General features: G+C 44.9%; 47 protein-coding genes (2 of these 47 only partly in view). 31 read left to right on the top strand and 16 right to left on the bottom strand.

What is annotated here, in order from left to right:
• A protein-coding gene (locus tag DXN04_RS34790) for a hypothetical protein (protein ID WP_158569031.1) crosses the window boundary here: on the bottom strand, window positions 1–105 show its 5' portion. It extends 60 nt beyond the left edge of the window; 105 of the gene's 165 nt are visible here — the first part of the coding sequence; its start codon is at window positions 103–105; the stop codon falls past the left edge of the window.
• 62 nt (window positions 106–167) lie between these two features.
• Here DXN04_RS34790 and eboC point away from each other — a divergent pair, with 62 nt between their 5' ends.
• The 5 genes from eboC (at window position 168) to DXN04_RS15060 (ending at window position 6,053) form a co-directional block, all read left to right on the top strand.
• Window positions 168–1,028: a UbiA-like protein EboC gene (gene eboC, locus DXN04_RS15080; protein ID WP_116854172.1), complete on the top strand. Its 861-nt coding sequence runs from the start codon at window positions 168–170 to the stop codon at window positions 1,026–1,028.
• A gap of 126 nt (window positions 1,029–1,154) precedes the next feature.
• Window positions 1,155–2,309 carry a 3-dehydroquinate synthase gene (locus DXN04_RS15075; protein ID WP_116854171.1) on the top strand — a complete coding sequence of 385 codons (1,155 nt, stop codon included), beginning with the start codon at window positions 1,155–1,157 and terminating at the stop codon, window positions 2,307–2,309.
• Window positions 2,310–2,322: 13 nt separating this feature from the next.
• On the top strand, window positions 2,323–3,540 hold the full coding sequence (eboE, locus tag DXN04_RS15070; protein WP_116854170.1) for a metabolite traffic protein EboE: 1,218 nt from the start codon (window positions 2,323–2,325) through the stop codon (window positions 3,538–3,540).
• A 40-nt stretch (window positions 3,541–3,580) separates the two neighbouring features.
• Window positions 3,581–4,945 (top strand): alkaline phosphatase family protein, encoded by a 1,365-nt coding sequence (locus tag DXN04_RS15065; protein WP_116854169.1) that lies wholly within the window; start codon window positions 3,581–3,583, stop codon window positions 4,943–4,945.
• A 328-nt stretch (window positions 4,946–5,273) separates the two neighbouring features.
• Window positions 5,274–6,053 (top strand): sulfite exporter TauE/SafE family protein, encoded by a 780-nt coding sequence (locus DXN04_RS15060; protein WP_116854168.1) that lies wholly within the window; start codon window positions 5,274–5,276, stop codon window positions 6,051–6,053.
• A gap of 145 nt (window positions 6,054–6,198) precedes the next feature.
• Here DXN04_RS15060 and DXN04_RS15055 read toward each other — a convergent pair whose 3' ends face one another.
• The 3 genes from DXN04_RS15055 to DXN04_RS15045 all read right to left on the bottom strand — a co-directional run bounded on the left by DXN04_RS15055 (window position 6,199) and on the right by DXN04_RS15045 (window position 10,296).
• Window positions 6,199–6,543, bottom strand: a complete 345-nt coding sequence (locus DXN04_RS15055) for an MmcQ/YjbR family DNA-binding protein (RefSeq protein WP_158569030.1) — start codon at window positions 6,541–6,543, stop codon at window positions 6,199–6,201.
• Between the two features lie 371 nt (window positions 6,544–6,914).
• Window positions 6,915–8,660, bottom strand: a complete 1,746-nt coding sequence (locus tag DXN04_RS15050) for a DUF885 domain-containing protein (RefSeq protein WP_233525602.1) — start codon at window positions 8,658–8,660, stop codon at window positions 6,915–6,917.
• Between the two features lie 265 nt (window positions 8,661–8,925).
• The gene (locus tag DXN04_RS15045) at window positions 8,926–10,296 is read right to left on the bottom strand and encodes a 3-keto-disaccharide hydrolase (RefSeq protein ID WP_116854166.1); all 1,371 of its coding nucleotides are present in this window, start codon (window positions 10,294–10,296) and stop codon (window positions 8,926–8,928) included.
• Between the two features lie 318 nt (window positions 10,297–10,614).
• Between DXN04_RS15045 and DXN04_RS15040 the strand changes: the two genes are divergently transcribed.
• Both DXN04_RS15040 and DXN04_RS15035 read left to right on the top strand, forming a co-directional pair.
• Window positions 10,615–13,614, top strand: coding sequence for a SusC/RagA family TonB-linked outer membrane protein (locus DXN04_RS15040; protein ID WP_116854165.1), 3,000 nt, complete (start codon window positions 10,615–10,617; stop codon window positions 13,612–13,614).
• Window positions 13,615–13,634: 20 nt separating this feature from the next.
• A complete protein-coding gene (locus DXN04_RS15035) occupies window positions 13,635–15,239 on the top strand; it encodes a RagB/SusD family nutrient uptake outer membrane protein (protein WP_116854164.1) in 1,605 nt (534 codons plus the stop codon).
• Between the two features lie 78 nt (window positions 15,240–15,317).
• Here DXN04_RS15035 and DXN04_RS15030 read toward each other — a convergent pair whose 3' ends face one another.
• A complete protein-coding gene (locus tag DXN04_RS15030; protein WP_116854163.1) occupies window positions 15,318–15,545 on the bottom strand; it encodes a DUF1016 N-terminal domain-containing protein in 228 nt (75 codons plus the stop codon).
• Between the two features lie 116 nt (window positions 15,546–15,661).
• Here DXN04_RS15030 and DXN04_RS15025 point away from each other — a divergent pair, with 116 nt between their 5' ends.
• From DXN04_RS15025 to scpB, 4 genes are all read left to right on the top strand, one after another.
• Window positions 15,662–16,243, top strand: a complete 582-nt coding sequence (locus DXN04_RS15025) for a DJ-1/PfpI family protein (RefSeq protein WP_116854162.1) — start codon at window positions 15,662–15,664, stop codon at window positions 16,241–16,243.
• 363 nt (window positions 16,244–16,606) lie between these two features.
• The gene (locus DXN04_RS15020; RefSeq protein WP_116854161.1) at window positions 16,607–17,479 is read left to right on the top strand and encodes a WG repeat-containing protein; all 873 of its coding nucleotides are present in this window, start codon (window positions 16,607–16,609) and stop codon (window positions 17,477–17,479) included.
• 516 nt (window positions 17,480–17,995) lie between these two features.
• A complete protein-coding gene (gene atpG / locus DXN04_RS15015) occupies window positions 17,996–18,895 on the top strand; it encodes an ATP synthase F1 subunit gamma (protein ID WP_116854160.1) in 900 nt (299 codons plus the stop codon).
• A 274-nt stretch (window positions 18,896–19,169) separates the two neighbouring features.
• Window positions 19,170–20,414: an SMC-Scp complex subunit ScpB gene (gene scpB / locus DXN04_RS15010; RefSeq protein WP_116854159.1), complete on the top strand. Its 1,245-nt coding sequence runs from the start codon at window positions 19,170–19,172 to the stop codon at window positions 20,412–20,414.
• Window positions 20,415–20,650: 236 nt separating this feature from the next.
• On the opposite strand, the gene DXN04_RS15005 is transcribed toward scpB, so the two are convergent.
• From DXN04_RS15005 to pheT, 5 genes are all read right to left on the bottom strand, one after another.
• Window positions 20,651–21,472: a purine-nucleoside phosphorylase gene (locus DXN04_RS15005; protein WP_116854335.1), complete on the bottom strand. Its 822-nt coding sequence runs from the start codon at window positions 21,470–21,472 to the stop codon at window positions 20,651–20,653.
• A gap of 88 nt (window positions 21,473–21,560) precedes the next feature.
• Window positions 21,561–23,126, bottom strand: coding sequence for a ribonuclease Y (gene rny / locus DXN04_RS15000; RefSeq protein ID WP_116854334.1), 1,566 nt, complete (start codon window positions 23,124–23,126; stop codon window positions 21,561–21,563).
• 534 nt (window positions 23,127–23,660) lie between these two features.
• Entirely contained in the window at window positions 23,661–23,954 is a 294-nt protein-coding gene (locus DXN04_RS14995) for a cell division protein ZapA (RefSeq protein ID WP_116854158.1), read from the bottom strand.
• A gap of 10 nt (window positions 23,955–23,964) precedes the next feature.
• The gene (locus tag DXN04_RS14990; protein WP_147319935.1) at window positions 23,965–24,267 is read right to left on the bottom strand and encodes a hypothetical protein; all 303 of its coding nucleotides are present in this window, start codon (window positions 24,265–24,267) and stop codon (window positions 23,965–23,967) included.
• Between the two features lie 134 nt (window positions 24,268–24,401).
• On the bottom strand, window positions 24,402–26,822 hold the full coding sequence (gene pheT, locus DXN04_RS14985) for a phenylalanine--tRNA ligase subunit beta (RefSeq protein ID WP_116854156.1): 2,421 nt from the start codon (window positions 26,820–26,822) through the stop codon (window positions 24,402–24,404).
• Between the two features lie 531 nt (window positions 26,823–27,353).
• Here pheT and dnaB point away from each other — a divergent pair.
• The 3 genes from dnaB to DXN04_RS14970 all read left to right on the top strand — a co-directional run bounded on the left by dnaB (window position 27,354) and on the right by DXN04_RS14970 (window position 30,798).
• Entirely contained in the window at window positions 27,354–28,922 is a 1,569-nt protein-coding gene (gene dnaB / locus DXN04_RS14980; protein ID WP_116854155.1) for a replicative DNA helicase, read from the top strand.
• Window positions 28,923–28,996: 74 nt separating this feature from the next.
• Complete coding sequence (locus DXN04_RS14975) at window positions 28,997–30,349, top strand: MATE family efflux transporter (protein WP_116854154.1); 1,353 nt, start codon at window positions 28,997–28,999, stop codon at window positions 30,347–30,349.
• 23 nt (window positions 30,350–30,372) lie between these two features.
• Entirely contained in the window at window positions 30,373–30,798 is a 426-nt protein-coding gene (locus DXN04_RS14970) for a hypothetical protein (RefSeq protein WP_116854153.1), read from the top strand.
• Here the strand turns inward: DXN04_RS14970 and DXN04_RS14965 are convergent.
• Genes DXN04_RS14965 through DXN04_RS14950 form a run of 4 tightly spaced genes read right to left on the bottom strand, consistent with a single transcriptional unit; the run spans window position 30,755 to window position 33,812 of the window.
• On the bottom strand, window positions 30,755–31,756 hold the full coding sequence (locus tag DXN04_RS14965; protein ID WP_116854152.1) for a hypothetical protein: 1,002 nt from the start codon (window positions 31,754–31,756) through the stop codon (window positions 30,755–30,757). The two genes, DXN04_RS14970 and DXN04_RS14965, sit on opposite strands and share 44 nt — an antisense overlap.
• A gap of 51 nt (window positions 31,757–31,807) precedes the next feature.
• Window positions 31,808–32,557 carry a helix-turn-helix transcriptional regulator gene (locus DXN04_RS14960; RefSeq protein ID WP_116854151.1) on the bottom strand — a complete coding sequence of 250 codons (750 nt, stop codon included), beginning with the start codon at window positions 32,555–32,557 and terminating at the stop codon, window positions 31,808–31,810.
• Entirely contained in the window at window positions 32,541–33,422 is an 882-nt protein-coding gene (bla, locus tag DXN04_RS14955; protein ID WP_116854150.1) for a class A beta-lactamase, read from the bottom strand. Before bla ends, DXN04_RS14960 begins: the two co-directional genes overlap by 17 nt.
• Before the next feature lie 9 nt (window positions 33,423–33,431).
• A complete protein-coding gene (locus DXN04_RS14950) occupies window positions 33,432–33,812 on the bottom strand; it encodes a DoxX family protein (protein ID WP_116854333.1) in 381 nt (126 codons plus the stop codon).
• A 171-nt stretch (window positions 33,813–33,983) separates the two neighbouring features.
• Here DXN04_RS14950 and DXN04_RS14945 point away from each other — a divergent pair, with 171 nt between their 5' ends.
• From DXN04_RS14945 to DXN04_RS14915, 7 genes are all read left to right on the top strand, one after another.
• Window positions 33,984–34,685 (top strand): RsmE family RNA methyltransferase, encoded by a 702-nt coding sequence (locus DXN04_RS14945; protein WP_116854149.1) that lies wholly within the window; start codon window positions 33,984–33,986, stop codon window positions 34,683–34,685.
• A gap of 132 nt (window positions 34,686–34,817) precedes the next feature.
• The gene (locus tag DXN04_RS14940) at window positions 34,818–35,339 is read left to right on the top strand and encodes a sigma-70 family RNA polymerase sigma factor (RefSeq protein WP_158569029.1); all 522 of its coding nucleotides are present in this window, start codon (window positions 34,818–34,820) and stop codon (window positions 35,337–35,339) included.
• A gap of 155 nt (window positions 35,340–35,494) precedes the next feature.
• Complete coding sequence (locus DXN04_RS14935) at window positions 35,495–36,412, top strand: FecR family protein (protein ID WP_158569028.1); 918 nt, start codon at window positions 35,495–35,497, stop codon at window positions 36,410–36,412.
• Between the two features lie 176 nt (window positions 36,413–36,588).
• Window positions 36,589–39,897, top strand: a complete 3,309-nt coding sequence (locus DXN04_RS14930; RefSeq protein ID WP_116854146.1) for a SusC/RagA family TonB-linked outer membrane protein — start codon at window positions 36,589–36,591, stop codon at window positions 39,895–39,897.
• 11 nt (window positions 39,898–39,908) lie between these two features.
• Complete coding sequence (locus DXN04_RS14925; protein WP_116854145.1) at window positions 39,909–41,519, top strand: RagB/SusD family nutrient uptake outer membrane protein; 1,611 nt, start codon at window positions 39,909–39,911, stop codon at window positions 41,517–41,519.
• Between the two features lie 53 nt (window positions 41,520–41,572).
• Window positions 41,573–43,564, top strand: a complete 1,992-nt coding sequence (locus tag DXN04_RS14920) for a glycoside hydrolase family 127 protein (RefSeq protein WP_116854144.1) — start codon at window positions 41,573–41,575, stop codon at window positions 43,562–43,564.
• A gap of 183 nt (window positions 43,565–43,747) precedes the next feature.
• Window positions 43,748–44,659 (top strand): Abi family protein, encoded by a 912-nt coding sequence (locus DXN04_RS14915; protein ID WP_147319934.1) that lies wholly within the window; start codon window positions 43,748–43,750, stop codon window positions 44,657–44,659.
• Between the two features lie 261 nt (window positions 44,660–44,920).
• Here the strand turns inward: DXN04_RS14915 and DXN04_RS14910 are convergent, their stop codons facing one another.
• Window positions 44,921–45,943: a quinone-dependent dihydroorotate dehydrogenase gene (locus tag DXN04_RS14910; RefSeq protein ID WP_116854142.1), complete on the bottom strand. Its 1,023-nt coding sequence runs from the start codon at window positions 45,941–45,943 to the stop codon at window positions 44,921–44,923.
• Between the two features lie 199 nt (window positions 45,944–46,142).
• Between DXN04_RS14910 and DXN04_RS14905 the strand changes: the two genes are divergently transcribed.
• From DXN04_RS14905 to DXN04_RS14890, 4 genes are all read left to right on the top strand, one after another.
• Window positions 46,143–46,652, top strand: a complete 510-nt coding sequence (locus DXN04_RS14905; RefSeq protein ID WP_116854141.1) for an RNA polymerase sigma-70 factor — start codon at window positions 46,143–46,145, stop codon at window positions 46,650–46,652.
• A gap of 255 nt (window positions 46,653–46,907) precedes the next feature.
• Window positions 46,908–47,906, top strand: a complete 999-nt coding sequence (locus DXN04_RS14900) for a FecR family protein (RefSeq protein WP_158569027.1) — start codon at window positions 46,908–46,910, stop codon at window positions 47,904–47,906.
• 443 nt (window positions 47,907–48,349) lie between these two features.
• Window positions 48,350–50,959, top strand: a complete 2,610-nt coding sequence (locus DXN04_RS14895) for a carboxypeptidase-like regulatory domain-containing protein (RefSeq protein ID WP_116854139.1) — start codon at window positions 48,350–48,352, stop codon at window positions 50,957–50,959.
• A gap of 63 nt (window positions 50,960–51,022) precedes the next feature.
• Window positions 51,023–51,877: a DUF4249 domain-containing protein gene (locus DXN04_RS14890; protein WP_116854138.1), complete on the top strand. Its 855-nt coding sequence runs from the start codon at window positions 51,023–51,025 to the stop codon at window positions 51,875–51,877.
• Between the two features lie 5 nt (window positions 51,878–51,882).
• Here DXN04_RS14890 and DXN04_RS14885 read toward each other — a convergent pair whose 3' ends face one another.
• Window positions 51,883–52,083, bottom strand: a complete 201-nt coding sequence (locus tag DXN04_RS14885) for a hypothetical protein (RefSeq protein WP_146965176.1) — start codon at window positions 52,081–52,083, stop codon at window positions 51,883–51,885.
• 587 nt (window positions 52,084–52,670) lie between these two features.
• Between DXN04_RS14885 and DXN04_RS14880 the strand changes: the two genes are divergently transcribed.
• From DXN04_RS14880 to DXN04_RS14855, 6 genes are all read left to right on the top strand, one after another.
• Entirely contained in the window at window positions 52,671–53,486 is an 816-nt protein-coding gene (locus DXN04_RS14880) for a heme/hemin ABC transporter substrate-binding protein (protein ID WP_116854136.1), read from the top strand.
• Window positions 53,487–53,586: 100 nt separating this feature from the next.
• Window positions 53,587–54,642, top strand: coding sequence for a FecCD family ABC transporter permease (locus DXN04_RS14875; protein WP_116854135.1), 1,056 nt, complete (start codon window positions 53,587–53,589; stop codon window positions 54,640–54,642).
• A 121-nt stretch (window positions 54,643–54,763) separates the two neighbouring features.
• The gene (locus DXN04_RS14870) at window positions 54,764–55,612 is read left to right on the top strand and encodes an ATP-binding cassette domain-containing protein (protein WP_116854134.1); all 849 of its coding nucleotides are present in this window, start codon (window positions 54,764–54,766) and stop codon (window positions 55,610–55,612) included.
• 4 nt (window positions 55,613–55,616) lie between these two features.
• Complete coding sequence (locus tag DXN04_RS14865) at window positions 55,617–56,651, top strand: hemin-degrading factor (RefSeq protein ID WP_116854332.1); 1,035 nt, start codon at window positions 55,617–55,619, stop codon at window positions 56,649–56,651.
• Window positions 56,652–56,882: 231 nt separating this feature from the next.
• Window positions 56,883–57,200: a DUF6686 family protein gene (locus tag DXN04_RS14860; RefSeq protein WP_317128896.1), complete on the top strand. Its 318-nt coding sequence runs from the start codon at window positions 56,883–56,885 to the stop codon at window positions 57,198–57,200.
• Window positions 57,201–57,515: 315 nt separating this feature from the next.
• Window positions 57,516–57,671 carry the 5' portion of a TonB-dependent receptor plug domain-containing protein gene (locus DXN04_RS14855; RefSeq protein ID WP_199415046.1) on the top strand. 1,905 nt of this gene lie beyond the right edge of the window, so the window shows 156 of its 2,061 coding nt (coding positions 1–156); it begins with the start codon at window positions 57,516–57,518; the stop codon falls past the right edge of the window.

Raw genomic sequence — 57,671 nt, 5'->3', positions numbered from 1 at the left:
CATAGCCAGGTGTTTTAACCCGGCAGGGATTTGTTCGTCGTGCTGACAATTAAACCATGTATGTGAATATGGATCAATTGCAATTGGTATTTCGTCATTCGTCATTGAGAAAACCCGTGTACCCGGTGAATTATATTATTAGCAAATTACTAGGATATTTACGTTTAATGCGTCCTGCCAATATCATCACTGCCGTTGCAGATGTACTGGCCGGGATTGCCATATCCGGTTTTTTGGGATCTGAAGTTGTCAATTACCTGGATCATTTGTTGCCAATACTTTGTCTTTGTCTGGCCACTATAGGCCTGTATGGAGGAGGAGTGGTATTCAACGATGTGATAGATGCAAAACTGGACAAAGTAGAACGACCTGAACGCCCGATACCAAGTGGCATTATTTCTATGACCCAGGCGATTGTGCTGGGTTCGTACCTGCTTTTGGTGGGTATACTGGCGGCATTTACAGTAGGTAGGATCTCCGGCTTTATTGCGCTGGGTATTACTGTGAGTGCACTGGTGTATAATAAATGGGGAAAGCACCAGTTCTGGGGCCCTGTGAATATGGGTCTTTGCAGAGGTTTGAATTTGTTGTTAGGTATCAGTATTGTGATGCCTGCATTGCAAACATACTGGTGGATGGGTATTATACCTGTGATCTACATTGCGGCGGTGACTTACATTAGTCGTGGTGAAGTACATGGCGGTACTTCAGCAACCATGCGGATTGCAGCCGTTTGCTATGCGTTGGTATATGGCACTATGTTCGCCCTGGCATACTACAATGAGCACTTACTGATCGCATCTCCTTTCATCATTTTATTCATCATTATGATTAACAGGCCCCTGTGGATTGCGATGAAAGAGCCTACAGGACCTAATATCGGCAAGGCGGTGAAAGGTGGCATTATTGCCCTGATAGCCATGAATGCTGCATGGGTGGCGGCATTTTCTTCCCTGCCTCATGCATTGCTGGTTTTGATCTTATTGCCAATATCAATGTTAATAGCAAAAGCATTTGCTGTAACCTGATGAATTTATTTGATTTATAATTTATTGATATCGCTTTTACCGCAGGTAAAAGCGATTTTTTTTGCTGCCGGCAGTTTTGTACTTTTAAAACGGCTTTAATTATTTGATGAGCATTCAATCATAGCTATGCACGTTATTCAACAGACATTCAGTGTACCATACTCTTACGAAGTATTCTTTACTACTCATCTCTTCGACTCAGGGAACCCACTGCTTAAAAATTACCTGGAATCCCAGGCCGCGAACAATCTCAGCAAGCGATTATTGGTCATTGCTGATGAAGGATTGATCAAACATCATCCGAACCTTCCTGCACAAATCAGACATTATTGCGCATCTGTGAGTGGTTTTGAACTTGCCGGCGACATCCTGGTTATTCCGGGAGGCGAAGCTGTAAAAAACGACATGCCGCTTTTTTACAGTCTTGTAGATGCTATTGATCAGTATTCCATCGACCGTCATTCTTTTGTGATTGGTATAGGTGGTGGTGCTGTGCTGGACCTGGTAGGATTTGCCGCTGCAGTATCACACAGGGGGGTACGTCATATTCGTATACCGAGCACCGTATTGTCTCAAAACGATTCTGGTGTAGGTGTTAAGAATGGTATCAATTACAAGGGGAAGAAGAATTTCCTCGGCAGTTTTGCACCACCGGCGGCTGTATTCAATGATGCGCACCTGCTCACTACTTTAGATCCGAAAGATTGGCGTGCAGGTATTGCAGAAGCCGTGAAGGTAGCATTGATCAAAGATGCACCTTTCTTTGAATGGCTGGAGGCAAATGCTACTGCGCTTGCTCATGGTGATCTTCCACTCATGCAGGAACTGGTGTATCGCTGTGCAGCATTACACATGGCACACATTGGTGGTGCGGGCGATCCGTTTGAAAGTGGCTCTTCCAGACCTTTGGATTTTGGTCACTGGAGTGCACACAAACTGGAACAGTTATCCAACTTCGATTTGCGCCATGGCGAAGCTGTATCTATCGGTATGGCAGTAGATAGTGTATATGCTTCATTGCTGGGTTGGCTGGATCAGGCATCTGCTTTGCGGATAGTAAAGTTATTGCAGCAATTACAATTGCCGGTATACCATCCGTTGATGGAAAATAAAGATGGCGTACCATCGCCGGTGATCAAAGGACTGGAGGAGTTCAGGGAGCACCTTGGCGGCAGACTTACCATTTGTTTATTAAAAGGAATCGGGGTGGCTGCAGAAGTTCATGTGATGGATCTGACACTCCTGGATAAGGCTGTGGAAACAGTACGATCGCTTTCTTAAAAAACCTATTTTCATGCAAACAGTAACAGGTCATCTTTCCTATTGCACGAATATCCACCCGGGTGAAACCTGGCCAGATCATTTCGCGCAATTGCAACAATATATTCCCGCAATTAAATCAGCTATCTCACCTGACCAGGCTTTTGGTATTGGTTTGCGTCTTGCAAATACAGCCAGTTTAGAGCTGTCGAAAGAAGTGAATCTGCTCGCGTTCAAACATTGGTTGAAGGAGCAGGATTGCTATGTATTTACGATGAATGGTTTTCCATACGGCGGTTTTCATCATACGGTAGTGAAGGACCAGGTGCATACGCCTGACTGGACGACAGCCGAACGGGTGGAATACACTTCCCGCCTCTTTCGCATTCTGGCGGCTTTACTGCCTGCCGGTATGGAGGGAGGGATTTCTACCGCACCATTGTCTTACAAACTGTGGCATGATGATTTGGAAGCAGCGATGGAAGATGCGACTTTGAATATGCTGCAGGTATTGGGGCAGTTAGTACGCATTCATCGTGCAGGTGGCCCTGTCATGCACCTGGATATAGAACCGGAGCCGGATGGATTGATGGAAAATATCCAGGAGTATATTGACTGGTATTTTGCCTACCTGATGCCATTGGGAATCAACTACCTGCTGGACCAGTTTGATATGAGTGAAAAAGAAGCTGGTGCTGCTGTAAAAAGGCATATACAATTGTGCTACGACGTATGTCATTTCGCGTTAGTATACGAATCACCGGCGCATGTATTAGGCAAGTTGAGCGAGTATGGATTGAAAGTGGGGAAACTGCAGATCAGTGCAGCCCTTAAAGCGGCAATGCCGGAAGATCTTACTGAGCGGCAGTCGGTGGCTCATGCATTCAGTACATTCAATGAACCGACTTACTTACACCAGGTAATAGGCAGGAAGGCAAAAGGTGGTTTTGTGCATTATCCGGATCTGCCACAGGCACTGGAAGATGTGAATAATAAGGAAGTGGTGGAATGGCGTTCGCATTTTCATGTTCCTGTGTTTTTGGAACACTACGAACTCTTATTTTCTACACAGTCTGATATCAGGGAAGTACTGGAATTACAGCGTGAACAGTTATTCACGCAGCATATGGAGGTAGAAACATACACCTGGGGTGTACTGCCGGCAGCGTTGAAACTCCCTATGGATCAATCAGTTTCGCGCGAGGTAGGCTGGGTGATGCAGCAGCTTGGAATTCAGAAAAAGGAAGTATAGATTTGAGCACGAATTATATCCTAAGAATGGCTCAACGATCATGAAAAAGACAGTTGTTATTGATGTCGTAGGTCTCTCCTCCTCCCTGATTGGAGAGCATACACCCTTTTTGAAGGCGTATGTACAGCAGCACCAGTTGCGCACAATTAAACCGATGGTGCCTGCAGTCACCACAGCGGTACAGAGTACCTATGTCACCGGACAATGGCCTGCGGAGCATGGCATTGTAGGTAATGGCTGGTATGACCGTCAGGATTGTGAAGTGAAATTCTGGAAGCAATCGAATAAGTTAGTGGAATCACCTAAGATCTGGGAAAGGGCGAAGCGGATAGATCCTGACTTCACCGTTTCTAAAATGTTTTGGTGGTACAACATGTATTCCAGTGCAGATTATTCTGTGACACCTCGTCCGCAGTATTTATCTGATGGCCGTAAGGCACCGGATTGCTATGCACATCCTTCTTCACTGCGTGATCATCTGCAAAAAGAGTTAGGTACGTTTCCCCTGTTCCAGTTCTGGGGACCGGGTGCAAATATAAAATCCACGCAGTGGATTGCAGATGCTTCTGTGATGACGGATGATCTGTATGATCCTACTTTGACATTGATTTATCTGCCACACCTGGATTATTGTTTACAGAAATTCGGGCAGGATCTATCACGCATCAGTAAGGAACTGCATGAAATAGATGAGGTGGTAAAACAACTTGTCACGCATTATGAGAAGAAGGATACCCGTGTGATCATTCTCTCAGAGTATGGTATTACAAATGTGAATAACCCTATTCACCTGAATCGCATTTTCCGTCAGGAAGGTTTGATAGCGGTGAGGGAGGAGAGGGGCCTGGAACTGCTGGATGCGGGTGCTTCCAAAGCATTTGTGGTAGCAGACCACCAGATTGCGCATGTGTATGTAAATGATCCTTCTGTGTACAAGAAGGTGAGGGCAATTGCTGAAAATACACCTGGTATACAGCTGGTATTGGATCGTGAGGGCAAACGTGCACATAATATGCACCATGCGAGGAGTGGTGAGCTGGTATTGGTGGCAGATAGTAATAGCTGGTTTACTTACTATTACTGGCTGGATGATGCAAAGGCACCAGACTTTGCCCGGTTGGTAGATATTCATCGCAAGCCAGGTTATGACCCGGTAGAGATGTTTATGAATCCTGCAGATCCCCTGATCAAATTAAAGGCAGGTTTTAAGCTGTTAAAGAAGAAACTTGGGTTCCGCTATCTGATGAATGTGATTCCGCTGGATGCGACTTTAATTAAGGGTTCTCATGGCCGTATTTCGGAAGACAGCCAGTATCATCCGGTATTGATTACTGCAAAGGGGGAGGAGACGAGCCCGGTAGAAGCAATAGATATTTACGATGTGATCTGGAAAACTATGCAATAGTGCATTAAAAAAGTAATTTTCAGCATCGCTAACGAAGTTAAGTTTTTAGATAAAAATGGCATTCGGGGGATTGGCCTACCCAATCCCCTGATTTCCTATAATTCCTAGACTAGGTAGGCTATACCCCCCTCAAAGGCAATACTGTCAGAATTATAACCTTAGGTTATATCCCATAACTTTTAGTAATGACCTAATCCCCCTGATAATTTTGTTCAACCTGCGCCAACACTGTATTTTTGGCTTGTCCGCGACACTTATTTGCTAAAAAGGAAATTCATCAAAACCAACCGACGACCTGCCAACCGGCACGTGTGTGTCTAACCTGTATATGATTGCGTTATTTCAACAGACTGATTATTGGGTAATATTATCCATCGGATTGATCGTGGGCTATCTTTCCGGTTTACTGGGCAAAGGAGGTAGTGCAGTGAGTACACCCGCATTACAGATCTTCGCCGGTGTAAATCCATTCTTTGCCCTGGCTTCCCCTTTACCGGCTTCTATTACAAGTACGATTTCCGCGACAGCGGTATATAGCAAGGAAAAGCTTTTTGATAAGAGAGTGATTGGATTAGGGGCTTTATTTGGCGTGCCTGCTACGGTAGTCGGGGCATTTTTCAGCCATTATTTAAAAGGGGAGACATTGATGATCTGTACGGCTTTGTTTATCATGGCAATTGGTACGACATTATTGATTTCGTTTTTGAAGAAGCCATCTTCAGTAGTTGCAACTGACGAGCACTTTCACACAGGTTTGATGATCCTGGCGGCTACAGGTATTGGTTTATTATCCGGCTTGTTAGCGAACGCGGGTGGTGTATTATTCAGCAGCTTCTTTATTAAGCGTTTAAGGATGCCTATTAAGCAGGCATTGGCATGTTCAATCGTTTTATCTGCGATACTTTCCATACCCGGGGCAATCGCGCACTGGTACCTGGGCCATATAGACTGGAATATCGCATTATTACTTTCGGTGACAGCGATCCCATCTTCTTACCTGGGCGCCAAAACTGCGGTGAAAATGAAGACACCCTTACTTGAGAAAGTATTTGCGTGTACGCTGATTGTATTCGGCTTGTATGATATTATTTACACCGTTTTCTCTTAAAATGTCGGCCACAGGCCACCCACCAAATAAAAAAGCTTTTACCTGCATGGGTAAAAGCTTTTAATATTTTAAGGGGTATGCAGGAGTCCTAAACGCTGCCAGCGTCAGGCGCAAACCTTCCAACCACAAAAAATCCAGGGTGTACTTATACCCTTTGCTCCCGCAATATCTGCGCCCTTTCTTCCGGTGGTAATGAACTTACTACCAGGTCATAGGCATTCTGTAATAAAGTTTGTAATTGCGGCACTGGTAAAGTATCCAATTGTTTGATCTGTACCCAGTGGTACCTAGCCAGATAAGGGGCAGGTACGATACCTGGTTGGGAAATGAGGCGGTGGAAATCCTCCAGCCTGCATTTCAGGGAGATCTGATGTGGAAAAGTCTTTGAGATCATGCAAAAGAGCTTTTCACCTACGGAAAACCGTACATCATCGTCCCACTTCTCTTCCCGCACTACGGCAGGGAAGGCAAGGCAGTAATTAAGGGTCATGTCAAACATAATACTGGCAGCTTAAATGTTAAAAAAATTCCTTTCTCTCAGTGAAATTATAAAGCGCAAATGTTTACACAAGCGTGCAATAACTTAAAACGTGAAATGGTAAAAGGCTCGTTGAAATGGATAGCTTTCGTTATAGATGAGTCTCTTAGTGATATGGCAACGTTCCTAAAACCTTAATGGTTCCGAGTTCCCTGAAATAATAAAATTCCCACTATAAATTTAAGTATCTTTTCTCAAAGCGGACACATATTTTATTGTTAAATCCACATTATCAGGAAGCTGTACAGTAATTGGGGTGTATAGATTTAATCATAATATTTACCTTTTGCAGGATGAGGCATCCTGCAAAAGGCAATTTGGTTTTATTTGAATTTCCTCGCCATCTTTTCTTCCAGCACATCCAATGGTACGCAACCATCTTTCAACAATTCGTCGTGGAATTCTTTAATATTAAATTTGGTTCCCAACTCAGCAGTATACTTGTTCCTCAATTCGCGGATTTTCATTTCGCCAATTTTATACGACAAAGCCTGTGCCGGTAGTGCCATATAACGCTCAATTTCTGCGGTTGCTTCCTGTTCGCTTGTGGGTTCATTATCAAGCATATACTTGATAGCCTGTTCACGGGTCCATCCTTTATAGTGTAAACCTACGTCCACAACGAGTCTGATGGCACGGTGAATTTCATCACTGAGTCTGCCGAAGTACATGTAAGGATCTGTATATATTCCTAATTCTTTTCCAAGGCTTTCGCAATAAAGTGCATAACCTTCCCCATATGCGCCAATCCAGTTAAATCTGCGGAATTTAGGCAACGAATCGTTCTCTTGTTGAATAGAGATCTGGAAGTGGTGACCAGGTATTGCTTCGTGCAGAAACAGGCATTGCATGCCGGTGTAACCAAATTCTTTTGCGTTTAGAATCGGCACATAGAAGACACCCGGTCTGGAGCCGTCTGCTGCTCCCTGCATGTATTCTGCACTGGCAGATGCGGCACGGAATGCTTCTGTTTGCCTGATTTCAAAAGGAGTCTTTGGCAGGTGACCATACATTTCTTTTACCTTCGGCATGATCCTGTCTTTGATGGCAGCGAAGCTATCGAGGATTTGTTTAGGTGTAGAGAAGATTTTGAATTTCCTGTCTGTCCGGATGTAAGCAAAGAAGGAGGGCAGGCTGTCTTTGAAGCCGGTCTCAGTCATGGTCTTTTCCATTTCGCCTTTAATGCGGGCTACTTCCTTTTCGCCGATGGCAAAGATTTCATCTGGGGTGAGGTTGGTGGTGGTCCAGTATTTACTGTAGAGTGCATACCAGGCCTTACCATTAGGCAGGGCACCATAACCACTGGTAGTGCGTGCCTGGGGCAGGTATTCTTTCTCCATGAAATCATGCAGGCGGGCATAGGAAGGGAAAATGTACTGCTCGATGCTTGCTTTGTATTCGGCTGCCAGTGCGGTATCCTTCAGGGTTTTCAGCGGGGCATAGAATACATTGCCGGTATCTTTCTTAGCGATGTCGGCGAGTTGGGGAAGGATTTTTACGACCAGGGATTTGGGTAAGACAACGCCTGCTTTAATGCCCTGGCGCATGTTAGCGATAGCGGTGTCAGCCCATTCGGAGAAGGATTTCATGCGTGACATGAAATGGCGGTAGTCGTCATTTGTTTTGAATGGTTGTGCGCTGGCACCTGAACCAAACAAGGGCAGCATTAAGGTGAGGCCGCTGAACTGATCGAATGGCATGTAGTGATCAGGGAATTTCAGTCGTTCTTTGCTTAATGAAAGATCGCGTTGCAACATGAGATAACTGATCAGGTCATTGCTGGTGAGGCCTGCGGTATCAATTCCTGTGAGTGCTGTTTGGTAGCGGGTATAGAAGCTATCGAGGTGATGACGGAAATGTTCGCTGATATCTATTTGCAGGAGGCTATCATATTGATGTTCTCCATTCATCGTTGCTTCCAGTGGAAACAGTTCCATTCTTTCATCGTAATATTGCTGGACGATGTGGTGCAGGGAATCGGCTCCATTGCCTGATTGCTTGCCGGGCTGACCACAAGCTACTGCCAGCAGGATCGATGGCAGCAGGAGATAGTGTTTTTTAAACAGCATTTATTTATAGATTTTGTTGATATGTATGGGCTAAAAATAAAAAAACACTCCGAAGAATCGGAATGTTTTATATAGAACAGTGAACAATGAAAACTTATTAATACCGGGTATTTATCAGCTCAACTCTTCTCATTTTCAAATGATTGCTGGCTACTCAATCGTTTAAGCTCCAGATTGGTTTCATTCGAAATTTCATTCAACGGCCGACTTCGGCTTTACACACCCGTTGCAAAATTAGGTTAATAATCAAGATCAACTTGTTAACCTATTTTAAATTTTTGATTTTTATGCTACGGAATGACACAGTATTTCCATGATCCTGGAGTAAGATGTGTCCTTCTGGCCAAAGACCAAAGTTATTCCAATTTTTGTATTTAGATATCGCTACCAGGTCTTTAAATTCTTTGGACCCTCTTTCATACTCCACCATCTTTATGCCATTCAGCCAATGTTCCACATGATTATTTGGATATACAATGACACGGCCATGGTTCCATTCACCGATTTTTCTAAATGCATTCTGGTTAGCATCTTTCTTTCTTGGGATGAGGTCGTACAGTGATGACAGGGTTCTGTTACCATCGCGGCCAAGCTTGGCATCGGGATGACGCTCATCGTCAAGTACCTGGAATTCCAGGCCTATGGCTGACTTTCCTTTGGTGTCATAGTCTTCTTTTACGAAATACTTTACACCACTGTTTGCACCTTCTGTCAATTTGAAATCGAACTCCAGGTCGAAAGCACCATATTGTTTGTCGGTGATGATGTCACCACCTGAACCTTCTTCATCTCCTGTAGACTGGTGAATGGTGAGTAAACCATCTTCCATGGTCCAGCCGGTGGTTGGGAAGTTTTGTTTATTTACCCTTCTCCAGCCGGTGGATGTTTTGCCGTCCCATAAGAGAGAATACCCGTTTTTCTTCTCTTGTGGAGATACTGTGTTTGGTACATTATTCACCACATAGATATTATCATAAGGAGAATACTGTGAAGCATCCGGGTTTTCTAAAATGCGGATATTGCGCCAGTGGATCTGTTTGCCTTTATCTTCTGGTTTGTAGATCTGATGCACCTGCAGGGCAATGAAGCCTTTCAGTGTCATATCGTCTATTACATGCGCACAGGCGACGCCATTGATCCATGTTCTGATCTCCGATCCTCTGCACTCAATCCGGTATTTGTTCCAGTCCTGCTTTTTGAACGCCTTTTGCGCACCTGGATTCAGGTCCAGGGGATAGAGCCATCCACGACGGGCTTCGTCATATATTCCACCACTCCATGCTCTGTCGCTTGGGTCTACTTCCATCTGGTAACCATGTACCCGGCCATTGTTATAGTCAGGTTTGCTCTCGCTACGGAATTGAATACCATAATTCATTTCCGCGTCAAGCTTGAGTTCAAGCTCTAAAATAAAATCACCGTAGTCTTTTGTGGTAGCAAGAAAGGAATTCGGGCTTCCCGTGACGGATGTGCCCACGATTTCATCTTTTTTGGCCTCATAGGTAGCTGTCCCATTTACTTCTTTCCATCCCGTGAGGTCCTTACCATTGTAGAGTGAATGCCATTGAGCTTTCTTTTGTGCAGTTGCCCAACTGCTAAGGAGCAGGACACTACAGACCAGTAACGTGTTTTTCATAACAATGAACCAAAACTAGTTTTAAAAATAAATAATAACACTCATTTATTCAACCGATTGCACCATTTATGTGATGAGCGGTAGAAATTCTTTTTAACCAAGGAGTACTAACTTCTCTCTAAATTTATGCAATCGTTTGCAATTTATAACGAATCTACTTAACTTGTATTGCCCCGATCCGGATTTGTAAGAAAAACCTGAGAATTAGCGCACATTATTTTTATAAGTAAGAAACTGTAGTTGTTAGCTGCCGGAGAGGAAGGGCCATTGTATACTCAAATTAAAGTTGAACTATTCTGTTACTCTAAATTCTACGTAATGAAAAACACGTTATCGAAAACGGGAGTGATACTCCTGTACCTGCTATTGCTGGGGACCCTTATTCGTGCACAACAGCTTGTTAACCTCTCTGGAAAGGTAACATCGGCGGATGGTAATCCTGTCATAGGCGCTACGGTCGCAGTGAAAGGAAAATCGAACGGTACTGTTACTGACAACATGGGAGCTTATAGGCTGAAAGTCTCGCCCGGTGCCACGATCGTCATCTCGTTTATTGGGTATTTACCACAGGAAATTCCGGTCAACAACAGGACATCTATTGATGTGAAATTGGCGGAAGACAACAAGAAACTCGAAGAAGTTGTCGTAGTTGGTTATGGACAACAAAAGAAGAAGGATGTAACAGGATCTATTGCTTCGATCAGCAGCAAAGCAATTATGGAAGTGCCGGTTACAAATGCACAACAGGCATTGCAGGGAAGGACCCCTGGTATCGATGTCATTAATAATAGTGCGAAGCCGGGAGATGAGCCAAGGGTACGTGTAAGAGGTACCCGATCGCTTTCTGCGGGAAATGATCCCTTGTATGTGGTGGATGGAATTCCGTTTGCGGGTGCGCTGAATGATATCAATCCTTCGGACATTAGTTCGATGGATATTCTGAAGGATGCATCGGCGACTGCCATATATGGATCGCGTGGTGCAAATGGTGTGGTGCTGATTACCTCGCGAAAAGGAAAAAGTGGCAGCAGGCCGGTGGTGAGTTATAGTGGAATCTATGGGTATGTGCATGCGCTGGGTCGCACGGATATGATGAATAGTGAACAGTACATTGCCATGAAGCGGGAGGCTTATCGTACTACAGGTGCTTATGATGATAATAACCCTGACGCTTCTGATGCGAAGATTTTCAATGCTACTGAACTGGCGAATGTAAAAAGAGGTGTGAATACTGACTGGCAGGATTTGTTGATTAGTCCGGGCTGGCAAACAAGGCATTCACTGGGTGTAAGTGGAGGAACGGATAAGACGAGGTATTCGGTAACGGGTGGTTACTTTAAAGATCAGGGAGTACTGAAGTTGCAGAGTTATGAGCGTTATAATCTGCATGTTGCAGTGGACCAGGAAATCAGTAAACGAATTACAGTAGGTACTTCGATGTCTGCTGCCTATAGTACGCGCAAAGGCAGTAGTTATAATGGTATGGGAGATGCTTTGAAAATGTTGCCCATTGCAGATCCTTATGATGCCAATGGAAAGCTCATCACCTATCCTACGGGTGATAACCAGCAGCCGAATGCTTTGTTGAATTATGTACCAGGCAACAGGGTGGAGAATCTTTATCACCTGCGTTTCTTCAATAGTCTGTATGGCGAAGTGACCATTCTCGATGGGTTGAAGTATCGCCTGAATGTGGGCACAGATTTACAACAGAATAACTACGGATTGTTTTTAGGAAAGAATAGCACTGACCTGCTGATTGGGGGTGGGGATGCGACTGCTACCAAGCAAAGCCAGTTTGTGTGGGCGTATACAGTGGAGAACCTGCTGACTTATAATAAGACTTTTCATGAGAAACATAACCTGGGTGTAACTGCATTGTATAGTGTGCAACGCCAGCGGGAGGATAGTTCTTCTGCATCAGTAAGGGGGATCCCGGTAGAGTGGCAGGAGTACTATGGTTTGGGCCAGGCTGCCAATGTAACGGGGATTGGAAGTAGTCTGGGTACATGGACAATTCTCTCTTATATGGGTCGTGTGAATTATGGCTATGATGACAGGTACCTGCTTACGTTGACGCTGCGTGCAGATGGTTCATCCAGGTTTGCGCCGGGGCATAAGTGGGGATATTTTCCTTCTGTGGCGTTAGGATGGAATATTACGCGGGAGCATTTTATGCAGGGGACACAATTTTTTGATAACCTGAAACTGCGTGCGAGTTATGGTAAGATTGGTAATACAGGTATACCGCCGTATGCAACGCAGGGTTTGCTGGGTAGAACGACTTATGCATTTAATAATAAGGGTACCCTGGGGTATTCTCCTATCTTACTGCGTAATCCTAACCTGACATGGGAGACGACTACTTCTACCAACATTGGCCTGGACTTCAGTGTGCTGAAGGGAAGGATCAGTGGTACGGTGGATGTGTATAAGCAGAAGACAACAGACCTGTTGTTACAGAAATTTTTGCCTTATAGTAATGGCTTTGATTATGTGTTAGAGAATACGGGTGTGACGCAGAATAAAGGGATTGAGGTAGGGATTTCTACAGTGAATATAGAATCGAAGAGTGGGTTTAGCTGGACGATGGATGTGAACTTCTTTGTGAACCGCGAGAAGATTCTTGCATTGGGAGAAGGTAAGACACAGGATATAGGGAATGGATGGTTTGTAGGGCAGCCTACTTACGTGTATTATGATTATAAGAAAGTGGGTATCTGGCAAACGGAGGCAGCGGCGCAGGTGTATAAGCAGCACCAGGGGGAAATTCAATTAGCTGATGTGAATAATGATAAAGCTATTACTGATAAGGACAGGGTGATTTTAGGATCATCGCAGCCGAAGTGGTCTGGTGGTATGACGCAGCGTTTTAGTTACAAGGGATTTGATTTGTCGATCGTAGCGTTTGCGCGTATGGGCAGTATGATCAAGAGTGATTTTTATGCGACTTACAATACATTGTTTGGCAGGTATAATAACCTTGATGTGAATTACTTTACACCGGATAATCCTACGAATGAATTCCCGCGTCCGAACTCTAACCAGGAGCGGCCGAATAACTATAATACATTGAGTTATTTTGATGGATCTTATTTCAAGATCAGGAATATTGGCCTGGGGTATGCGCTGCCAAAGAAGCTGATGGACAGGTGGCAGATGGAGTCCCTGCGGTTTTCGGTGGATGTGAAGCAGCCCCTGATTATTGCACCATACAGGCAGAAGTACAAGGGGATAGATCCTGAGGATGTGAACCTGATAGGTATTGATGCGCCGGCAACATGGATGCTGCAGTTTGGGGTGAATGCAACGTTTTAATTTTTTTAAATCATTTGATTATGAAAAAGTACTTATTCTTAATATTAATAGTGGCTGTATCGTGTAATAAGATGTTGGATGAGGATGTGGTGACGAATGTGACGGATGATTTTTATAATACGCCGGGAGGTTTTACAACGGCGGTGAATAGTAGTTATGCGGGCCTGAGAAACTTTTATAGTACGGAGCGTGGAATGACGGTGAGTGTGTTTGGTACGGATACTTATACGAATGGATCGGATGGGGATTTTAAGTTTGCGAACCAGTATACATCGCAGTTGAATCCAAGTTATTCACATTTGAGGGAGATCTGGAATGGGTTATACCAGGCGATTAATGTGTGTAATGTGGTGACGACGAGGGCGGATGCGATACCGGGACTTGATTCGGTAGCAAAGGTGTCGGGTGTGGCGCAGGCACGTTTTTGCAGGGCTAATTATTATTTTATTTTATTGCAGTTGTTTGGTGAGGTGCCTTTAAATTTAAAAGAGAATACATCGATAGAAACGGAGGCGCACCGGGATCCGGTAGCTTCTGTTTATGCATCGGTGATAAGTGATTTGCAGTATGCAGCGTCGGTGTTGCCGGCATCGCAGACGGATTGGGGAAGGGCCACGAAGCCGGCGGCGGAGCATTTGTTAGCACGGGTATATTTGACGAGGGCATCTTCTGCATCGGCAGTGGGGACGGATTATGATAGTGCGGCGATTTATGCTACAAGGGTGATATCACAATATGGATTTCAGTTGTTGCCTGATGTAGGGCAGGTGTGGGCGCAGGGGAATGAGAAGAATAGTGAGACGGTATTTGCGGTGCAGTATATTAATGATGCGTTGTATAATTCATCGGATAATAATGCGTGCAGATTCTTTTTGATGCAGTATGATGTGTTAGCTGGCATGAAGCGGGATCTGGCGAATGGTACACCGTGGAAACGTTATCGGCCTACGAAGTTTTTGTTGGATACCTTGTATAAGGATAGGGTGAATGATAGCAGGTATGAGAAGTTTTTTACGAGGGTATGGTATTGTAATACGGCGACAGATAAGTTGAAGGTGGGGGATACATCGGTGTATATGCCGGGGGTAGATGTGACAGATGCGGAGATAGCGAGTAAGAAGTATTTGTATGTGCCGCCGCGTAATTATACAGAGAAGTTGTATCCGTCATTGAATAAGTTTGCCGATGCGTTGCGGCCGGATAACCAGGCATCGGGGGTGAGGCCGTTTATAGCGTTTAGGTTGGCGGAGGATTATTTGATAGCGGCGGAGGCGTATATGAAGAAGGGGGATAATGCGACGGCAGTGGGGTATATCAATACGTTGAGAGTGAGGGCAGCGAAAGTGGGGGCGAGTGATGCGGAGACGGAGGCGCATAAGGAGGCGATGAAGGTAGCGGAGGGGGATTTGAGTATTGATTTTATCTTGGATGAGCGGGGGAGAGAGTTGGTAGGGGAGCAGATGCAGTGGTTTGATTTGGTGCGGACGGGTAAGTTGTTGGAGCGGGTGAGGATGCATAATCCGCAGGGAGGACCGAATATAGAGGAGAAGCATGTGTTGCGGCCGATTCCGCAGGATCAGATTGACAGGAGTAGTAATGAGTTTGGGCAGAATCCGGGGTATTGATTTTTGGAAGGATCAATTGTGCAGACGCTGTCTGCACAATTGATCCTTTTTGGTTATTCGAGTATTCTGTAAATTGTGTCAACAGTGTTGACACAATTGTATTTGATCGATTTTTAGTTGATAATTTTCAATGTGTGCTGCTAGTTCGGTTACCGTTTTGTTACCCCAAACGGCATTTGCAACCTTACTACTAATATATGCCCCTACCTGCCAGTGTAAATTGATCAACTCAATATTAACTTGCTTGATGGCATTGCTTCTTGCCTGTTTAATGAGCAAGATGACTTCATCGAATCGTGTCTCCATTATTAATGATTTTACTTGTTATTTATTAGTTGCTTTTCATGAGAAAAAGGTTGCTCTTGTGGATAAAAAAATTTATTCACTATCTTTAATCTCACTCTTAAAAACCCCCTATTCTCATGGCCAAAAAAAACATCCTCTTCCTCACTGGAGACTATGCAGAAGATTACGAAACCATGGTACCATTCCAGATGCTCCTTATGGTAGGTCATAACGTACATGCTGTATGTCCTGATAAATCAGCAGGGGATAAGGTTATTACTGCCATCCACGATTTTGAAGGAGATCAGACTTATAGTGAAAAACGAGGTCACAATTTTGTGTTGAATGCTTCGTTTGCTGATGTGAAACTGGAGAATTACGATGCACTGGTTATTGCAGGTGGGAGAGCGCCTGAATATTTAAGGCTTAATTCCAGGGTGATAGACATGGTAAGACATTTTGCACATGCTGATAAGCCGATAGCGGCTATTTGTCATGGGATACAGATTTTGACGGTTGCTGATGTGGTGAGAGGGAAGACATTGACGGCGTATCCTGCTGTAGGACCTGAAGTGACGATAGCCGGAGGGCATTATGCTTCGGTGAATGTGGATGAGGCGGTGACGGATGGGAATTTGGTGACGGCACCGGCATGGCCGGCGCATCCACAGTGGATAGCGGCGTTTTTGAAGGTGTTGGGAACGGAGATTAAGTTATAAGGAGTGAGGGAATTAGGTAAATGGTGAAGAAATTGAATAGGCAGTGAGTGAGCTACAGGAAATAGTGAAGAAATTGAATAGGCAGTGAGTGAGCTACAGGAAATAGTGAAGAAGTTGAATAAGCATTGAGTGAACTACAGGAAATAGTGAAGAAATTGAATAGGCCGCGAGTCAACTACAGGTAATGGTTAAGAAGTTGAATAAGCAGTGAGTGAGCTACAGGAAATAGTGAAGAAATTGAATAAGCAGCTAGTCGACTAATTCAATAATTAAGAAATTCAGGTAAAGGCCTTCTCTTCGGGGAAGGCCTTTTTGTGCATAATTCAATGATATTTATTATTTTTGGTATACAATCCTTTTCCTATGAAACGATATTTCTTCCTCTCATTGCTCCTGTGTCCGGTAATGTTTGCGCAGGCGCAGCGAGCAGATTCCCTGGTTAAATTTCAGAAAGATGGAAAATATGGCTTCAATGATGCCGCTGGTCATGAGATCATCCCTGCTCAGTATGATGCAGTTGGAGAATTCAGGTATGGAGCAGCAGCGGTACAATTAAAAGGGAAATATGGAATTGTGTTTGCCAATGGAAAGCATTCTGCTTATAAATATGATTCTGCCTGGGTAAAGGGGAACTTTTTCTTTGTGAGTAAGAAGCAGAAGCAGGGTTTGCTGGATAGTACCGGCAGGGAATGGGTAGCGCCTGTATATGATGAGGCAAAACCGGAAAAGGATGGATATGCGAGAATTAAGGTAGGAGAATTGTATGGAATGGTGAATAATAAAGGGAAGGTGATCCTGAAACCGGCGTATGATATGATTAGCGGGGTGAGTCATCATAGTGTACTCATCTATAATGGGGAAAAGTGTGGTCGGGCGGATCTGAAGACGGGAAAGGTGATTGGAACTCAATATGACAAGATTGGGCCGTTTAAGGATGGACTGGCCTGGGTAAAACAGGATAGTAAGTTTGGATTTATAAATGATAAAGGAGATGTGGTGATTCCAGTGATGTATGACAGGGTTGGGAATTTTAATGAGGGGCTGGCTCCAGTGGGGGTGAGTGGGAAGTTTGGATTTATTGATACCTCCAATAAGGAGGTGATTGCACCGAAGTATGATAATGCTATTATTTTCCAGAATGGGAGAGGGCTGATTAAGTTGAATGGCAGGGTGGGTTATGTGGATAAAGAGGGGAATGAGACGTGGACGGAGTCAGTGCCGGAGGCGGGGAAATAGAAAGTGATCCGGGAATGAATGAATTAGGATTTAATAGGATGAAGGCGAAGAAATTCCGGAAAGGATGGATGAGGGATTATTGATGAAGGAGAAGGAATCCCGGAAATGAAATAAAGGATGAAGAAGGGAATTATTTGATGAAGGAGAAGGAATTCCGGAAATTCCGGAAATTCCGGAAAGGATGAATGAGGGATTATTGATGAAGAGAAGGAATCCCGAAAATAAATAAAGGATTGAAGACTTACCAGGGATTAAAATAAGGGATTGAAAATTAAGAGAATAAGCACAATAACCTTTTAAAGTTGAACACTAAAAGAGCCTTTTTTGAGGTTTGTAAGGGTATGATTTCCCCAACCATTCCAAATTATTAATATATGACGAGGATCAACTCCTCTTTACCGGCAAACTATCCACAATCCTACCAATCTTAATTTGTTTTCCTTACCTTTGCAGCCAAATTCAGGAGCTCCCAAAGGGCTTTTAGTCATATAAACTTTACGTAATACATAAAACATTATGTCCGGTCAGCTTAAAGAAGTTCGCAACCGAATTAAGTCCACACAGTCCAACCTGCAGATTACAAAAGCCATGAAAATGGTGAGTGCTGCTAAACTGCGTCGTGCGCAGGATGCTATCTTACTCATGCGTCCTTATGCCGTTAAATTGCAGGAAATGTTGTCAAACATTGTTTCCAACAGTGAAGGCAGCATTGATCTGGCATTGGCAGCAGAGCGTCCTGTTGAAAAGGTATTACTGATCGTAATAACCTCGGACAGGGGTTTATGTGGTGCTTACAATTCAAACCTGATCAAGCTGACTAAGCAGGTGATTCGTGAAAAGTACCAGGAACAGTTTGAAAAAGGTCATGTAACTATCCTGCCTATCGGTAAGAAGGGTTGGGAGCATTTTGGTAAGAATGGTTACAAAATGAACGAAACTTTCTGGCACCTGTTTGCACACCTGGATTTCGACCATGTGAAGGAAGCTGCTGCAGTAGCCATGGAAGGCTTCACCAGCGGTCAGTATGATGCTGTTGAGATCATCTATAGCCAGTTCAAAAATGCTGCTACTCAGTTCTATATATCTGAACAGTTCCTGCCAATTGCGAAGGTAGAGGAAGAAATTCCTGCCGGAAAGGGGAAGAAAGTGGCGAAAGCTGACTTTATTTATGAGCCGGAGAAGGATACCCTGATTGCTGAGCTGATGCCTAAGATTCTGAATACACAGTTGTACAAAGCGATGCTGGATGCGAATGCTTCTGAGCATGGTGCACGTATGACTGCGATGGATAAGGCGACAGAGAATGCAAATGAACTGCTACGTAATTATAAGATTAGCTATAACCGTGCACGTCAGGCGGCGATTACAACTGAGCTGACTGAGATCGTGAGTGGTGCAGCGGCGTTGGAAGGGTAAGCACTTCTGATATAAGATAAGGTACAGCCGGATGTGATGATCGAATAGTTTGAGAAAGATTTAGTTGTACTGGAAAGGTAAGATTCTGACTGAGAGAACTGCAGTGGGTGAATTGAAATGGATAGTGGCGTTCTTCCTGAAGGGTAAAACCTGACTTATACACATCGTATTAACAGCGATATTTTTAGATTTTATCATAAAGGTCAAAGACTGTATTTTCGGTCTTTGACTTTTTATCTTATAGGCGTTGACGCCAGCAATTGAAAACCGGATAATGGAAATCTCACAGATCATACCTCATGTTGAATCACTGATATTCGCTGCTGACAGACCCCTGCCTGTGCTGGATATCACCGACTTGTTAAATAATGCGCTGGCTTTCCTGGAAGACAGGGTGACTGTTGATCAGGTGGAGACGGCCATTGAGGCTATACGGGAGAAGTATAGCACGGAGTTTTATGCGTTTGAAGTGAGGGAAAGTGGGGGAGGATTTCAGTTCCTGACCAAGAAGGAGTATTATCAGACTGTAGCGCAGCTGAATGGGGATAAGTTCCTGAAGAGGCTGTCTACAGCGGCGTTGGAGACGCTGGCGATTGTGGCGTATAAGCAACCTATTTCTAAAGGGGAGATTGAGCATATTCGTGGGGTGAGTACAGATTATTCTATTACTAAATTGCTGGAGAAGGAGTTAATTGTGATTTCAGGGCGTAGTGAGACGCTGCCAGGGAAACCACTGCTGTATTCTACTTCCAAGGCGTTTATGGATTATTTTGGATTGAACTCACCGAAGGATCTGCCGAAGTTGAAGGAGGTGTTTGAGGATGATGTGCAGCCTACGTTGATAGCAGGATTAGAGGGCGGAAATGGAGAGGAAGATGATGCGATGATTTTGAGGGTGTCAGAGAATGGGGAGTTGGTAGAGGAGGAGGTTTTGCCGGTGATTGAGGAAGAAGTGAGCGAGGAGGTGAGTGGGCAGCTGGAGCTGCCTTTGGGGCAGGAGAAAGTGGAAGAGGAGGAGGAAACGACAGGTAGGCCGGATGCGCCTACAATGGAAGAAGAAGTTGAAGAAGGGGCGGGAGATGTGGAAAACGCGGGAGATTTGGAAGAGATAGGAGATATTGAGGATGCAGAAGATGTTGAGGAACCTGGGGAAGAGGAGGAGGAAAATCATCCTGATAATGTGATTATTGAGAAGTTAATGATTGAGGATACTGCATATGTGCCTGATCCAAGGGAAGAAGAAGAGGGGGAAAAAGATGATGAAGTAGATGGGGAGGAACTTGATGAGGATGATTTTGACGAAGAAGAAGATGATGAAGAAGAAGATGATGATGAGGAGGAGGAGGAAGATGATGAGGAGAAAGATGATGAAGACTTTAATGAAGAGGAAGAAAATGATGAAGAAGATGATGATTATGACGATGAGGAGGAAGATGACGAAGATTTTGAAGATGAGGATGATGAAGGTGATGAGGACGATGAAGAAGAAGATAATGATGACAAAACTCATTCAAAATAATACAAATAAAAAAACGCTTTCGCCCTCCGGCCAAAGCGTTTTTTATTATGGCAAAAGGCCCTGCGGCCAGAAAAAAATCGACTGGGAATTATCCTAAATCGATTAGAAAAATCCTCTGAGAAAACCCCTTGAGAAAATCCCCTGAGAAAATTCCCTGGAAAACCCCCAGGGCAAAATCAACTAGAAAAACCCCCAGGCAAAATCCCCATGCAAAATCCATTGGAAAAATCCTCCCCCTACAACTGCTTCACCACCTCCACAAAAATCTCACTCAAACGCTTATCCGCTTTCCCCGCCACCTCAATAATCTCCTCTATACTCACCGCCTGCAAATTATCCGGATCACACTCATCCGTAATCACTGACACCGCCGCACAAGGCAGTTTAATCTGATTCGCCACTATCACCTCCGGCACCGTACTCATTCCCACCATATCAGCCCCTATCAGCCTCAAGAACCGGTACTCCGCCCTCGTCTCCAGGTTCGGTCCCATCACTGCCGCATACACCCCTGTACGCAGGAAATACCCTATCTTATGCGCCGCTGTCTTCAGCATCTTGCCCAGTTCCTCATCATAAGGCATGCTCATATCCGGAAACCTTGCTCCAAACACCGGTGAATTCAGCCCGCGAAGCGGATTCTCCGGCTGTAAGTTGATATGATCATCCAACAGCACCATATCCCCTTTCTTGAATGCCGGTCGCATCCCACCCGCGGCATTACTCAATAATAGTTTTTCAATACCTAAAGCCTTCATTACCCGTATCGGAAATGTAATCTGCTGCATAGAGTACCCTTCATAATAATGAAATCGCCCTTGCATGGCTACTATAGGGGTCTCACCAATCTTTCCAAAGATCAGCTGACCCTTATGCGACTCTACAGTCGATAATGGGAAATGGGGTATCTCATTGTAAGGGATCGTCTTGCTCACAGCCATGTGCTGTACTAACTGGCCCAGGCCAGTGCCTAATACGATACCTACGCGGGCTTTGTCGGCATTGAATTCTTGTAAGAAATTGACAGCGGCCTGGATTTGTGATTCTAAGGGATGCATAATCATTGAGTTAAGGAATTAGTGGAATTAAAAAAGCAGGCTGGAATCTGACTTCCAAGCCTGCTTTAAATATATTAATTCTACTGAATTAGCGCGCTACATTAACGGCACGTTTCTCCCTGATTACAGTCACCTTAATTTGTCCCGGATACTGCATATCATTTTGAATCTTGTTCGCTATTTCAAATGAGAGGCGATCTGCATCGTTATCTGTTACTTTCTCACTTTCAACGATTACACGCAGCTCACGACCTGCCTGGATAGCATATGCTTTTTCCACACCGTCATGGGCGAGGGCCAGGTTTTCCAGGTCTTTGATACGCTGCAGGTAGCTCTGCATGATTTCACGGCGTGCACCAGGGCGCGCACCGGAGATAGCATCACAAGCCTGTACGATCGGAGAAATTACATATTGCATTTCCATTTCATCGTGGTGTGCGCCAATTGCGTTGACTACTGCGGCATGCTCACCATATTTCTCAGCCAGCTTAGCACCCAGCAATGCGTGGCTCAGTTCAGTTTCTTCATCTGGTACTTTACCAATATCATGAAGCAGACCGGCACGTTTAGCCAGTTTAGGGTTCAGGCCCAGTTCTGCTGCCATTACTGCACACAGGTTAGCTGTTTCCTTGGAGTGCATGAGCAGGTTCTGACCATAAGAGGAGCGGAAACGCATCTTACCTACGAGCCTGATCAGTTCTTTGTGCAGACCATGGATACCCAGTTCGATTACGGTTCTTTCACCGATATCCATTACCTGTTCTTCCAGTTGTTTCTTGGTTTTTTCTACTACTTCTTCGATACGTGCAGGGTGGATACGGCCATCCTGTACCAGTCTTTGCAGGGACAGGCGGGCGATTTCACGACGTAATGGGTCGAAAGAAGATAATACAATAGCTTCAGGGGTATCGTCTACGATCAGGTCAACACCGGTAGCCGCTTCGATAGCGCGGATGTTACGACCTTCACGGCCAATGATCTGGCCTTTGATTTCATCACTTTCCAGGTTGAAAACGGTAATAGCGTTTTCGATGGTCTGCTCAGCAGCTGTACGCTGGATGGATTGTATAATGATTTTCTTAGCTTCCTTGTTTGCTTTCAGTTTAGCATCCTCGATGATCTCCTGGATGTGAGAGAGGGCCTGTGAGCGGGCTTCTTCTTTCAGGCTTTCAATGAGTTGGTGACGTGCTTCTTCTGCTGTGAGGGCCGCTACTTTTTCAAGACGGCGAATATGTTCTTCCTGGTGTTTTTCGAGTTCGGTACGTTTTACAGCTACCAGTTCCATCTGGCGGGTCAGGTTTTCCTTGATCGCCTCGTTCTCCTGCATCTGTTTTGTTAAGTTCTCCGTCTTCTGTGTCAGGCTCTGTTCTTTCTGTTTGATGCGGTTTTCTGCATCTGCCATTTTCTGGTTGCGCTGCAGGGTTTCTTTTTCATGCTCACTTTTCAACTGCAGGAATTTCTCCTTTGCTTCCAGGATCCTGTTCTTCTTCTCATTTTCAGCGGCTATTTTCCCATCTTCTACGATCTTTTGTGCCTGCGCCTCAGCTTCCTGTATTTTTATCTGTGTGTTCTTAGCAAATATGACCTTGCCTAGCAGTATTCCTATGATCAACGCAGCTACTGCTGTTATTGCTACGATTAAAGTAGATTCCATTTCAATAATTTTAACTTGATTTATGTTGCATTCCTGGCCACATTCCTTATCCGTGGAAAAGGTAAAGGGTTTAGAACCGATTCGCGAAAATACAAAAAAGAATGTGCTGCAATGCAGTCCTGTTGAGGATTTGTAGGTTTTTTCGGCCAGCCAGGTCCCTGTACGGGCCATCAGGCGTAGCTTTCATGAACGGGGAAGCGACAATAATTTGCTGAACGTTAAATTGCTATATCGTATTTATATATGAATATATTACTTACTAGAAATCCACTTTTTCAAGATATTTCAGTCCCTTCCTTAGAACCTTCACTTACCAGACTCAACATTTTTTATTACAAACATCTTCCTTTCAGGGTGCATATTAATATATTTCCTTCATTTTTAAATTATTAATAGGACCCCAATGGTGTATTATTTAAAATTTTCTTCCCAGTGAAATCTCCCGAACGGTGGTATTCAGCAAGGGCATGACTAACTTAAGATGATACACTGGCAGGGATCTTTTGCATTTTCCTGAACCGGGCCTGGTTGGTTTTATTTTAAGTGCTCATCGATCAATGTCTCCAGATGTTGCAGTTTTTCCTCCAGAAAGGGTTGCAGGCCAGCCTGCACTTTTCCGCCATGGGTGACTGGGTGGGTTGCGTACATGATCAGCGCCATTGCGATGTAATCCTGTAAGTCTTTGCCCGCATACGCTGTTTTGAATTCTATGATCTTTTCGTTCACTTCCTTCATTGTACGGCGCACTTCCTCTTCTTCTTCCGGCTTGATTTTTATTCTGTAGGACCTGTCTGCTACGACGATATTAATGGGGATCAGCGGTTCCATGTTGTGTCGTTTATATATTTAATAAGGCGATACACCGGTCAATCTCCCTGATATACTCATTGATCTTATTGCGCATTTCCTTCTTAAATTCCTCGTCATCTTCCTTGTCTCCGGGCGTACCCTGTGCAGCTACGGCGATCCTGGCCAAATGTAATTTATTATCCAGTTCGTCGATCTGCTGTTGCTTCATTATCAGTTCGTTGTCCTTCATCTGCAAGGTCTCTCTGAGCGATACATTCTCCGACTGCAGCTGTTGCAATTTTTTTAGCAACTGTTGCAGCTTTTCTTCGATTCTCAGTATGTGTTGCTCCAAAGCCAATGTTCAAAAGTACTTATGAGTACAAATTACGGATTATGAATTGATAATAGAAACTACCGGAGATTAATTATTAAGAGAAAATGAAAAATGCTCCACTCCGGCTATTTTACCTGAGTGGAGCATTCCGGTTATTTTCTGATCTCGGCCTGCAGTTGTGCCTGGAAGGTTTTGATGAGCTTTTCCATGACTGCATCGATCTCCTTGTCTGTCAAGGTTTTCTGAGCATCCTGGAAGGTGAAGCTGACTGCATAAGACTTCTTGTTAGCACCCAGTTTTTCGCTTTCGAATACATCGAAAAGGTTCAGGTCCTGCAGCAGTGGTGATTTCACCTGCTTAGCTGCTGCCTCTACCGCTGCGTATTTCACCTGTTTGTCCAGGATCAGGGCAAGGTCACGGCGAACTGAAGGGAACTTAGGAATTTCCTTGTAGAAGCTTTCAGTTTTCTGCAACAGGCTAAGCAAATTCAGCCAGTTGAAATCTGCAAACCAAACGGCTTGTTTGATGTCGAACTGTTTCAGTTTTGCGTTGTCCACAGCACCGAGGGTCACGACTGATTTGTTCTTCACTACGATTTCCCAGGTATTTTGCTCGCCTTCTTTGTATTGTAATCCTTTGATACCCAGTAGTTGTAATATATTTTGCACATAGCCTTTCAGGAAGTAGAAGTCAACCGGAGCCGCTTTGTGCAGCCAGCTTTCCGTCACTTTCTGACCGGTAAGGTACAGGCTCAGGTGGGCTGTCTCTTCATATTGATGTTCGCCGGTGACGGCGTAGGTATTCCCGAATTCGAAGAACAGCAGGTTATCATTTCTGCGGTTCAGGTTGTGAGCCACGCTTTCCAGGCCGGTTTCCAGCATGGAAGGACGCATGATGTCCAGTTCTTCTGTGAGGCTGTTGATCATACGCACGGTAGTAGCCAACACCTCTGGGGTATAGTACTTACTGTTCGTGATAGAGTTGGTAAAGATTTCGTTGAAACCATTCGAAGCCAGGTAGTTAGCCACCTTTTCACGGATCTTTTCCTTGTCAGGACGGGAAGCCGGTGAAGGGGTGATTGTAATCTGAGTTGGAATGTCGATGTTGTCCAGGCCATCAATACGCATGACTTCTTCCACGATATCTGCGGGAATGCTGATATCGGGTTTGCTGAAAGGTACTGCTACGCGGAAGCGCTCCTCAGTTTTGGATATGAATGTGAATCCAAGGCTGGTGAGGATGCGTTCAATTTTGTCCGCAGGGTAAGCTTTACCGCTCAGTTTCTGGATATAGTTCCAGGAGGTCTCCACTTCCACAGCTGGTTTAGGTTGTGGATAAATGTCTACTATACCTGAGGCTGCCTGCCCACCGGCCAGTTCGCAGATGAGGGCGGCGGCACGTTGTAACACGTATACGGTACCGGAGATATCCACACCTTTTTCAAAGCGGGCAGCAGCGTCAGTACGCAATCCATGGCGGAAAGAGGTCGGACGGATGCTGGCAGCAGCGAAGCAGGCGCTTTCCAGGAAGATATTGGTAGTGGTATCGGAGACACCAGTGTGCAGGCCACCGAATACACCTGCCAGGGCCATTGGTTCGCTGTCGGCATTACAGATGACGAGGTCAGCGGCATCCAGTTTACGTTCTTTCTCATCGAGGGTGGTGAAGAGCGTATTCTGGGGCAGGTTTTTAACAATCACTTTACGGCCTTTGATGGTATCAGCATCGAAGGCGTGCAGGGGTTGACCGGTTTCATGCAGGATGAAGTTGGTGATATCCACTACATTATTAATGGAGCGGATGCCGATTGCCTGCAGGCGATGAGTGAGCCATTCAGGAGAAGGGCCTACTTTCACACCGCTGAGGGTGATACCTGCATAACGGGGGCAGGCGGTGGTATTTTCGATGCTCACGCTGATGTCGTAGCGATCTTTTGCTTCCGGCAGTGCTGCCAGGGCAGGGATTTTCGCTTTGTTTTCCAGTGTGTTGGCAGTATTGTTCAGGTAAGCGCACACATCTTTGGCAACTCCCAGGTGGCTCATGGCATCCATGCGGTTAGGGGTGAGGCCGATTTCGTATACCCAGTCTTCGAAGGGTTTAAATATTTCGCGGGCCGGGGTACCAGGGGTGAGGGATGGATCCAGTACCAGGATACCCGCATGACTGCTACCGAGACCGATTTCGTCTTCAGCGCAGATCATGCCATGACTTTCTTCGCCACGGATCTTTGCTTTTTTCATGGTGAGCGGTTCTCCGGAGGCAGGGTAGATGGTAACGCCGATGGGGGCCACCACTACTTTTTGTCCGGCAGCAACGTTAGGAGCACCACAAACAATGTGAAGGGGCTCAGCAGCACCAATATTGACAGTAGTCAGTTTCAGTTTGTCTGCATTAGGGTGTGGTACTGCGGTGAGTACTTCGCCGATGACGAGTCCTTCCAGACTGCCTTTTACAGATTCAAATTTTTCCAGGCTTTCAACTTCCAGACCTATGCGTGTCAGGATCACAGATAGTTCCTCCGGTGTTGGTTTCACCGGCAAATAGTCACACAGCCAATTGTATGAAATAGTCATTTGTATAATTAATAAGTTCGTAAAGGTAAAATTAATGTATGAATGTGCCAATGTTAGAGGGGGTGGTTGCAGTTACCGAAGGTAACCGCCCGGGGGATTTACACAAAACTGACTAAGAAGTGTTAGCTATCTCTACCAAAAAGGAGCGATCTTTGCTGTATGTGGATAAGTCCGCTGATACACACATCGGGCATATCACCAAACCATTGGGGAAAAACTTTTTTAACAATGTTTGTGATTATATGCACCTTTGTGTGGGGATTGTATGTTAAATGTGTTAATAAGTCTGTTTAAGTCAGTGGATAACTGACAAATTGCGGGTGTATATCCTGTGAATTTGGTCTTATAAATTATATCGGCAATCAATCCTTGTTAAATGAATAAATGCGGTTACCTTAGTTTTTACGGCCCTAAAAAGCTTTACAATTTCGACAATCGATAAGGACATAACGGGTACAAAAAATTGTAAAACAAACTAAGGATAGCCACGACATATAGTATTTTTAGCTAACTGAATCAGATTAAAAATAAATGGATCTCAATCTAAAGAAAGACCGCAACGTGCGTCGTAAGCCGTCCGTTGACGTATCTACCATGATGTACGGTAAAATTCCACCTCAGGCAAAGGAAATGGAAGAGGCCGTATTGGGAGCCATTATGCTGGAGAAAGGTGCGTTTGACACCGTGGTAGAGATCTTGAAAGGTGAATGTTTTTATGTAGAGGCACATCAGAAAATCTTTACTGCCATGACCCGCCTGGCGGGCAAGTCCATGCCTGTGGACATCCTCACAGTGGTAGAAGAGTTACGGTCAATGGGTGAACTGGACGTAGTGGGCGGACCCTATTATATAACCCGGCTTACAAATATGGTGGTATCCTCTGCCAATATTGAAGCGCATGCCCGCATTATCCTGCAGAAGTTCATTCAGCGTGAGCTGATCCGTATTTCCGGAGAAATCTTATCTGAATCATACGAAGATACTGCCGACGTATTCGACCTGCTCGACTCCGCCGAAAGTAAACTCTTTGAGGTGACGAACAATCACCTTCGTAAAAACTATGACAGTATCGACCGCGTATTGGTGAACACCATGAAGCGTATCGAGGATCTGCGTAATAAAGGAGATGATATTACAGGGGTGCCTTCCGGGTTCCCTTCTCTCGACAAGGTCACTTATGGCTGGCAGTCGACGGACTTAATCATCATCGCGGCACGTCCGGCGGTGGGTAAGACCGCTTTCGCACTTAACCTGGCCAGAAATGCTGCTTTGCATCCCCGCTTCCCGAAAGGAGCGGCCGTGTTCAGCCTTGAAATGTCCTCCGGGCAGATTGTACAGCGTATTCTTTCTGCCGAGTCAGAAATTAAGCTGGAGAAGATCACCAGGGGTAAGCTGGAAGAGTATGAGATGAAGAAGCTGATGACGCATGGTATCGAAAGACTGGCCAAAGCGCCGATCTTTATTGACGACACCCCGGCGCTGAACATCTTCGAGCTGCGCGCGAAAGCCCGCCGTCTGGTACACAACCATGGGGTAGGGGTGATCATCATTGACTACCTGCAGCTGATGAGTGGTAGTGCAGATGGTAAGGGAAGTAACCGTGAGCAGGAGATCTCCAAGATCTCCAGGGATCTGAAAGGGCTGGCGAAGGAGCTGCACGTACCAATTATCGCATTGTCACAGCTGTCCCGCGATGTGGAAAAGAGAAAGGATGGTAACAAGATGCCACAGCTGTCTGACCTGCGTGAATCTGGTGCGATCGAGCAGGATGCCGACATGGTAATGTTCCTGTACCGTCCTGAGTATTACGAAATCAATACGAACGAGATGGGCGAATCCAATAAAGGTGAGACCCACGTGCGTATAGCAAAACACCGTAATGGTCAGCTGGATACGATCAAACTGAGAGCGATCCTGGAATTCCAGCGTTTTGAGGATGATGGTAGTCTGGAGAACCCTGGTGGTGGTGGCGGCAACTTTATGCCGATTTCCAATGCGGGTAATAATGATCCATATGGTGCGACTGATGAAGCGAAACTGTATATCCAGAAAGGATCACGTATGAATGATATGGACTTCGATGAAGAGGCGCCTTTTTAGCAATAAAAAGGTTCATGATATAAGGCGCTTCTTCACCGAAGCGCCTTTTTTTATTTCTATCAAATTTTAACAAAGTGTGGACTAAATATCAAACTTATTATAAAGACAATTTTAAACTGGCATATCCTGTCGTTATAAGTCAGCTGGGGCATACAATGGTGGCCCTGTCTGATACCATTATAATCGGGCATACCGGCGATGTACCGCTGGCAGCTGTAGCACTCGGCAGTAGTATTTTTTCTATCTGTATGGTGATAGGCATCGGCATGTCTTATGGATTAACACCCTTGATTGCGCAGGAGTATGGCAGGCAGAATAAGACGGCTTGTGGTAACCTGTTGCGTCATAGCCTGGTGATTAACTTAGTCATGGGATTGCTGATGAGTACCCTCATTTATGCGGGGAGTAATTACCTGTATAAACTGGACCAGGTACCGGAGGTCGCTATGCAGGCAAGGCCATTCCTGAAATTGTTAGGGATCTCTTATTTCCCGTTGATGGTGTTCCTGTCTTTTAAGCAATTTGCGGAGGGGCTAGGGTTTACCAAGCAGGCGATGCATATCAGTATTATCGGGAACATTGTCAATATCGTGGTGGGGATTGCGCTGGTATATGGTATTGGTGGATTGCCCAGGTTGGGGGTGATTGGTGTGGGGATTGGTACTTTGACAGACCGGATCCTGATGGCGGTGGCGATGTGTTGGTATGTGCTGAAGGCGGATCGTTTCAAACCTTATCTGCAAGAGTTTTGGAACAGGTATTTTTCCATGGAAATGATCAGGAAAATACTGGGCATCGGTACGCCGGTAGCTTTGCAATATGTGTTTGAGATCAGTGCGTTTAGCAGTGCGATTATCATGGCGGGATGGATTGGTGCGAGAGAGCAGGCAGCACATCAGATAGCGATCAACCTGGCATCTATAACATATATGATGGCGAGTGGCATTTCCGCGGCGGCGGGTATTAAGAGTGGGAATCACTTTGGGGCGAAGCAGCTGAAGGAGTTACGTTTGTCAGCCATTGCGAGTTATCATATGGTGTTGATCATGATGGGTACTACGGCCCTGATTTTCTTGGTGGGGTGCAGGGTATTGCCATTGATGTATATCAATGATCCTGCGGTGATCGAGATAGCGGCGCATTTGATTTTGATAGCTGCGTTCTTCCAGTTGTTCGACGGTACGCAGGTGGTAGGCTTAGGGATATTGAGGGGATTGGGGGATGTGAAGATTCCTACAGTTATCACCATGCTGGCGTATTGGGTGCTGGGCTTGCCGGGTGCTTATTTATTAGGTATTCACCTGGGTTATGGCATCCAGGGGATCTGGTGGGGATTATTGCTGGGACTACTCACTGCTTCGGTATTATTATTCCTGAGATTCCAGCATAAAACTACTCAATTGAACGCTTTTACAGCGGCATCCTGACCTGAAAGCGTTATATTCATAGTATGATTATACACGGAGAACGGCCTTTCAGGCAACGCACGAAGCAGGGTTTGACCATCGCTCCTATGAAGAGCGGGAGGTTCATGCTGCGTGTGAAAAGTTCTTTGTCTGCAAAGAGGGTGAAGCAGGACCCGGCGTTTATACCATTGATGGAGGATGCAGGGAGGATGAAGATTGCTTCGCCTTTGGCAGCGCGGGTGTATAGGGACTTAGAGATAAAGGATGTCCGCATTTACCGAAAGATGGTAGGCCGGGCGAAAGGTTTGCTGAAAGAAAGGCTTTCGGTACCTGATATAGAGATTATTTTAAGAAAAGAATATGGTCCGGTTGAAATGATTGTCATTTCAACCGGGCAAATTTATCCTGTAAGGGAGGTGCCTGTTGTCACGCTTTATCATGCTGCTGCTGTTTATATAAATTCCGCATAGCTTTTGTATTTGCCTTGAGCAAGTGATAGGCTGCTTTATTAATTTGCTTTACTGGTAGTTTTTTCCATTGGCTGAGATCATCTTCAAACTCCTTGTGGAAAAAGTGTTTGGATAGGGCGCTCATTACATTGTAATTGGCGAGCGGGTGGTCGTTTACACTGTTCTTATTGGAGTTTTTGATAAAGAAATTGATCAGTGAATACATCATATTGTTGACCATACTTAGTTCGGTGAGTTTTGCCCTGTATTCCAGGTCCTTGCCTTCGATACCGGGGAATAATGCATAGTCTTTCAGGTGCCGGCCTTCGTGTGCGAGGTAGCTCACGAGGAATTTCTCACTCTTTTTGTCGTAGGCATCGGATACACAATACAGGGCATCCTTCAGTGCCCAGCCACCGGGGTAAAACTTGCCTAAAGAGGCGTATTCTTCCCAGCCCAGGGATATAAATTGCTGCATAAGTACGACCCGTACCTTCAGGTGCTCTTTGTTGAGATGAAAGGAGTAGGTGGTATCTGTCTGTCGCCGCCATACCAGCAGGTCGTAGAGTTTACCTACCTTACCGATACCATCAGTCGCATAATAGTTTTTGGATTTGATATAGGCATTGAATGGTGCATTCAGAGAATCAACAGGTATTGTATCAGCAACATTGAAAAAATGGCATAGTTCCTTTGCCAGTTCTCCATCATAGTTTTTAGTGCTATCGAGTAATGCTTTCCGCCAGTAGCGGTGAAAGATGAACAGTAATGAATCGATGCCGGAGCTATGTTTTAGCAGGTAATCAGACTGGTCGTTTGCATATCTGAAGCGTTGTTCAAATTCAGGAGCGAGTCGTTCGGGTACGTATTGCATGGCCCTGGATACGTTGGCATCTAAGCACAGGCTATAAAACCGGCTGGAGTCGGACTGGGCAAAGGTGCAAAGCGGGAGAAATAGTATGAAGAGGATAAACCGCATCGTTTTTTTATACAAAACAAGTGCAGTCGTGTTTTTTAAAATTGTATGAAATTAACTTTTCAGCAGTTTACGGAATTGCAGGGGGGAGATGTGAAAGGCCTTTTTAAAGGACCGGATAAAGTGGGCATCATCATAGAAGCCATTGTCAAAGCTGATATCGGAGATGCTTTTTGGGGTATTTAAGAGCTGTTGAACCGCGTGATTCAGTTTGATTTTTAACTGGTAGGTACCGATGGTTTCCCCGGTTTTTTCTTTGAAGGCGCGGGCCAGGTAATTGGGGTGGACAAAGACTCTTTGTGCGAGGGAATGGGGTGAATGAAAGGATGCTTTCTCTGCATGCAGGATCCCGATGATCTGTATAAGCCATGTGAGGTTTTTATTAGGTTCCGGCAATGGCTGGTCTACGAAGAAACCGGGATCTGCTGCAAAGGATTTATTTAATAAGAAGTCTACAATCAGTTGGTAGAAATAGCCTTTGTTCTCTTTGGTATACAGGAAGAAATTTTCATTTTCCGTATGAGAGATTTCAATATTGATGCAGGAGACGGTATCGGTGACGAATTCATTCCTGTGGATATGATCCCGTCTTCTATACACAATGTCTCCCGGTTTGATCAGTATAGATTCATTCCTGAAGTTTTCAAGATATTCCCCGCTTAGGAGGATACTGAAATAGTCATTTTTATGGGCATGAGGTTCCGTCCCGCCATACAGGTGTGCTGTCTTGCTGAGGATCAGGTCATGTTGTACGCTGGTGCGTTCATTGACCCCTAAAAATTCACCTTCATTTAAAATGATCATATACGGCTTTAGAAATTTGTGCTATCCATCCTTCTCTTTCGGCCTCGCTTCCTTTAGAATCGGAAACAAATATTGTCAGGATCAGGTGTTTTCCATTGGGTAAGATAATAATACCGGAGTCATTTGTGGCTGCAGTAAATCCATTATGTGTACCGGATGTACCTGTTTTGTGCGCAACAACTGTACCGGGGGGCAGTAGTCCTTTGATGCGTTTGGCACCGGGATGGGATTCGGCCAGGTCTTTCCAGAGAATATCGTATGATTGTTTGGATAACACGTTATTCCTTAAGAAGACTTTGTACAATTGCGTGATGGCTATAGGCGTTGCCCAGTTGTGGTATTGGGTGGTATCATCCTGCTGTTGTTCCTTTTCGGTGGTGGCGATGTTGATACCTGTTACACCCAGACTCCTGATATAGGCATTTGTCTTTTTCGTACCGCCCAATAAACGGAGCAGTACATCGCAGGCGGTGCCGTCGCTTTCCTGGATGTTGTACCTGGATATCTCCCTGATGGTCATGTCTACGCCACCATGTGGATGCGCTTCGCGTATAGGGCTATGGCCTAGTGGCATGATGTCATCGCTGGTGATGGTGATTTTCTGATCCGGTTTATATTTCCCAAGGTCTACCTGATGCAGGATAGCGAAGGAAATAGGGAACTTATACACGCTTTGCATCGGATAGTGATCATTGCCCCGGTAGCTAAGGGTGTCCCCGGTTTCCAGCAGCAGGGCGGAAACGCCGATATGTGCTTTGGAATGAGTGACAATAGAATCGATCGTTTTCCGGAGAGCGGTCGTTTGTGCGTGTACGCTGGCAGACAGGCATGCTAACAATAGGACAATGGTTGTCTTTCGTGGCATTTTAATTTTTTAATGCCTTGAAGGTACGCCATATATTCTATGGTAGGTGAAATAGCTGATGGCTAAAATTAACATGACTACAACAGGGAAAAATGTTTGTCCGTTTGACAGGCCGTCGACAGCAGCATGGGATACAGCTGCGCTGATCAGGTTGAAGGTAAAGCCTGCATAGGCCCATTCTTTGATCCTGCCTTTGAAGAAAGGGAGGATTAAGACCAGGGCACCGCTTATCTTAAAGATGGTGAGTAATATTCTGAAATATTCGGGATAGCCCAGATGAGCAAAGCCTTCTTTGGCAAGGGCGGAATTGCCGTAAATGGCAGGCATGACACCTTCAAAGAGGAAGAAAATGATGGTCGTAACCCAGTAGATGATTTTAGTCGCTTTCATGATGATATAATTTACAATTGCAAACATAGAATTGTTCGCAATAATTTGTGAGGGGCTAGTACGTCATTTAGTGGGCGGATTACGACTTAAGAATTGAGGGGGCGTAAGGATGACCAGCCATTCACAGGAGCCGGAATCATTTTCTCGTAGCAATTAGATAGCTTTGCACCCATGTTTTACGCAAAAGAACTGCTGCCTGGTGCAGCCACTTATACAATGGATGAACCTGGTTCCAAGTATTGCATCATGGTATTGCGCCATACGGCGGGGGACGAGGTAGTATTGACGGATGGAAGGGGAGGACGGTACCAGGCCGTGATCACGGACGATAACCGGAAGAAATGTGTGCTCAGCATCTCCCAATATACCCTGATGCCGGCTGTGGTGGCACCTGTAAGAATAGCGATTGCGTTTACAAAGAATACTTCACGTATCGAGTGGTTCCTGGAGAAGGCCACAGAAATTGGTATACAATCCATTATCCCCCTGATCAGTCATCGTTCTGAAAAGGAAAAATTCCGGGCGGACAGGCTGGAGAACATTCTCGTAGCTGCTATGTTGCAATCCCAGCAATATTACCTGCCGGATCTGGCGGCACCGGTGAGTTTTGATAAGCTGGTAGCCGAAGCGCCTGCAGAACAATTATTTATTGCACATTGTCTGCCAGAACAAAAGCAACATCTCTGGCAGGCGATGGAAAAAGGGAAAGATTCCCTGCTACTGATTGGACCGGAAGGAGATTTTACGCCTGAGGAAATTTCGCTGGCATTGGGCAAGGGTTTTAAACCAGTATCGCTGGGTGAAACCAGACTGCGTACGGAGACAGCAGGTGTAGTGGGTGTGACGATGATGAATGCGGTGAATGCAGGATAAACAGCTGTAAACGATCGGGCTGTGAATGTTGTTTAAAAGAAAAAATAATTGTAGATTACACACTTATAATATATACTTTATAAGTACCACGTGAAAAATGCGCATCTTCATCAGGATTCCGATTTATGGAATTTGATAAAAGCGGATTCTATTCCGGCTTTTAATGAAGTATACTCCCGTTACTGGGAGCTGCTGTTTCGTGTGGCTTTCAAGCGACTTCCCTCGAAGGAGATAGCAGAAGAAATTGTACAGGATACGTTTATTATTCTTTGGGAGAAGCGGCATACCATTGAAATCACTACGCTGAAAAGTTATCTCTTCGCAATCACCCGTTACGCAATATTTCATTATCATGCCCGCCAGGAGACGATTCGTACCCGTATGCAGGAGATGGCTGCTATGACGCAATCGGCACCGGATATAGAGGCGATAGTGAATGCCCGTTTACTATTACAACTTGTGGATATCATTGCTGCAGAACTTCCTGAAAAGAGTCGTCTTGTATTTGCAGATAATAAATTAAAAGATCATTCTCTCTCTGAATCGGCCCAGTCATTTAATATTTCAGTTAAAACTGCTGAGGGGCACCTGACCCGGGCACTGAAAACAGTGCGTTTGAAACTGGGTACTTTGTATACTACTTTATTTATGTAGGAGTTTTGTTGGCTAAATGAAGGATTAACGTAATGATTCAGCCATTTTATGGGACTGAAATGCAACATGAGTCATTACTATTAATTCAGATTTTTTTTGAAAAGGGCAAGGGTAAGTCTTTAAAAAGATACTCTACATATAAAAGGGCAATTCCCATGTCTAAAGAAAACATCCAGGAACTAGCTGAAAAATGGCTGAATGGTACTGCTACACCTGCTGAAGTTCAGCGCCTGCAGGAGTGGTATCATGAGCAGGAAGCTATGCTTGCGCCGGTACCGGATGTGAAGATGGGTGAGCGGATCAGGCAGGGTATTGATACCGGGAGGCGCAGAAAGCCTTTTAAATGGGTAGGGGTGGCTGCAGCTGTGATGTTATTGATAAGTGCCGGGTACTATTATTACAATAACAGGCCTGTAAGACAGATGGCTGTATATGTACCCAGGGAACACCAGAACCGCCTGTTGCTGCCGGATAGTTCCGAGGTATGGCTCAATGCTGACAGTAAATTAACGTACAGGGAAACTGACAATAAGAGAGAAGTTACGTTGGAAGGCGAAGCCTTCTTCAATATCAGGCAGGCTGCCGGCCGCCCTTTCGTCGTCAAAGCCGGTCCCTGCATTGCCACTGTATTAGGAACATCTTTCAACATTAAAGCTTACAAAAATGATCCGAAAGTCCTCATCACCGTAGCCACCGGCAAAGTACAGGTACAGGATCAGCATCAGCAATTGAAAGTGCTGACGGCCAACAAACAAATCGCGCTGGAACCAATCACAGGAGCGATCAGAGAAAAACAAGTAAACGCAGTCGTATATAAAGCCTGGATAGACGGCAGCTTTGAAGTAAACAATGAAACTTTTGAAGAAGTCGCCCATCGCTTAAGCCGGAAGTATGGTGTAGCTATTCACTTTGACAATCCGGCACTTGCGCACTGCACTTTCCTGGCGAGTTTTGACCAGGCAGCCAATCTGCCATTCATTTTATCCATGTTGTGTAAGATTAACAATTCCACATTTAGCATTAGTGACGACCAGCGAGCGGTAACTATTTCAGGTAATGGCTGTAATAATTAAGGATAGTTTTTTTATTGATTAAATATTCCCGTTATGAAATTTATCAGCATGCCTGCCGGTGATTCTTCATGATAGAAAGAACATAGCGCTTTCAGCATCCACGGTCTGCAAACTTCAGATGCCTTAGCGCTACGGCATTGTACTTCTATTACATCATACAAAATGCAATTAAAGATATGAAATACTGCGGTATTTTAAGCGGGGTTCCTATTCCCTTATACGAACGTTTTCAACTGTTATTTAAGATCATGCGCATCCTGTTCCTGGTCATATTGGTTTTATGTACAACGACGCTGCTATTGGTCGCCCGGGATAGCCGCGGGCAGGATCTGAGCGCCATCAGGCTACACCTGAGTATCCGTGATACCAAACTGGATAAGGTGTTGAAACAGATCGAACGTCATACTGAGTTGCTTTTTATTGTAGACGGTAGTGTGGCGCAGCAAACGGCTGTGCCTTCGCTGGAAGACAAAGAACGCTCTCTCAAAGAGATCCTGGATGCTGTACTTGGACCCAATGAGCTGGCTTATGTGCAGGATGGACATTACATCATTATTAAGAAATCAGCACCAGCTGTTGCAGCAAAACCTGTTTCAGGTGTGATCACTGATGAGAAAGGTGAGCCATTGCCGGGGGTGAGTATCTCTATCAAAGGTTCTCATGCAGGTACCATCTCTAACGAGAAAGGTATTTTCACGCTGAATAGTACATCTGAAAATGATACACTGCTGGTAAGTTATGTCGGCTATAAGACACAGGAAGTACCTGTGAAAGGTATGAGTCAACTCACGATCCGGCTTGCATTGAGTGAGAACTCCCTGCAGGATGTGGTGGTCATTGGTTATGGTAGTCAGCGCAAAGGTGACCTGACCAGTTCTGTTGCTACTGTGAAGTCTGAAAACTTTGTGAAGGGGAATGTACTGGATGCGGGCCAGTTATTGCAGGGAAAGGTAGCGGGTCTGACGGTGTCTGCACCCAGTGGAGACCCTACCAGTGGTTCACAGATATTGCTGAGAGGGAATACGACTTTGTTAGGGGCGAATAGTAGTCCGCTGGTACTGATAGATGGTATTCCCGGTGACCTGAAAACAGTAGCGCCTGAGGATATTGAATCTATGGATGTACTGAAGGATGGTTCTGCTGCGGCGATCTATGGTACCCGTGGTACAAATGGTGTAATCATCGTGACTACACGCAGACCAAGTGGTGCGTATACCAATTCAGTAGATTATAGTGGGTATGTGGGTACGCAGACGGTTGCCCGTAAGTTGGAGATGCTGACGGCTGAAGATTATCGCAGGCAGATTGCAGAAGGTACCCGTGATAAATCCTGGGACCTGGGAGCGAATACTGACTGGCAAAAGGAGATTTCACAAACTCCAGTTACACATGTGCATAACCTGACATTCAGGGGTGGTAACAGTAGGACGAATTACCTCGCGAATGTGAACTACAGAGCATTGGAAGGGATCATGAAGAAGTCTGATAATAATACATTCACAGGCAGGATCGATATCAATCACAGTATGCTGGACGATAAGCTGCGCATTAATGTAGGTTTGTTGAATTCTAATAATAAGTTTACTACTACCGGTGATGGTTATAGCTTCAATGGCTATACGTATAGGCAGGCGCTGATCCGCAACCCTACATCCCCGATTTATGATTCTACCGGCAAGTGGTTTGAGCAGACAGGTTTGTTCAACTATGAGAATCCATTGTCCAGGCTATATGAGAGCAATGGTCAGAACACTTCTCAGAATACGCGCATGAATAGTACGATTACCTTGCTGCCGGTGGAGGGACTGAAATTGTCTGCACTGTTTTCTTATACACGTTATAATGAAGAGCGTGGTTATTCAGAAACCAAGCAACATATTTCCACCCTGCGGGATGGCAGGAACGGCTATGCTTCTGTAGGTTCTTTACAGAATGTGCAAAGATTGATGGAGCTGACAGCACAGTATAATAAGAATATTGCTAAGCATAAGTTTAGTGTAATGGGTGGATACAGTTATCAGGAAACCGATTACAGGAACCAGTATATGCAGAACTGGGATTTTCCTACTGACCGTTTTTCTTACAATGACATTGGAATCGGCTATGCACTGAAACAAGGGCTGGCAGTGCAGTACAGTGAGAAGTCAGAAACAAACCTGATTGGTTTCTTTGGCCGGGCTACTTATAGTTATGATGATAAGTATTTATTGCTGGCTTCACTGAGACATGAGGCGGCGAGCCAGTTGTACGGTACGAAGCAGCCATGGGGTAATTTCCCTGCGGTGTCATTGGGTTGGAGACTGAGCAATGAGCCTTTTATGAAGCGCATCAGTTGGCTGACGGACCTGAAGCTGCGTGCGGGTTATGGTGTAACAGGTACACAGCCGACAGACTTGTTCTTAGGTGTGGGGATCCTGAGTTATGGCGATTATGTGTATAACAATGGGGTGTGGATTCAAACGCTGGGTCCTTCACAGAATCCGAATGATAAGCTGCGTTGGGAAGAGAAGCATGAATCCAACTTTGGGATCGACTATACCTTGTTCAATGGCCGGGTGAGTGGTAATGTGGATTATTATATCAGGAGAATCAATGGTTTGCTGTATGACTATGCGGTACCGAGTCCGCCTAATTTGTACAATAGCACCCGTGCGAATGTGGGGAAGATGGAGAATAAAGGGCTGGAGGTGATGGTGAATATCATCCCGGTGAAGACGAATGATTTTGAGTGGAGTACCAGTCTGATGTTCTCTACGAATACCAATAAGCTGATCACGCTGAGCAATGAACTGTACCAGGCGAGTGTGGATTATATTACGACAGGTAGTACAGGGGAACCGATCCAGTCGTTTACAAACATTGTAAGGGTGGGGCGTAATATTGGTGACTTCTATGGTTTCAAGGTGGTGGATATCTCCAGTGACGGGAAGTGGATTTATGAGGGGCGTGATGGCAAGCCGCAGGCCTATGCAGATTACCAGCATGCGTTTGAAGACAAGAGAGTGTTGGGAAATGGTTTGCCAAGGTATTATGGTGGATGGAATAACACTTTTCGCTATAAGAATTTTGATTTGAATATTACGATGCGTGGTGCATTCAAATACCAGATCCTGAATGTGCAGCGTATGTATTATGAAAACACCGGCTTGCAGCAGTACAACCGTTTGAAATCGGCTTATGACAAGGTAATGGGTAAGGCAGTACTGAGTACGGATATGCCACTGGAGTTCAATAGTAACTATGTGGAAAACGGTGATTTCTGGAAGGTAGACAACATCACTTTAGGCTATAATTTCAATCGCATTCAGAGTAAGTACATCCATGGGGCGAGGGTATATGCATCTACCCTGAATACTTTGACCCTGACTGGTTACAAGGGTATTGATCCGGAGGTAAACAGGCTGGGACTGGCTCCTGGTGTAGATGACAGGGATAAGTATCCTGCTGTAAGAACATTTACTGTGGGTGTGAATCTGAATTTTTAAAACCAAAAGCAATGAAAAGATATATATGGATAGCAGTGCTGTTTGCAATGGCCTGTACCAAGTTAAAAGATACCAGTTATAATAAGATTATTGACAGCCAGTTTGATCCGGGTGCGGAGGATCTGGCAGGTTTGGTAGGGGCTGCGTATGTGAACTGGCGTTATGTGCTGAATGACTGGAATGGTTTATTCCGTGCGCAGGAAGTATCGGGGGATGAGGTGGTGATACCTGCAAGGCCGAATGGCTGGGTAGATGGCGGGATTTACCTGCGTATACATGAGCATACCTGGACGGCGGATGATGATATAGTGGTACAGACATGGGGACGTGCATATGCGGGGATTACGAATTGTAACCGGGTGATTTACCAGCTGGAATCAGGTATTATACCGATCTCTGATTCGGTGGCAAAGCGGGCTACCTTAGCCGAACTGCATGTATTGCGGGCATCTTATTATTATGTGTTGTGTGATTTTTATGGCAATGTGCCGTTGGTGACACAGTTTAATGTGCCTTCAGGTTACCTGCCTACGCAAAATACACGGAAAGAGGTATACGATTTTATTGTGAACGAGGTGAATACTTACCTGCCTTTGCTGAGTGCAAAGAATGATGGTACAACGTATGGGAAGTTCAACCAGTGGGCGGCGCATGCTTTGCTGGCGAAGATGTACCTGAATGCGGAGGTATATAGTGGTACAGCGGCGTGGGAGGAGTGTATAAAGCAGTGTGATACGATCATGAATTCGAATGTAGGGTTTGCCCTGGAGGCGGCGCAGCGGAATGTGTTTATTACGGAGAATGAGCACTCACCTGAAATCATTTTTGCATTGCCTTTTGATGAGACGTATGTGACGAACTGGAATGCATTTGATATTCATATGGAGACCTTGCAGCCGGCGAACCAGGCGACGTATAACCTGAAGTCAACGCCCTGGGGTGGTATTTGTGCGATTCCGCAGTTTATCAGTACGTATGATGTGGATGACGACCGCTTGAAGGATAACTGGATCCAGGGGCAGCAGTATAGTGCAAATGGGGAGGAGTTGATGTGTACGATGGGGGCTTATACGGGGCAGCCTTTGAATTATATCAATGCGGTGCCGGGTATTGATGCATCAGAGGAGGTACATGGATACAGGCTGGGAAAATTTGAGATCAAGCAGAAGGCGGCGGTGCAGTTGAGTAATGACTGGCCATTGTTCAGGTATGCGGATGTGTTGATGATGAAGGCGGAGAGTTTGCTGCGTACGGGGAAGACGGCAGATGCGGCGGCATTGGTGACATTGGTTCGTCAGCGTTCATTCTCTACGAATCCTGCAAAGGCGACGGTGACGGCGGCGGATTTATTGAAGGGAAGTACTTATAATTATGGATTGCGGAATCATACGGATTCAACGTTTGAGGGTGGTAGTGATGTGATGTATGGTCGATTCCTGGATGAGTTGGGATGGGAGTTTAGCCAGGAGGGAAGAAGGCGGCAGGATATGATTCGATTTGGTGTATTTACGAAGAAGAGTTGGTTTTCACATAGTCCTAATGGTGAGTACAGGAGTTTGTACCCGATACCGCGGACGGAGTTGAATAAGAATGCGAATTTAAAGCAGAATACAGGTTATTAATGAAAGGGTTTCGGCTCTTTGATTGCAGCTTTCGATAATAAACATGCACGATTATGAAGCGATTATTTTTATCATTATCACTATTCTATGCAGTTAACTTATCTGCACAGCAGGCGGATTATCCTATTAAGGCGGTGAATTTCACGGCGGTAAAATTGTCGGACAACTTCTGGTTGCCGCGTATCCAGGTGAATCATCAGGTTACGATTCCGGCATCGTTTGCGCGATGTGAGAATACGGGTAGGGTGAAAAATTTTGAGATGGCGGCCGCGCATTCAGGGAAGTTTTGTACGAAGTTCACCTTTGATGATACGGATATTTATAAGACGATAGAGGGGGCATCGTTTTCGATGGCGGTGACACCTGATAAGAAGATGGACAGGTATGTGGATTCGCTGATAGCGATAGTGGCGAAGGCGCAGGAGCCGGATGGGTATTTGTATACGGCGCGGACGATAGATCCTTTGCATCCGCCTGAGTGGGCGGGGCCGGAGCGTTGGGTGAATGAGCATTCGATGAGTCATGAGTTGTATAATTCAGGGCATTTATTTGAGGCGGCGAGTGCGCATTACCTGGCGACGGGGAAACGGAATTTTTTGGATATCGCGTTGAAGAATGCGGATTTGCTGGTGAGGACGTTTGGGCCTGGGAAGCGGGGAGTGGCACCGGGGCATGAGGTGGTAGAGATGGGGTTGGTGAAATTGTACCGGATAACGGGTCGTAAGGATTATTTGGCGTTGGCGAAGTTTTTTATAGATGAGAGGGGGAAGCGTGGGTATAAAAAGGATAGTGAGAATGAGTGGCAGAATGGGAAGTATTGGCAGGATGACAAGCCTGTGACGGCGCAGGATGAGGCGGAGGGGCATGCGGTGCGTGCGATGTATTTGTATGCGGCGATGGCGGATATAGCGGCGATAGATGGGGATACGGCTTATCTGGCGGCGATAGACAGGATTTGGGATAATATGACGGGGAAGAAGATTTATGTGCAGGGAGGGATTGGTGCGGTGCCTGATGGGGAGCGGTTTGGGGAGGATTATGAGTTGCCGAATGCAACGGCTTATAATGAGACTTGTGCGGCGATAGGGAATGCGTTTTGGAATGAGCGGATGTTTTTGTTGCATGGGGATGCGAAGTATATAGATTTGTTGGAGAAGGTGATGTATAATGGGTTGATATCCGGGTTAGGTTTGGATGGGAAGTCATTCTTTTATACGAATGCGATGGAGGTAAGGGATGATTTTAAGCATGGGAGTTTGGAGCGGTCTCGTTCGGGGTGGTTTGAGTGTTCATGTTGTCCGACGAATTTAGTGAGGTTTTTGCCGTCAGTGCCGGGGTATATGTATGCGCAGGAGGGGAAGAAGGTGTATGTGAATTTGTATATAAATAGTACGGCTACCTTGAAGGTAGAGAATAGTGATGTAGTGATCAGGCAGGAGCATGATTATCCCTGGGAGGGGAATATATTATTGAAGTTGGATCCGGTGAAGGCGACGGCGTTTGAATTGCGGGTAAGGATCCCGGGGTGGGTGAATGGAGAGGCGATAGCGGATGGCTTGTACAGGTTTAAGGATACGAAGGCAGATGCGGCGGTGATTGCGGTGAATGGGAAGGTGCAGCCTTATAGGGTGGAGAAGGGGTATGCGGTGTTGAACAGGATGTGGAAGAAGGGGGATGTGGTGAGTGTGAGTTTGCCGATGCGGGTGAAGGAGGTGCTTGCGGATGGAAGGTTGGTGGATGATGAGGGGAAGGTGGCGATACAAAGGGGGCCATTGGTGTATTGTGCGGAGTGGAAGGATAATGGGGGGAAGGTGAGTAATTTGTTTGGATTGGGGGATAAGTGGGATGTGGTGATGGAGAAGGGGATGTTGAATGGAGTGGTGGTGTTGAGGGGTGAGGGGAAGAGAGTGGAGGTAAGGGATGGAGTGGTGGATACGAGGGAGGAGAAGGTGACGTTGATACCTTATTATAGTTGGGCGAATAGGGGAGAGGGGGAGATGAGTGTGTGGTTTTTGGAGAAGGTGAGAGGGGTGAGTTTGAGATGAGAATGAGAGGATTGATTTGAGAAAGATATTTTTCAATTTTTAATTTTTGGGTTAAAAATTGGAAAATATCTTTTTTTTGTGTGAAAAATTTGTTTTTGTCTAAAGAATGGGTGTATATTTGTGTTAACAGAACCCGCCGCGCTTCTCGTAAGATCAGCGTACCAAGGCGGGGCATTTTTTTATATGAATTCCATTGATAGACAATTCCCGTTATTGTCTGACCAGTTTAAAATCCTTCAACAACGTGGCTTGAAAATAAATGATAGTGTTGTAACTAATCATTATTTAGCGCATGTAGGTTATTATAGATTGGCAGACTATTGGCAATTCTTCCACAAGGAGAAGATTAGTAATGCATTTGTTGTTGGTACTACATTCGATCAAGTTATTGAGCTATATAATTTTGATCGTGAATTAAGATTACTACTATTGGATGCTATAGAGCGTATAGAAGTCTCTTTTCGTGCTATCATGATTAACATGATGTGTCCGATTTATGGCTCAAACTGGTTTACAGATAAGATGATATTTTTTGATGAAGGAAGATTGAATGGGGTAGTTGAGACGATTGATAGGGAACTTGATCGATCAGATGAAGAGTGCGTGAAATTACATGATAAAAAAAAGAGTGGGTTTGAACATCCGCCGGCATGGAAAACCTTACCAATACTATCATTTGGTACCTTGTCTAAGATATATAGGAATATTAAGAATGATATTAAGGAGAAGAGAATAATTGCAAAGGTTTATGGGCTTCCTCAAGGCAAATGGTTGCAGTCATGGATTCAAGTGGTTGCTATACTAAGAAATTATTGTGCACATCATTCATTAATTTGTTATAGAACTTTTTCCTTTTTGCCCAAGGAAATAGGAGAGGTAAAATTGCCCTGGATAAAAGGAATATCTTCTGCAGGTAGTATAGAGAGCAAGCAATTATATTATCAATTATGTATTGTTCGCTACTTATTGCATACGGCAAGTCCGGGTAACGATTTTAGTTATAGACTGATGGAATTGTTTGTGAAGTATAGAGGAATTGATTTGGAGAGGATGGGATTTTTAGAGAATTGGGATGAAGAGGATTTATGGCAGTAGGGAATTATAAAACTATTGATGATGGAGGGTTTGAATTGATTTGTGTGGTGATATAAAGTGTGGGAAAATATCAATAGAATAATGCAGCAATCAATTATTGAAAAAGGCTTTTTTTAATGGGTGAAAATTTGTTTTGTCTGATTGCTAATAGTAAATTTGTGCTAACAGTCCCCGCCGCGCTTCCCGTAGGATCAGCGTACCAGAGCTGGGGCATCATACTAAAAAAGGCTACTCTTTACAGAGCAGCCTTTTTTAATTTCTTTATTTTAACCCATCACAAATCTTCTTCGCTATCGTCGGGCCTTCATAAATAAAACCTGTATATACCTGTACCAGGCTCGCCCCTGCATCCAGCTTCTCCTGTGCATCTGCGGCCGTAAAAATCCCTCCTACAGCGATAATCGGAATACTGCCTTTTGTTTTCTGGGAAATATAGCGAATTACGGCTGTTGCCTTCTCTTTCACCGGCAATCCACTCAATCCACCTGCGCCAATCGCTTCAACTTCATTTGCAGGAGTTGCCAGGCCTTCCCGGCTGATAGTTGTATTAGTAGCTACCAGTCCTGCCAGCTTCGTTTCAGTTACTATTTCTATGATATCATCCAGCTGACTATCGGTCAGATCCGGGGCTATTTTTAATAAAATAGGTTTTGGCTTCGCCTTCTGCTCATTCAGCATTTGCAGGTGATGCAGTAATTGCTTCAATGGTTCCTTCTCCTGCAAAGCGCGCAGGTTAGGTGTATTCGGCGAACTCACATTTACTACAAAATAATCTACCACATCGAAGAGGGCCTGAAAGCACTTTTCATAATCACTAATTGCTTCTTCATTGGGGGTTATTTTGTTCTTCCCGATATTTCCTCCAATAATGATGTCTGACTTGCGTTTCTGCAGGCGTTTTGCTGCAGGCACAGCGCCTCCATTATTGAAACCCATCCTGTTGATCAGCGCCTTATCGGTAGGCAAGCGGAACAAACGAGGCTGGTCATTACCCGGTTGAGCTACCGGGGTTACAGTGCCAATTTCCACAAATCCGAATCCGAGACTGGCCAATTCATCTGTATACTTCGCATCCTTGTCGAATCCTGCTGCTAAGCCTACAGGATTTTTAAAGGTCAGGCCCCATAAAGTCCGTTCCAGCCCGGTCTTTTTAGGCATACAAAATGAATGGAGAATCTGCTTGCCCATTGGTACGCCGTGCAATATTTGCAGGCCTTTCATTACCTGATAGTGGATTTTTTCCGGCGGAAAACGGAAAAATATCTTTTTGATTAAATTATACATGCGGGCACAAAGATAATGTTAAACCAGAAATGCGGAAGGGGATCGTGGTCATTGTTGAGGTGGGGGTGGAGTGGGGGATTTGTAAAAGGAACTTTTAAAAAGTGAGTCCCTTATCATTTACATGTTGTCACAATTAAACTTTTATTATCTATAATTGCATTGATCTTCATTCCGGAATACTATTTTTGTAACCGTTAACATGCTAGACCGCCACACATTCGAAGCCATTTTTAAGGAGTACCATGCGCAGTGCGTGGCTTTTGCCGTGCATTATACCGGCGATGTTCATGAGGGGGAAGAGGTGGTGCAGCAGGTTTTCCTGAAGCTTTGGGAGAAACGGGAGAATGTGGATATTACCGGGATGGTGAAGTCTTATCTTTTTGCCGCTATCCGGAATACAGCGATTAGTAACTGGCGGAAGGATACTGTCAGGAATGAGAAGGAACAGGCTTCGGGTTATGAGTTGGTGCCGTCGGTGACGGTATCGCAGGCCTGGGAACTGGAGAAAATGTATCAGCAGGCGCTGGAGAAGTTGCCGGAGCGGTGCAGGGAGGTGTTTGTGCTGAGCAGGCAGCAGCAGTTGAAGTATGCGGAGATTGCGGTGCTGATGAATATTTCGGTGAAGACTGTCGAGAATCAAATGGGGAAAGCGCTGAAGCATATGCATAAAGAGTTGAGGGATTATCTGGGGATGTTTTTGTTTTTATAGGTTTTTGGAGGGGATCGGGGCCGGACCTTGCTATTGTTAGATATTAGCTTTTTATAATGCATTTCAAAAGCTAAATCAGGTTTTATTCCCTTTTTAACCCCTCCATCCTTCTTTTTACTGCCGTTTATGGCGAATTACACCGATAATTTTTTCTTTTTTCAATAGGGGATTCTGTTCTCCACATGCGTCCTTTATCAGGCGGGCAATCCTTATTTTTGCCCGGCAAATCTGTAAATCTACTAACTGTACATGACTATGCTTACACCAGATGAGGCATTATATGCCCTCCTATGCAAGTATCTGCTGAAGGAAGCGGATAGTAATGAGCAGCAATGGGTGGATACCTGGCTTCAGGCAAATCCTGAGCACCCGGTATTGCTTGCTTCTCTGGATAAGTTGTTGCGTACAGCACCTGAACAGGAGGTGCAGGGGGCGATGGATACGGAGACGGCGTGGAGGTTATTGAGTAGTAGGATGGAAGAAGGAGTGGGGAGTGCATCCCAATTGCAATCTCAACCCGAAATTCATTCTAAGTCTAAATCTAAAACCCAATCACCTTTCGGACTATCACCCCGCTGGTTGGCAGTCGCAGCTTCCGTCTGCCTCCTGATCAGCGCAGGCCTCTGGTTCATGACCCGACAAAGTGAAAGGCAAATCAACTATAACGGCGCCCAGCTGGTCAAACTGGAAGATGGCTCCATTGTCCGGCTGGATCCCGCCGCCCAGTTGCAGGTGCTGTCTGGTTTTGGAAAGAAAGATCGCAAGGTTATCCTGAAAGGAAAAGCAGAATTTGATGTAACTACAGATGCTGCCCATCCGTTTATTATAGACCTTGGTAAGCAGGCTATTACTGTACTGGGTACCCGGTTTAGTGTGGATAACAGCCAACAGTTGCGGGTTTTTATTCATTCAGGGAAAATTAAAGTAAGCCGGCAGCAGGATAGTGTGATTCTGACGGCCGGTATGTTGCTGGAAGAAGATAGCAGTCGGCAATTTTACCAGGTGGGTGCACATATTAAGGATGCGGCTACGCAGGCAGTGGTGTTTAAGGATACGCCTTTACGGGAAGTGTTGCAGACCATTAGTGTGTTGTATCATGTGAATGTGAGTGCTGATGCTGAATTGCTGGATTTGCCGGTGACTGCAACTTATACAGGGGAGCCTGTGCAGAATGTGTTGGAAGCTATCGCATATTTGTCGAATGCAAACGTCGTTATTAAAGGTGCTGGTTATGAGTTGAGGAGGCAGGAATAAAATTTCAATCAAAAAGGTTATAGCTGGTTCTATGAGAAGGAACAAGTGTCGATTTGATCAGTTAGGTTCAAAACTATTTTAATCAGGGATTGTTAGCTTATTCAATTGAGAAGACAAAGCCGATTTAACCAGGAAAGAGAAGTTTATTCAATTGAAAAGACAAAGACCGGTTCAACCAGGAAAGGTTAGCTTATTCAATTGAAAAGACAAAAACTATTTCCAACAGGTAAGGTTAGTTTATTCAATTAAAAAGACAAAAACCGGTTCAATCAGAAACGGAAACTAAATCAACTGAACAAACAAAAACCGATTTCATCTAAAAGATGAAAGCCAATTTAATTAGAACAATAAAGGCCGATTCTTTTAGATAGTCCCCGCGATTTTGATCAAAGAGATACCAAACTATTCAATCAGAAAAGCTAACACCATTTTTAATTCACATTATGTCATTGCTCGGAAGAATGCTGCTTGGAATGTTACTCATTCCTCTGCAGGTGTTAGGCTGGGACTGGCATACCCGGATCACTGTCACCGTAACCAATCAGCCGCTATCTGTTATTTGCGGACAACTGGAATCCCAGTACGGCATACATTTCTCCTATAGCAGAGAAATCGTAGACCTTTCCCGCCGGGTAACAGTCAACTTTCAAGACAAACCCCTGAAAAGAGCTCTTAACGAACTCTTTTCTCCTTTTGATATCCGCTTCGCCCGTATCGGCGAACAAATTGTGCTGACCGTAAAGAAGCCGTCTACCATTACCATTAGTGGCTATGTCCAGGATGTGCGTAATGGAGAAAGGCTCATTGGCGCTACCATTTACTCTCCTATCCAGCAGACGGGAGCGACTACGAACCAATATGGTTTTTTCAGTCTGACGATTCCTAAAGATACCAATAGCCTATGCGTCAGTTATATCGGTTATCATCCACAAAGACTGTGTATAACAGGGAAATCATTTGTCATCGTCGGCCTGCAGCCTTCCAATAGTTTAAGAGAGTTTACTGTTTCTGACACCACACAATCGAAGCGACAGATGAGTGCTCTCCATGTCTCGCCTGCAGATGTGAAATCGATGCCCCGCTTATTGGGGGAGTCTGATGTGATGCGTGCGATTGCAACTTTGCCCGGTGTATCAGGAGGGGTAGATGGGGGAACTGTCACCAGTGTGAGAGGTGGTGGTTCTTACCAGAACCTGATCTTGTTGGATGGTTCCCCGGTTTTCAATTCATCACATCTCTTTGGATTGTTTTCGGTGTTCAATCCGGATATTGTGAAGAGTGCAGATTTTTATAAAGGTGGATTTCCTGCGCGGTATGCCGGCAGACTTTCTTCTGTAATTGATATATCCACGAAGGATGGGGATATGAAGGAATATCATGGCGAGGCATCTGCAGGTGTGATTGCGGTAAGGGGAATGGTGGAAGGGCCAATTACGAAAGATAAGACTTCTTTTGTGGTATCTGCCCGCAGGTCTATCCTGGAACCTGTTTTGAATAGTATTAATGAGAGGATTCAAGATGAGGAAGGGACAAAAGTGAACCTTGTATTTCATGATGTGAACCTGAAAATAAATCACATCTTTTCGCCGAAGGACCGTCTTTATTTTAGTAGTTATTTTGGTAATGATAACCTCGGACTTACACTGCAAAATAACGCGGATAGTACCACTGCTGCGAACCCTTTTAAAGAGAGTACAGTGACCCGCCTGAACTGGGGGAATAAAACTTTTGCGTTGAGATGGAACCATGTTTTTAATCCAAAGTTGTTTGTCAATACGACATTGAATTATTCACAGTATTATTTCAATATCGATTACAATTATTATTACCAGCCTTCTAAGAGTAGCGATTCTATTCACCTGTATGGGCAGTACTATTCGATGGTGAAGGATATTATGTTCAGAACGGATGCGGAGTTTATTCCTGGTCCGAATCATATATTCAAGTTTGGTGCAGGTGGTATTATACACAAATTCAACCCGGGGGTGTCGGCATTCGAGGATTATTCACAGTCTAAAACTTTGTTGGATACGTCTTATAACAAGACGACTTCTGTGGGGGGTGAGGTGCTGTTATATGCGGAGGATGACTGGACAATTACTGATGCGTTGAGAGTGAATATAGGTTTGCATGGTTCAGGATTTTTAGTAAAAGGGAAGTCTTTCTATTCATTGCAACCGAGGGTGCAGGCGAGGTATCAGTTGCCGGATCACTGGACCTTCTTGTTGGGGTATACCCATATGAACCAGTACCTGCATGTGCTGAGTGAATCGAATACGAGTCTGCCGATGGATTTGTGGGTACCTTCTACGAAGAAGGTGGGGCCGATGTTTTCCCGGCAGGTTACTCTGGGGGTGAATAAGACCATGAATGATAAGCGTTATGCGCTTTCGCTGGAGGCGTATTATAAGAGTATGAAGAATGTGATCGAGTACAGGGATGATAGTAAGATCTTCAATTCTGCGAGTAAGGATTGGGAAGATTATGTAGAGACTGGTACGGGAACGAGTTATGGTGGAGAGGTGATGCTGGAGAAGAAGAAAGGTAAACTGAGAGGATGGATCGGCTATACGCTTTCCTGGTCATACAGAAGGTTTCCGAATGTGAATAATGGGCAGTCGTATCCGTATAATTATGATGGACGACATGATATTAAGGTGATGTTGATGCAGCAGGTTGGGAAGCGCTGGGAGTTGGCGGCTAACTGGCATTTTAATTCAGGGTTGCCTATGACATTGCCGGTAGGAAGTTATGAGGGCATATCGGATCCATCGCCGTATGATGGAGGGGGCAATTACCCGGTGTTGGATCGGTTAAGTAATAGAAATCAATATAGATCTACTGTGATTCATAGATTGGACCTGAGTGCCACGCATACGAAGCCGAAGCCGTGGGGGAGCAGGAGCTGGACAATTAGTTTGTTTAATGTATATAATCATGCGAATCCGTTTATGTATTCGTTAGTGACAGACAAGCAGAATCAGAAGCGGTATCTGCAGGAGATTAGTATACTGCCGATACTGCCGAGTGTGACGTTTTCTATTAAGTTTTAAAAATGATGATTGTAACGAAGTGAGTCTTCATCATCCAGGAAGGAGATTCAAAATTTTAACACCATGCGAAAACTACTCATCTGCTTATCTATCATAATCCTTACTGCCTGCGTAAAGGAATCAAGAATAGAGATTCCATACGCAGGGGATAAAATAGTAGTCAACAGTCTGATTCAACCAGACAGTCTGATCTATATTCGTGTAACCGGCAGTAAAAAGGTAACCGAATATTCATTTGATCCGTTGGACTCCGCTACGGTGGTATTGCAGGAAAATGGCATTACATTGCCCACACCCACTTACCAGCTGATAAATGGATATGGATATTTCGTATCGCAATCAGTCGCAAAAACAGGTAGTCATTACGCTATACAGGTAGCCAATAAGGGCCTTACGGCGGTAAGTGGTAGTGACAGTACACCTATGCGTGCACACATCAGTAATGCTTATGCACAGCGTGGCCTCAACAGGGTACGGTTTACCTTGCAGGAAGATGGAAGTACTATAAATTATTATCGTCTACGTATATTCACTGCTGTTGAATCTAACGGCAATTGGGTAATTGACAAAACTGATACTATTCACTTTAGGCTTGACCCTGCATTGAATAATGATCTGCCTGATATCATCACCAATGATTACAAGAGTGAATCTATCATGACTGATGAGAATTTCAATGGCAAAACCATACAGTTTGTACTACAGACGAAGAAAGAAGTAAGTAGCTCTCACATGATCATAGAATTAAGCGCGTTGACTCCAGCTGCCTGGAAGTACTTTCAGTCTACATACACCCAGCGATTGAATGATTCGCAGGACTTTTCCCTTGATCCGGAAAATGCTTATTCCAATGTAGAAAACGGGTATGGTATTATTGCTGGCGTTAATGCGGCAAGGCTTTTGTTTACAGTAGAATAACTCCGTTATTTTTCAATCTGGTATTTCGAGACGATTTCATTTAATCGGCACGAAAGCTTTACACATTCTGATATAATGGTACTATCCAGCTCGGTGTACCCTGCTGATTCCAATTCATACAATTGCGGATAGAGTGAGGCCATGAGGCGTTTAGCTGCAGCTATCAATCCATCCTGCAGATTGACGATTTGTGTTTGTTCGCGCATAGTATTTTGATAGTACGGCGATAGTGGATTTAGCGTTTCTTCCCAATCCATGGGCTTAAATTTTTCCGGTGACAGGTAATAATATTAAAACAATAGATTTGAGGGTTTGGTTTAACGATTCCGGAAATTGAGTTTTGTTTTTTTGAATGTAATGGTATTTTACTTTTTCTAATAGCAGCATTTTGATTCGTACATAATGGGTTTTAGACCACTCATCATGATTTTTCTTTTTGCGTAAAGATTGTCATAAAATTTTCCCGATTCGATTAGTTCTTTACATTTCTATGACATAGCTTTGCATTACTCTATCACTCCGCCACCTATCGCCGAGCTTTTTGGTATTTCTCCGTATACCATTCAGGCTGGTTGATAACCAACATTTTTTGACTTGACTTGCTGTCAGGGGATACGGGATATCCTTATGGATTTTCTATGTCCTGACGGTAAAAAATAGTGAGTAATTAATTTATTAAAGAAACCTTGCCGGAGCATGGCGGAGTAAAGTGCTCCCGGTGAGCGATGGTTGGCCCGCAACCCCGGGTAGGGTCAACCATTATTTTTTTCTATCAACTTATTTTAAAGATTTTATGAACCGCTTGATCGTCCTGACCGCTGCTTTACTGGTGGCGATGAATACTTTTGCCCAGAAGAGAATTGTTTCCCTGAATGGTGCTGTTACTGAAATTGTCGTTGCATTAGGGTTTGAGAAAAACATTGTAGGTGTGGATGTAACCAGTACTTATCCTGCCAGCATGCAGCAGGTGCCTAAGGTGGGCCACAATAGAAATATTTCTGCTGAACCTGTGTTGGCTTTGAACCCGGACCTGATCCTGGGAACGGATAATTTTTTGCAGCCGGCTGTAATAACGCAGTTTAAGAATGTGGGTGTGAAAACGCAGATCTTCAAACAGGATTTTTCTATTGAGGGTACGAAGCAACTGATTACTGAGGTGGCGGCTGCGCTGCAGGTACCGGCTAAGGGTACTGCGCTGATTAAACAGCTGGAAAAAGAGCAGGCGGGATTGAAGATAAAGCAGACTAATAAGAAGGTGTTGTTTATATATGCGCGTGGTGCGGGTACGATGCTGGTAGCTGGTACGGGAACGCCTACAGAGAAGATGATTACGCTGGCAGGGGCGCAGAATGCGGCGAGTGGGTTTAGTGATTTTAAGCCATTGACACCGGAGGCGTTGGTGACGGCTAATCCTGATATTATCCTGATGTTTGATGATGGGTTGAAGAGTATGGGAGGGATTGATGGATTGCTGAAAGTGCAGGGTGTGCAGCAGACGACTGCTGGCAGGGAGAAGAAGGTGGTGGTGATGGATGGTGCTTTGCTGACTGGGTTTGGGCCGAGGGTGATTACTGCGGTGAAGGAGTTGGCGGGCAAATTGAATAGTTAGTAGCAGTGTGTTTTAAGCGGGAATAGCGTTGGAAATTTGGAGGGTGAATGATCAGGGTTTTGGGAGGGAATGAGTTGTGTATCATTAAACAGATGAGCGAATGAATAAGCTTTTTAAGAAGATCAGTACCATCGGTGGCTTAACTATCCTGCTGGTGTTGGTCATTCTCATTGCTACAGGAACAGGTGCGATGCATATGTCGCCGCTGCAGGTACTGGCTATTTTGCTGCACAAGGCAGGTATAAATATTCCGGTGAGGTATGAAGCAAATATGGAAGGTGTGTTGTGGATGATCCGTTTGCCGCGGGTAATTTTAGGTGTGTTAATTGGTGCAGGATTAGGTGTGGCGGGGGCTTCATTGCAGGGGTTATTCCGCAATCCACTGGCTGATCCGGGTTTAATTGGAATCAGTTCCGGTGCATCGATGACGGCTGTGGTGATGATCATTATTCAGGGATCATTTCCGGTCTTTCAATCCATTCCTTTACTGAGTTTTTATTCACTCAATTTTGCGGCTTTTACAGGGGCGGTTATTACGACGCTCTTTATTTTCAGGGTAGCGCGTAGTGGCGGGCAGGCCGTGATTTCAACGATGTTGCTGGCGGGTATTGCGGTGAGGGCACTGTGTGAGTCAGTGACAGGATTGATGACCTATGTGGCGAATAATGAACAGTTGCGCAGTATTACGTTTTGGTCCCTGGGGAGTTTGGGAGGTGCGAGTTGGACCACGGTGATGGGCGTAATGCCTTTTATATTAGTACCGGTGATTTTATTGCCGCGGTTGGCACCTGCTATTAATTTGCTAGCCTTGGGTGAAAGGGAAGCGATGCATAGCGGTGTGAAAGTGTCACAGCTGAAAGTGCAATTGGTGATACTGGCTACGATGGCTGTGGCTGCGGGAGTGGCAGTGGCTGGTATTATTGGGTTTATTGGATTGATTGTGCCGCATATTGTGAGACAGTTTACCGGGCCGGATTATAGGATATTGATTCCGGGTGCTGCGTTGTCAGGGGCAGTGTTGCTGACGATTGCCGACTTGTTGTGCCGCACGATTATTGCTCCTGCAGAATTGCCGGTGGGGATTATTACGGCTGTGATCGGGGCTCCGTTTTTTATATGGTTAATTGTGAAGGAGAAGCGGGCGATTGTAATATAGATCAGCGTGCTGAATGCAGCAGGTGGCTTGGTTGGTGAATATGAAAAAAGATTATCCCCGCATGATAAACATCGCGCATTAAAGATATAGATAGACCAATTGTAATGAAGATTATACTCGCATGATGTTGCACATTAAAAATATATCGCTCACGCTTGGAAAAATGCCTGTGCTCAGAGACATCTCCTTTGAAGCTGCGGCAGGAGAACTATGTGTGATCATGGGTGCCAATGGTGCAGGAAAATCAAGCCTGCTCAATGTGATTGCAGGTGAATATCCTGCATACAAGGGAGTCGTGAGGATAGCAGGGAAAGACCTGCGTACGATGTCTGTCGCGCAACAGGCTACTACCAGGGCTGTGTTGTCACAGCAGGTAGTACTCAACCAGGCATTTTCTGTGCAGGAAGTTGCAGCTATGGGCAGGTATGTATATAACAGGCAGCTGGATACCCTGGATAAAGGAATTGTGCAATGTGCATTGCGGACAATGCAGGTATACGATCTGAAAGACAGACCTTATACCACTTTATCCGGCGGACAAAAGCAACGCGTGCAGATGGCGAGGGTATTAGCACAATTGCTGGAAGCGCCGGGATTGCAGGAACTGGATTATACCGGTAAGAAAATGTTGTTGCTGGATGAGCCGGTGACAGGTATGGATATTCTGCATGAACAGCTGTCTTTACAACTGGCTGCTACACTGGCTGCTGCCGGGGTATTGGTGGTAGCTGTGCTGCATGACTTTCAGCTGGCGGCAGCTTTTGCTCATCGCATTTTATTATTAAAAGAAGGCGCATTGTATACACAGGGTACTGTGGAGAAGATGTTGACTTCTGCTCATATCAAAAATAGTTTTGGGGTAGATGTAGATGTATTGTCGCATCCCCAATGTAATTATCCGCTGGTGGTGACTGCCGCTACTGCTGGTTTATTTCAATCACCTGCCGAGAAGGCATTAAATGTTTTTTAAAAAAATGAATGAAATTGTAACACCTACGCTGAGAGACCAATGGATCGCATTTAGAGCGCAAAATCCGAAAGTGAGGATTCGCGATGCGGCTAAACAATTGCAGGTAAGTGAAGGAGAAGTGGTGGCAGCCTGCACGGGTACGGCTGTACAACATCTGAAGCCGGAGTTCCAGGCCTTTATGGAGCGCATGCCGGAACTGGGGAAGGTGATGGTGCTGACGCGCAATGAACATTGTGTGATTGAAAGGAAAGGTTTGTTTGAGCAGGTAGATGCTGCTGGCAGGCATGTGGGCACTGTGTTAGGAAAAGATATTGACCTGCGTATGTTCTTTGGTCGCTGGAAATTTGGTTTTTCTGTGGAGGATGATGCGGCAACCGGGTTCAAGCGTTCTTTCCAGATCTTTGACGCGCAGGGACATGCGATTGTAAAAATTTACGCAATAGAACAGACAGATAGTGCGGCATGGGAAATATTGGCGGAGGAGTTTATGGCGGATGAACAGCCGTTGCGTATTACTGTGGCCCCTGCTCCCCCGGCGCTTGTGTATGCAAATGAGGAAGCGGATAAAGCGGCTTTCCTGGAAGGATGGGCAGGATTGCAGGATACGCATGATTTCTTCCCTTTGCTGATGAAGCATAAGGTGTCGAGAACGTATGCATTGGAGATTGCGGAAGGGAAATTTACGCGCAGGATTGGTAAGGAGAGTGTGAAGACGATCCTGGAAAGTGCTGCAGCAAGTGGATTGGAAATTATGGTGTTTGTGGGGAATCCCGGGAATATTGAGATTCATACGGGGAAGGTGGAAAAGATTGTAGAGATCCCGGGGTGGATTAATGTGATGGATCCTGATTTTAATTTGCATTTGAAAACGGATAGTATAGCGCAGAGCTGGGCGGTGGAGAAGCCGAGTGTAGATGGTGTGGTGACTTCTGTGGAGGTGTTTGATGATGCGGGAGAAATGATTGCGCAGTTTTTTGGGAAGAGGAAGCCGGGGAACCCTGAACTTGAAGGGTGGAGAGCATTGGTTGGGAAGTTATAAATGTAATGTATATAAGCAAGATGACAGTGCTTCTGCCTATGGCAGGAGCACTGTCATTTTTGGGAGGCTGGGCTTGCGGCCGGTTAAATATCAAATACGAAATGTATAATCATTCTTTTTCCCTTTTGGGTAAATCCTTTTCCCGAATCGATCCTTTGCCCTTCTTATTCCCGCTTACTTTTGCGACGTGTTAATATCCTAAGCTACCCTATTTTTTAAACAAGATATTATATGTGTGACATCAGGAATTTATGTATAAAGAATACGGCCCAAATTAGCCATTGTATGCATTGTCAGACTGTATTCATCTGGCATAATAATTTGTTACTCAATTTCTCCCCTCAGGATTTTCAGTTGTTCCGTGAAACGATGTACAGGCAGGATTTTGTTGATTGTTGTATGGTTTTTCCCGATGGGGAAGAACGGGTGATTATTCATGCTCCCTGTAAGGATATCAGCTTTACTTTTACAAGAGATGAGTTTAATGATCTGAGGGATGCAATCGATGAGGCGTTGCTGTTACAGCAGGTGTACGAGTTGATACGTTGATGTTTATTTATTGGATAAACGAGTTTGTTTTTAAAGTTGTATCACTGCGTAATTATGTTGGTAGGTTAAAGTTTCCTTATTGCGTAAATACTTTTCCTGATCAGATTATTTGAAGCAAAGATTGTTGATGATCTTTGCTTCACAATTTTACTCCGCCAGTGTTCTGTATTGTGTGACTGTTTTCTCCGCAACAGCTTACACGATATTTTATTGTTTTCCGGTATCATGGACTAATACCTATTGTCCCTTAAGCTGCCTGCGTTTGTGTCGTAGGCGGACAGGGGAAGGTGTGTCGATTGCAATCAAAAAATACTTATGAAGTTTAGGGTAATTCTATTAGCCTTGCTATTCGCATGTTCATACGAAAGCAGGGCGCAGATTAAAGAAGGGATGGATTCGGTGCAGTTAAATGATGTGGTGGTGACAGGACAGTACGCCCCACAATCATTAAAGCATTCCGTATACCAGGTG

It is taken from the genome of Chitinophaga silvisoli (genome assembly GCF_003412465.1).
GTDB lineage: Bacteria > Bacteroidota > Bacteroidia > Chitinophagales > Chitinophagaceae > Chitinophaga > Chitinophaga silvisoli.
The sequence above is the reverse complement of the archived record's forward strand: the minus strand, read 5'-3'. Positions and strand labels throughout refer to the sequence as shown.

What these genes read in the sequence shown, in the direction of transcription:
- eboC (WP_116854172.1), top strand. Translation starts at nt 168, where the DNA reads ATGCGTCCTGCCAATATCATCACTGCCGTTGCAGATGTACTGGCCGGG.
- DXN04_RS15075 (WP_116854171.1), top strand. Translation starts at nt 1,155, where the DNA reads ATGCACGTTATTCAACAGACATTCAGTGTACCATACTCTTACGAAGTA.
- eboE (WP_116854170.1), top strand. Translation starts at nt 2,323, where the DNA reads ATGCAAACAGTAACAGGTCATCTTTCCTATTGCACGAATATCCACCCG.
- DXN04_RS15065 (WP_116854169.1), top strand. Translation starts at nt 3,581, where the DNA reads ATGAAAAAGACAGTTGTTATTGATGTCGTAGGTCTCTCCTCCTCCCTG.
- DXN04_RS15060 (WP_116854168.1), top strand. Translation starts at nt 5,274, where the DNA reads ATGATTGCGTTATTTCAACAGACTGATTATTGGGTAATATTATCCATC.
- DXN04_RS15055 (WP_158569030.1), bottom strand. Translation starts at nt 6,543, where the DNA reads ATGACCCTTAATTACTGCCTTGCCTTCCCTGCCGTAGTGCGGGAAGAG.
- DXN04_RS15050 (WP_233525602.1), bottom strand. Translation starts at nt 8,660, where the DNA reads ATGCTGTTTAAAAAACACTATCTCCTGCTGCCATCGATCCTGCTGGCA.
- DXN04_RS15045 (WP_116854166.1), bottom strand. Translation starts at nt 10,296, where the DNA reads ATGAAAAACACGTTACTGGTCTGTAGTGTCCTGCTCCTTAGCAGTTGG.
- DXN04_RS15040 (WP_116854165.1), top strand. Translation starts at nt 10,615, where the DNA reads ATGAAAAACACGTTATCGAAAACGGGAGTGATACTCCTGTACCTGCTA.
- DXN04_RS15035 (WP_116854164.1), top strand. Translation starts at nt 13,635, where the DNA reads ATGAAAAAGTACTTATTCTTAATATTAATAGTGGCTGTATCGTGTAAT.
- DXN04_RS15030 (WP_116854163.1), bottom strand. Translation starts at nt 15,545, where the DNA reads ATGGAGACACGATTCGATGAAGTCATCTTGCTCATTAAACAGGCAAGA.
- DXN04_RS15025 (WP_116854162.1), top strand. Translation starts at nt 15,662, where the DNA reads ATGGCCAAAAAAAACATCCTCTTCCTCACTGGAGACTATGCAGAAGAT.
- DXN04_RS15020 (WP_116854161.1), top strand. Translation starts at nt 16,607, where the DNA reads ATGAAACGATATTTCTTCCTCTCATTGCTCCTGTGTCCGGTAATGTTT.
- atpG (WP_116854160.1), top strand. Translation starts at nt 17,996, where the DNA reads ATGTCCGGTCAGCTTAAAGAAGTTCGCAACCGAATTAAGTCCACACAG.
- scpB (WP_116854159.1), top strand. Translation starts at nt 19,170, where the DNA reads ATGGAAATCTCACAGATCATACCTCATGTTGAATCACTGATATTCGCT.
- DXN04_RS15005 (WP_116854335.1), bottom strand. Translation starts at nt 21,472, where the DNA reads ATGCATCCCTTAGAATCACAAATCCAGGCCGCTGTCAATTTCTTACAA.
- rny (WP_116854334.1), bottom strand. Translation starts at nt 23,126, where the DNA reads ATGGAATCTACTTTAATCGTAGCAATAACAGCAGTAGCTGCGTTGATC.
- DXN04_RS14995 (WP_116854158.1), bottom strand. Translation starts at nt 23,954, where the DNA reads ATGGAACCGCTGATCCCCATTAATATCGTCGTAGCAGACAGGTCCTAC.
- pheT (WP_116854156.1), bottom strand. Translation starts at nt 26,822, where the DNA reads ATGACTATTTCATACAATTGGCTGTGTGACTATTTGCCGGTGAAACCA.
- dnaB (WP_116854155.1), top strand. Translation starts at nt 27,354, where the DNA reads ATGGATCTCAATCTAAAGAAAGACCGCAACGTGCGTCGTAAGCCGTCC.
- DXN04_RS14970 (WP_116854153.1), top strand. Translation starts at nt 30,373, where the DNA reads ATGATTATACACGGAGAACGGCCTTTCAGGCAACGCACGAAGCAGGGT.
- DXN04_RS14965 (WP_116854152.1), bottom strand. Translation starts at nt 31,756, where the DNA reads ATGCGGTTTATCCTCTTCATACTATTTCTCCCGCTTTGCACCTTTGCC.
- DXN04_RS14960 (WP_116854151.1), bottom strand. Translation starts at nt 32,557, where the DNA reads ATGATCATTTTAAATGAAGGTGAATTTTTAGGGGTCAATGAACGCACC.
- bla (WP_116854150.1), bottom strand. Translation starts at nt 33,422, where the DNA reads ATGCCACGAAAGACAACCATTGTCCTATTGTTAGCATGCCTGTCTGCC.
- DXN04_RS14950 (WP_116854333.1), bottom strand. Translation starts at nt 33,812, where the DNA reads ATGAAAGCGACTAAAATCATCTACTGGGTTACGACCATCATTTTCTTC.
- DXN04_RS14945 (WP_116854149.1), top strand. Translation starts at nt 33,984, where the DNA reads ATGTTTTACGCAAAAGAACTGCTGCCTGGTGCAGCCACTTATACAATG.
- DXN04_RS14935 (WP_158569028.1), top strand. Translation starts at nt 35,495, where the DNA reads ATGTCTAAAGAAAACATCCAGGAACTAGCTGAAAAATGGCTGAATGGT.
- DXN04_RS14930 (WP_116854146.1), top strand. Translation starts at nt 36,589, where the DNA reads ATGAAATACTGCGGTATTTTAAGCGGGGTTCCTATTCCCTTATACGAA.
- DXN04_RS14925 (WP_116854145.1), top strand. Translation starts at nt 39,909, where the DNA reads ATGAAAAGATATATATGGATAGCAGTGCTGTTTGCAATGGCCTGTACC.
- DXN04_RS14920 (WP_116854144.1), top strand. Translation starts at nt 41,573, where the DNA reads ATGAAGCGATTATTTTTATCATTATCACTATTCTATGCAGTTAACTTA.
- DXN04_RS14915 (WP_147319934.1), top strand. Translation starts at nt 43,748, where the DNA reads ATGAATTCCATTGATAGACAATTCCCGTTATTGTCTGACCAGTTTAAA.
- DXN04_RS14910 (WP_116854142.1), bottom strand. Translation starts at nt 45,943, where the DNA reads ATGTATAATTTAATCAAAAAGATATTTTTCCGTTTTCCGCCGGAAAAA.
- DXN04_RS14905 (WP_116854141.1), top strand. Translation starts at nt 46,143, where the DNA reads ATGCTAGACCGCCACACATTCGAAGCCATTTTTAAGGAGTACCATGCG.
- DXN04_RS14900 (WP_158569027.1), top strand. Translation starts at nt 46,908, where the DNA reads ATGCTTACACCAGATGAGGCATTATATGCCCTCCTATGCAAGTATCTG.
- DXN04_RS14895 (WP_116854139.1), top strand. Translation starts at nt 48,350, where the DNA reads ATGTCATTGCTCGGAAGAATGCTGCTTGGAATGTTACTCATTCCTCTG.
- DXN04_RS14890 (WP_116854138.1), top strand. Translation starts at nt 51,023, where the DNA reads ATGCGAAAACTACTCATCTGCTTATCTATCATAATCCTTACTGCCTGC.
- DXN04_RS14885 (WP_146965176.1), bottom strand. Translation starts at nt 52,083, where the DNA reads ATGCGCGAACAAACACAAATCGTCAATCTGCAGGATGGATTGATAGCT.
- DXN04_RS14880 (WP_116854136.1), top strand. Translation starts at nt 52,671, where the DNA reads ATGAACCGCTTGATCGTCCTGACCGCTGCTTTACTGGTGGCGATGAAT.
- DXN04_RS14875 (WP_116854135.1), top strand. Translation starts at nt 53,587, where the DNA reads ATGAATAAGCTTTTTAAGAAGATCAGTACCATCGGTGGCTTAACTATC.
- DXN04_RS14870 (WP_116854134.1), top strand. Translation starts at nt 54,764, where the DNA reads ATGATGTTGCACATTAAAAATATATCGCTCACGCTTGGAAAAATGCCT.
- DXN04_RS14865 (WP_116854332.1), top strand. Translation starts at nt 55,617, where the DNA reads ATGAATGAAATTGTAACACCTACGCTGAGAGACCAATGGATCGCATTT.
- DXN04_RS14860 (WP_317128896.1), top strand. Translation starts at nt 56,883, where the DNA reads ATGTGTGACATCAGGAATTTATGTATAAAGAATACGGCCCAAATTAGC.